At 55.8% G+C, this 56505-nt stretch carries 57 protein-coding genes (1 of these 57 only partly in view); 19 read left to right on the forward strand and 38 right to left on the reverse strand.

Features of this window, described 5'->3' with window-relative positions:
• The first annotated feature begins 10 nt into the window (after window positions 1-10).
• Genes DBR02_RS00005 through cmoB form a run of 4 tightly spaced genes read left to right on the forward strand, consistent with a single transcriptional unit; the run spans window position 11 to window position 2983 of the window.
• Entirely contained in the window at window positions 11-784 is a 774-nt protein-coding gene (locus DBR02_RS00005) for a DUF72 domain-containing protein (RefSeq protein WP_107535605.1), read from the forward strand.
• Between the two features lie 51 nt (window positions 785-835).
• Window positions 836-1231 (forward strand): MAPEG family protein, encoded by a 396-nt coding sequence (locus tag DBR02_RS00010; protein WP_063450115.1) that lies wholly within the window; start codon window positions 836-838, stop codon window positions 1229-1231.
• A gap of 40 nt (window positions 1232-1271) precedes the next feature.
• Complete coding sequence (gene cmoA / locus DBR02_RS00015) at window positions 1272-2015, forward strand: carboxy-S-adenosyl-L-methionine synthase CmoA (protein WP_063868461.1); 744 nt, start codon at window positions 1272-1274, stop codon at window positions 2013-2015.
• Entirely contained in the window at window positions 2012-2983 is a 972-nt protein-coding gene (cmoB, locus tag DBR02_RS00020) for a tRNA 5-methoxyuridine(34)/uridine 5-oxyacetic acid(34) synthase CmoB (protein WP_107533267.1), read from the forward strand. The genes cmoA and cmoB overlap by 4 nt, the downstream gene beginning before the upstream one ends.
• 175 nt (window positions 2984-3158) lie before the next feature.
• On the opposite strand, the gene cutC is transcribed toward cmoB, so the two are convergent.
• Together cutC and DBR02_RS00030 are read right to left on the reverse strand one after the other, a co-directional pair.
• Entirely contained in the window at window positions 3159-3902 is a 744-nt protein-coding gene (gene cutC, locus DBR02_RS00025; RefSeq protein WP_107533268.1) for a copper homeostasis protein CutC, read from the reverse strand.
• Window positions 3903-3971: 69 nt separating this feature from the next.
• Window positions 3972-4532 (reverse strand): VOC family protein, encoded by a 561-nt coding sequence (locus tag DBR02_RS00030; RefSeq protein WP_107533269.1) that lies wholly within the window; start codon window positions 4530-4532, stop codon window positions 3972-3974.
• Between the two features lie 237 nt (window positions 4533-4769).
• On the opposite strand from DBR02_RS00030, the gene argS reads away from it, so the two are divergent.
• Window positions 4770-6503 (forward strand): arginine--tRNA ligase, encoded by a 1734-nt coding sequence (argS, locus tag DBR02_RS00035; RefSeq protein ID WP_107533270.1) that lies wholly within the window; start codon window positions 4770-4772, stop codon window positions 6501-6503.
• Between the two features lie 45 nt (window positions 6504-6548).
• Here the strand turns inward: argS and DBR02_RS00040 are convergent, their stop codons facing one another.
• From DBR02_RS00040 to DBR02_RS00125, 18 genes are all read right to left on the reverse strand, one after another.
• The gene (locus DBR02_RS00040) at window positions 6549-6989 is read right to left on the reverse strand and encodes a DUF3421 domain-containing protein (RefSeq protein WP_107533271.1); all 441 of its coding nucleotides are present in this window, start codon (window positions 6987-6989) and stop codon (window positions 6549-6551) included.
• A 45-nt stretch (window positions 6990-7034) separates the two neighbouring features.
• The gene (locus tag DBR02_RS00045; protein ID WP_028013637.1) at window positions 7035-7325 is read right to left on the reverse strand and encodes a hypothetical protein; all 291 of its coding nucleotides are present in this window, start codon (window positions 7323-7325) and stop codon (window positions 7035-7037) included.
• 244 nt (window positions 7326-7569) lie between these two features.
• Window positions 7570-8709 carry a beta-galactosidase BglB gene (bglB, locus tag DBR02_RS00050; RefSeq protein ID WP_063868555.1) on the reverse strand — a complete coding sequence of 380 codons (1140 nt, stop codon included), beginning with the start codon at window positions 8707-8709 and terminating at the stop codon, window positions 7570-7572.
• A 4-nt stretch (window positions 8710-8713) separates the two neighbouring features.
• Window positions 8714-10297: an MFS transporter gene (locus DBR02_RS00055; RefSeq protein WP_063868457.1), complete on the reverse strand. Its 1584-nt coding sequence runs from the start codon at window positions 10295-10297 to the stop codon at window positions 8714-8716.
• A gap of 261 nt (window positions 10298-10558) precedes the next feature.
• A complete protein-coding gene (flhE, locus tag DBR02_RS00060; protein ID WP_107533272.1) occupies window positions 10559-10951 on the reverse strand; it encodes a flagellar protein FlhE in 393 nt (130 codons plus the stop codon).
• Window positions 10951-13029 carry a flagellar biosynthesis protein FlhA gene (flhA, locus tag DBR02_RS00065; protein ID WP_063450124.1) on the reverse strand — a complete coding sequence of 693 codons (2079 nt, stop codon included), beginning with the start codon at window positions 13027-13029 and terminating at the stop codon, window positions 10951-10953. The genes flhE and flhA overlap by 1 nt, the downstream gene beginning before the upstream one ends.
• A complete protein-coding gene (flhB, locus tag DBR02_RS00070; RefSeq protein WP_064910429.1) occupies window positions 13022-14170 on the reverse strand; it encodes a flagellar biosynthesis protein FlhB in 1149 nt (382 codons plus the stop codon). Before flhB ends, flhA begins: the two co-directional genes overlap by 8 nt.
• A gap of 150 nt (window positions 14171-14320) precedes the next feature.
• Window positions 14321-14965: a protein phosphatase CheZ gene (gene cheZ / locus DBR02_RS00075; RefSeq protein WP_063450128.1), complete on the reverse strand. Its 645-nt coding sequence runs from the start codon at window positions 14963-14965 to the stop codon at window positions 14321-14323.
• A gap of 10 nt (window positions 14966-14975) precedes the next feature.
• Complete coding sequence (gene cheY / locus DBR02_RS00080) at window positions 14976-15365, reverse strand: chemotaxis response regulator CheY (RefSeq protein ID WP_000763862.1); 390 nt, start codon at window positions 15363-15365, stop codon at window positions 14976-14978.
• Between the two features lie 17 nt (window positions 15366-15382).
• Entirely contained in the window at window positions 15383-16432 is a 1050-nt protein-coding gene (locus DBR02_RS00085) for a protein-glutamate methylesterase/protein-glutamine glutaminase (RefSeq protein WP_003859716.1), read from the reverse strand.
• Window positions 16429-17295, reverse strand: a complete 867-nt coding sequence (cheR, locus tag DBR02_RS00090) for a protein-glutamate O-methyltransferase CheR (RefSeq protein ID WP_107533273.1) — start codon at window positions 17293-17295, stop codon at window positions 16429-16431. Before cheR ends, DBR02_RS00085 begins: the two co-directional genes overlap by 4 nt.
• Window positions 17296-17314: 19 nt before the next feature.
• Window positions 17315-18916: a methyl-accepting chemotaxis protein IV gene (gene tap / locus DBR02_RS00095; protein ID WP_107533274.1), complete on the reverse strand. Its 1602-nt coding sequence runs from the start codon at window positions 18914-18916 to the stop codon at window positions 17315-17317.
• Window positions 18917-18960: 44 nt separating this feature from the next.
• On the reverse strand, window positions 18961-20628 hold the full coding sequence (tar, locus tag DBR02_RS00100) for a methyl-accepting chemotaxis protein II (protein ID WP_107533275.1): 1668 nt from the start codon (window positions 20626-20628) through the stop codon (window positions 18961-18963).
• Window positions 20629-20714: 86 nt separating this feature from the next.
• The gene (locus DBR02_RS00105) at window positions 20715-21677 is read right to left on the reverse strand and encodes a Csu type fimbrial protein (RefSeq protein ID WP_107533276.1); all 963 of its coding nucleotides are present in this window, start codon (window positions 21675-21677) and stop codon (window positions 20715-20717) included.
• Window positions 21674-24058 (reverse strand): fimbria/pilus outer membrane usher protein, encoded by a 2385-nt coding sequence (locus tag DBR02_RS00110; protein WP_107533277.1) that lies wholly within the window; start codon window positions 24056-24058, stop codon window positions 21674-21676. The genes DBR02_RS00105 and DBR02_RS00110 overlap by 4 nt, the downstream gene beginning before the upstream one ends.
• Entirely contained in the window at window positions 24034-24795 is a 762-nt protein-coding gene (locus tag DBR02_RS00115) for a fimbrial biogenesis chaperone (protein WP_063868445.1), read from the reverse strand. Before DBR02_RS00115 ends, DBR02_RS00110 begins: the two co-directional genes overlap by 25 nt.
• 16 nt (window positions 24796-24811) lie before the next feature.
• Entirely contained in the window at window positions 24812-25360 is a 549-nt protein-coding gene (locus tag DBR02_RS00120; protein WP_063450135.1) for a Csu type fimbrial protein, read from the reverse strand.
• A gap of 7 nt (window positions 25361-25367) precedes the next feature.
• The gene (locus DBR02_RS00125) at window positions 25368-25940 is read right to left on the reverse strand and encodes a spore coat protein U domain-containing protein (protein ID WP_063450136.1); all 573 of its coding nucleotides are present in this window, start codon (window positions 25938-25940) and stop codon (window positions 25368-25370) included.
• A gap of 426 nt (window positions 25941-26366) precedes the next feature.
• Between DBR02_RS00125 and DBR02_RS00130 the strand changes: the two genes are divergently transcribed.
• Window positions 26367-27626, forward strand: coding sequence for a dicarboxylate/amino acid:cation symporter (locus DBR02_RS00130; RefSeq protein ID WP_063868444.1), 1260 nt, complete (start codon window positions 26367-26369; stop codon window positions 27624-27626).
• A 96-nt stretch (window positions 27627-27722) separates the two neighbouring features.
• On the opposite strand, the gene cheW is transcribed toward DBR02_RS00130, so the two are convergent.
• From cheW to flhD, 6 genes are all read right to left on the reverse strand, one after another.
• A complete protein-coding gene (cheW, locus tag DBR02_RS00135) occupies window positions 27723-28226 on the reverse strand; it encodes a chemotaxis protein CheW (RefSeq protein WP_003859699.1) in 504 nt (167 codons plus the stop codon).
• Between the two features lie 19 nt (window positions 28227-28245).
• Window positions 28246-30255: a chemotaxis protein CheA gene (gene cheA, locus DBR02_RS00140; protein ID WP_107533278.1), complete on the reverse strand. Its 2010-nt coding sequence runs from the start codon at window positions 30253-30255 to the stop codon at window positions 28246-28248.
• Window positions 30256-30259: 4 nt separating this feature from the next.
• Window positions 30260-31189, reverse strand: coding sequence for a flagellar motor protein MotB (gene motB / locus DBR02_RS00145; protein ID WP_022648511.1), 930 nt, complete (start codon window positions 31187-31189; stop codon window positions 30260-30262).
• Complete coding sequence (gene motA, locus DBR02_RS00150) at window positions 31186-32073, reverse strand: flagellar motor stator protein MotA (protein ID WP_003859696.1); 888 nt, start codon at window positions 32071-32073, stop codon at window positions 31186-31188. The genes motB and motA overlap by 4 nt, the downstream gene beginning before the upstream one ends.
• Window positions 32074-32196: 123 nt before the next feature.
• Entirely contained in the window at window positions 32197-32775 is a 579-nt protein-coding gene (gene flhC / locus DBR02_RS00155) for a flagellar transcriptional regulator FlhC (protein WP_003859695.1), read from the reverse strand.
• Window positions 32776-32777: 2 nt separating this feature from the next.
• The gene (gene flhD, locus DBR02_RS00160; RefSeq protein ID WP_003859693.1) at window positions 32778-33128 is read right to left on the reverse strand and encodes a flagellar transcriptional regulator FlhD; all 351 of its coding nucleotides are present in this window, start codon (window positions 33126-33128) and stop codon (window positions 32778-32780) included.
• A gap of 797 nt (window positions 33129-33925) precedes the next feature.
• Between flhD and uspC the strand changes: the two genes are divergently transcribed.
• Window positions 33926-34354, forward strand: a complete 429-nt coding sequence (uspC, locus tag DBR02_RS00165) for a universal stress protein UspC (protein WP_107533279.1) — start codon at window positions 33926-33928, stop codon at window positions 34352-34354.
• A 15-nt stretch (window positions 34355-34369) separates the two neighbouring features.
• On the opposite strand, the gene otsA is transcribed toward uspC, so the two are convergent.
• The 6 genes from otsA to DBR02_RS00200 all read right to left on the reverse strand — a co-directional run bounded on the left by otsA (window position 34370) and on the right by DBR02_RS00200 (window position 41170).
• On the reverse strand, window positions 34370-35794 hold the full coding sequence (gene otsA, locus DBR02_RS00170) for an alpha,alpha-trehalose-phosphate synthase (RefSeq protein ID WP_107533280.1): 1425 nt from the start codon (window positions 35792-35794) through the stop codon (window positions 34370-34372).
• The gene (gene otsB / locus DBR02_RS00175; RefSeq protein ID WP_107533281.1) at window positions 35769-36572 is read right to left on the reverse strand and encodes a trehalose-phosphatase; all 804 of its coding nucleotides are present in this window, start codon (window positions 36570-36572) and stop codon (window positions 35769-35771) included. Before otsB ends, otsA begins: the two co-directional genes overlap by 26 nt.
• A 153-nt stretch (window positions 36573-36725) precedes the next feature.
• The gene (gene araH / locus DBR02_RS00180; protein WP_063450143.1) at window positions 36726-37706 is read right to left on the reverse strand and encodes an L-arabinose ABC transporter permease AraH; all 981 of its coding nucleotides are present in this window, start codon (window positions 37704-37706) and stop codon (window positions 36726-36728) included.
• Window positions 37707-37720: 14 nt separating this feature from the next.
• Window positions 37721-39235: an L-arabinose ABC transporter ATP-binding protein AraG gene (gene araG / locus DBR02_RS00185; RefSeq protein ID WP_107533282.1), complete on the reverse strand. Its 1515-nt coding sequence runs from the start codon at window positions 39233-39235 to the stop codon at window positions 37721-37723.
• A gap of 71 nt (window positions 39236-39306) precedes the next feature.
• A complete protein-coding gene (araF, locus tag DBR02_RS00190; protein ID WP_017384422.1) occupies window positions 39307-40296 on the reverse strand; it encodes an arabinose ABC transporter substrate-binding protein AraF in 990 nt (329 codons plus the stop codon).
• A gap of 316 nt (window positions 40297-40612) precedes the next feature.
• Window positions 40613-41170, reverse strand: coding sequence for a DJ-1/PfpI family protein (locus tag DBR02_RS00200; RefSeq protein WP_107533283.1), 558 nt, complete (start codon window positions 41168-41170; stop codon window positions 40613-40615).
• A gap of 504 nt (window positions 41171-41674) precedes the next feature.
• Here DBR02_RS00200 and DBR02_RS00205 point away from each other — a divergent pair.
• Both DBR02_RS00205 and DBR02_RS00210 read left to right on the forward strand, forming a co-directional pair.
• Window positions 41675-42178 carry a non-heme ferritin-like protein gene (locus DBR02_RS00205; protein ID WP_102751027.1) on the forward strand — a complete coding sequence of 168 codons (504 nt, stop codon included), beginning with the start codon at window positions 41675-41677 and terminating at the stop codon, window positions 42176-42178.
• A gap of 141 nt (window positions 42179-42319) precedes the next feature.
• On the forward strand, window positions 42320-43663 hold the full coding sequence (locus tag DBR02_RS00210) for an anaerobic C4-dicarboxylate transporter (RefSeq protein WP_107533284.1): 1344 nt from the start codon (window positions 42320-42322) through the stop codon (window positions 43661-43663).
• A gap of 80 nt (window positions 43664-43743) precedes the next feature.
• Here the strand turns inward: DBR02_RS00210 and DBR02_RS00215 are convergent, their stop codons facing one another.
• A complete protein-coding gene (locus DBR02_RS00215) occupies window positions 43744-43995 on the reverse strand; it encodes a DUF2766 family protein (protein WP_003859683.1) in 252 nt (83 codons plus the stop codon).
• A gap of 106 nt (window positions 43996-44101) precedes the next feature.
• Window positions 44102-44185 carry a stress response protein AzuC gene (gene azuC / locus DBR02_RS00220; protein ID WP_003859682.1) on the reverse strand — a complete coding sequence of 28 codons (84 nt, stop codon included), beginning with the start codon at window positions 44183-44185 and terminating at the stop codon, window positions 44102-44104.
• A 214-nt stretch (window positions 44186-44399) separates the two neighbouring features.
• On the opposite strand from azuC, the gene DBR02_RS00225 reads away from it, so the two are divergent.
• Window positions 44400-45818, forward strand: coding sequence for an MFS transporter (locus tag DBR02_RS00225; RefSeq protein ID WP_107533285.1), 1419 nt, complete (start codon window positions 44400-44402; stop codon window positions 45816-45818).
• 43 nt (window positions 45819-45861) lie between these two features.
• On the opposite strand, the gene DBR02_RS00230 is transcribed toward DBR02_RS00225, so the two are convergent.
• Window positions 45862-46500 (reverse strand): RpiB/LacA/LacB family sugar-phosphate isomerase, encoded by a 639-nt coding sequence (locus DBR02_RS00230; RefSeq protein ID WP_003859680.1) that lies wholly within the window; start codon window positions 46498-46500, stop codon window positions 45862-45864.
• A 245-nt stretch (window positions 46501-46745) separates the two neighbouring features.
• Here DBR02_RS00230 and yecR point away from each other — a divergent pair, with 245 nt between their 5' ends.
• A complete protein-coding gene (gene yecR, locus DBR02_RS00235; protein WP_107533286.1) occupies window positions 46746-47084 on the forward strand; it encodes a YecR family lipoprotein in 339 nt (112 codons plus the stop codon).
• A gap of 200 nt (window positions 47085-47284) precedes the next feature.
• On the forward strand, window positions 47285-47782 hold the full coding sequence (gene ftnA, locus DBR02_RS00240) for a non-heme ferritin (protein ID WP_003859676.1): 498 nt from the start codon (window positions 47285-47287) through the stop codon (window positions 47780-47782).
• A gap of 37 nt (window positions 47783-47819) precedes the next feature.
• Here the strand turns inward: ftnA and DBR02_RS00245 are convergent, their stop codons facing one another.
• Window positions 47820-48056, reverse strand: coding sequence for a YecH family metal-binding protein (locus DBR02_RS00245; protein WP_107533287.1), 237 nt, complete (start codon window positions 48054-48056; stop codon window positions 47820-47822).
• A 191-nt stretch (window positions 48057-48247) separates the two neighbouring features.
• Here DBR02_RS00245 and tyrP point away from each other — a divergent pair, with 191 nt between their 5' ends.
• Window positions 48248-49459 (forward strand): tyrosine transporter TyrP, encoded by a 1212-nt coding sequence (gene tyrP, locus DBR02_RS00250; protein WP_107533288.1) that lies wholly within the window; start codon window positions 48248-48250, stop codon window positions 49457-49459.
• 28 nt (window positions 49460-49487) lie between these two features.
• Here the strand turns inward: tyrP and DBR02_RS00255 are convergent, their stop codons facing one another.
• Window positions 49488-50156: a YecA/YgfB family protein gene (locus DBR02_RS00255; RefSeq protein ID WP_107533289.1), complete on the reverse strand. Its 669-nt coding sequence runs from the start codon at window positions 50154-50156 to the stop codon at window positions 49488-49490.
• Window positions 50157-50567: 411 nt separating this feature from the next.
• On the opposite strand from DBR02_RS00255, the gene DBR02_RS00260 reads away from it, so the two are divergent.
• From DBR02_RS00260 to DBR02_RS00285, 6 genes are all read left to right on the forward strand, one after another.
• Window positions 50568-51689 (forward strand): branched-chain amino acid ABC transporter substrate-binding protein, encoded by a 1122-nt coding sequence (locus tag DBR02_RS00260; protein ID WP_063868432.1) that lies wholly within the window; start codon window positions 50568-50570, stop codon window positions 51687-51689.
• A 68-nt stretch (window positions 51690-51757) separates the two neighbouring features.
• Window positions 51758-52672, forward strand: coding sequence for an ABC transporter permease subunit (locus DBR02_RS00265; RefSeq protein WP_063450156.1), 915 nt, complete (start codon window positions 51758-51760; stop codon window positions 52670-52672).
• A gap of 11 nt (window positions 52673-52683) precedes the next feature.
• Window positions 52684-53958: a high-affinity branched-chain amino acid ABC transporter permease LivM gene (livM, locus tag DBR02_RS00270; protein ID WP_107533290.1), complete on the forward strand. Its 1275-nt coding sequence runs from the start codon at window positions 52684-52686 to the stop codon at window positions 53956-53958.
• The gene (locus DBR02_RS00275; protein WP_063868429.1) at window positions 53955-54830 is read left to right on the forward strand and encodes an ATP-binding cassette domain-containing protein; all 876 of its coding nucleotides are present in this window, start codon (window positions 53955-53957) and stop codon (window positions 54828-54830) included. Before livM ends, DBR02_RS00275 begins: the two co-directional genes overlap by 4 nt.
• Window positions 54827-55543: an ABC transporter ATP-binding protein gene (locus DBR02_RS00280; protein ID WP_107533291.1), complete on the forward strand. Its 717-nt coding sequence runs from the start codon at window positions 54827-54829 to the stop codon at window positions 55541-55543. The genes DBR02_RS00275 and DBR02_RS00280 overlap by 4 nt, the downstream gene beginning before the upstream one ends.
• Window positions 55544-55703: 160 nt before the next feature.
• The gene (locus DBR02_RS00285) at window positions 55704-56174 is read left to right on the forward strand and encodes a hypothetical protein (RefSeq protein ID WP_107533292.1); all 471 of its coding nucleotides are present in this window, start codon (window positions 55704-55706) and stop codon (window positions 56172-56174) included.
• A gap of 5 nt (window positions 56175-56179) precedes the next feature.
• Here the strand turns inward: DBR02_RS00285 and DBR02_RS00290 are convergent, their stop codons facing one another.
• A protein-coding gene (locus DBR02_RS00290) for a LysR substrate-binding domain-containing protein (protein ID WP_107533293.1) crosses the window boundary here: on the reverse strand, window positions 56180-56505 show its 3' portion. 601 nt of this gene lie beyond the right edge of the window; the window shows 326 of its 927 coding nt (coding positions 602-927); its start codon lies beyond the right edge, outside the window; the stop codon is at window positions 56180-56182.

Consider the following 56505-nt stretch of genomic DNA (forward strand, 5'->3'; position numbering starts at 1 on the left):
GCGCCAGAGCATTATTAAAATCAGTAAGTTAGTTAATAACGCCCGACATGTTAACTGCGTGGAGGGCAATACCACGCTGTACGCCCTGCCCCGCGCGGAGATCGTCGAACGCTGGCGCGAGCAAACCACCGACGACTTTCGCTTTTGCTTTAAATTCCCGGCAACCATCTCCCACAACGCCGCGCTGCGCAACTGCGATGATTTAACCCACGAGTTTTTCACCCGGATGTCGCCTCTGGCCAGCCGGATTGGACAGTACTGGCTCCAGCTTCCCGCCACGTTTGGCCCGCGCGACCTGCCTGCTCTCTGGCAGTTTCTCGACGCGTTGCCGCATGACTTTACCTACGGCGTAGAAGTGAGGCATCCGGAATTTTTTGCCAAAGGCGAGGCGGAAAAAGCGTTGAATCGCGGTCTGTTAGATCGCTCTGTCAACCGGGCGATCCTCGACAGCCGGCCCGTGCACAGCGCAATCCCGCACAGCGAAGCCATTGTTGATGCCCAGCGCAAAAAACCGAAGGTGCCCGTCCACGCGATCGTGACGGCCAAAAACCCGATGGTGCGGTTTATCGGCAGCGATAACATGCAGCAAAACCAGGCGATGTTCGCCGTCTGGCTGCAAACGCTCGCGAAATGGGAGCAGACCACCACTCCGTACCTGTTTTTACATACGCCGGATATTGCCCAGGCGCCTGAACTGGTCGATGCTCTCTGGCAGGCCTTGCAGCGTGCGGTTCCGTCGGTTGGCCCCGCCCCCTCCATCCCACAACAATCTTCTCTTTTCTGACATCACCCCCTATCATAGAGACGTGCCATCTGCCAAAAACAGGGAGTTAGTATGGTCAGCGCGCTGTATGCGGTGTTAGGTGCATTACTGCTGATTAAATTTTCATTTGATGTTGTGCGCCTGAGAATGCAGTACCGCGTCTCCTACGGTGACGGGGGCTTTTCTGAGCTGCAAAGCGCAATCCGCATCCACGGCAACGCGGTCGAGTACATACCCGTCGCGTTAATTTTACTGCTGTTAATGGAAATGGATGGCGCAGAAACCTGGATGGTGCACGTCTGCGGGCTGCTGCTGATTGCCGGACGCTTAATGCATTATTACGGTTTTCACCAACGCCTTATACGCTGGCGTCGTTCCGGCATGAGCGCGACCTGGTGCTCGCTTTTGCTGATGGTGCTGGCTAACCTTTGGTATATGCCGTGGGAGTTGGTTTTCTCCTTCCGTTAGCGCACAATATGCCCCTTTATTTTTCCCGGATTTTTACGTTATGTCAGATCGCGACACGCTTTTTTCCGCGCCTATCGCCAGCCTGGGCGACTGGACCTTTGATGAACGGGTAGCCGAAGTCTTCCCGGATATGATCCAGCGCTCTGTTCCAGGTTATTCCAATATTATTTCCATGATCGGCATGCTGGCTGAACGCTTCGTTCAACCCGGCACGCAGGTTTATGACCTGGGCTGCTCGCTGGGTGCGGCAACGTTGTCCATCCGCCGTAACGTTCATCAGGAAGGCTGCAAGATCGTAGCCGTCGATAACTCTCCGGCTATGGTTGAACGCTGCCGTCGCCACATTGACGCGTATAAAGCCCCTACGCCAGTGGAGGTAATAGAAGGCGATATCCGCGATATCGACATCCAGAACGCCTCGATGGTGGTACTGAATTTTACCTTGCAGTTCCTGGTGCCGGACGATCGTCAGCGGCTGCTGGATAAAATTTATCAGGGCCTCAACCCGGGCGGCGCGCTGGTGCTTTCCGAGAAATTCAGCTTTGAAGACGCCAGCGTAGGCGAGCTGCTGTTTAACATGCACCACGATTTCAAGCGTGCTAACGGCTACAGCGAGCTGGAGATCAGCCAGAAGCGCAGCATGCTGGAGAACGTGATGCTGACGGACTCCGTGGAAACTCACAAAGCGCGCCTGCACAAAGCCGGATTCGAACACAGTGAACTGTGGTTCCAGTGCTTTAACTTTGGCTCTCTGGTAGCGCTGAAGGCCGGAGACGCAGCATGATCGAGTTCGGTAATTTCTATCAGCTGATTGCCAAAAACCATCTCTCCCACTGGCTGGAGACCCTGCCTGCGCAAATTGCCACCTGGCAGCGCGATCAGCAGCATGGCCTGCTGAAGCAGTGGTCAAACGCCGTGGAGTTTCTGCCTGAACTGACGCCTCATCGTCTGGATTTACTGCACAGCGTGACGGCAGAAAGCGAAGCGCCGCTCCCGACCGGGCAGATTAACCGTATCGAAACGCTGATGCGTAACCTGATGCCGTGGCGCAAAGGGCCGTTCTCGCTGTACGGCGTGAACATCAATACCGAGTGGCGCTCAGACTGGAAGTGGGATCGCGTACTGCCGCACCTTTCCGACCTGACCGGGCGCACCATTCTGGACGTGGGCTGCGGCAGCGGCTATCACATGTGGCGCATGATCGGCGCGGGCGCGCATCTGGCGGTGGGTATCGATCCGATGCAGCTGTTCCTGTGCCAGTTTGAAGCCGTGCGAAAGCTGCTCGGCAACGACCAGCGCGCGCACCTGCTGCCGCTGGGCATCGAGCAACTCCCGGCCCTGAAAGCCTTTGATACCGTATTCTCTATGGGCGTGCTGTACCATCGTCGTTCCCCGCTGGAGCATCTGTGGCAGCTGAAAGATCAGCTGGTCAGCGGCGGCGAGCTGGTGCTGGAAACGCTGGTTATCGAAGGCGATGAGCATGCGGTTCTGGTGCCGGGCGACCGCTACGCGCAGATGCGCAACGTTTACTTCATCCCTTCCGCGCTGGCACTGAAGAACTGGCTGGAAAAATGTGGCTTTATCGATGTGCGCATCGCCGATGTGTGCGTGACGTCGATTGAGGAGCAGCGCCGCACCGACTGGATGATCACCGAATCGCTGGAACAGTTCCTCGACCCGGACGATCACAGTAAAACCATCGAAGGTTATCCGGCCCCGATGCGTGCGGTGTTGATTGCAACCAAGCCGTAATCTTTTAGCCGGGTGGCGGCTACGCCTTACCCGGACTACTCTCGCTTTTGTAGGCCCGGTAAGCGCAGCGCCACCGGGCACAGGACAAAAAAAGGCCCCTGTTGAAATTGCAGGGGCCTGGTACAAGCAAGCATCATATTGGGCGACATGATGCGCGGTAAAAATCGGTACGTTGCTACACGTGATGACGTTCAATCAGCGATTTCATTACCGCAACCGACTCTCCATCCACACCGTAGCGCGAGTACTCATCCGCTTCAGCATCCGTCGACATTGACAACCCTGTATTGCGATAACGCATGGGCGAAGGTATCCATTTACCCGCCGAGCTGTGCAGCTCTTCCACCCCTGCGTTTAAAAACAGTTCCAGATTGCTGGCGCGTACTCCCGCGCCCGCCATGATTATTGGAACACCGGAATGTGCTTTTAGTTCCGTAATTAATTTCAGTCCTTTTTCAGCCGAGGACTGCTGGCCTGACGTCAGAACGCGCGCCACGCCCAGTTCTGCCAGCGTATCAAAGGCTTGCATCGGATCTTTACACATATCGAACGCACGATGAAAAGTGACCGCCATTCCCTGGGCAACGCGCATAACCTGGCGCATGCGCGGAAAATCGACGTTGCCGTCTTCATCCAGCACGCCGGTTACCAGCCCCGGGAAACCTGAATCACGGACGAGGGCAATATCCTCAAGCATGGCGCTAAACTCATCCGCCGTATAACAAAAATCCCCCCCGCGTGGGCGAATAATCGGGTGCACCGGAATGGTGATGGCCTCACGCGCTGATTTCAGCACGCCAGAGGACGGGGTTAATCCACCCTCTTTCGGTGCCGCGCAAAGCTCGATGCGATCGGCCCCCTGCCGTTGCGCAGTGACGGCACACTCCACGCTGTAACAACAAATTTCCAGCAGCGCCATATCTCTCTCCTTAAATTTCGCTCAACGCACCATCGTGGCACATTGCCCGATTCCTGTCTGGATCAACGCTCACGCTTCGCTGGCGACGATCTGCTCGATAGTCCAGGGATGGAATTTCACCGTCACTTTCCCGTCCGTAACGGCAAGCGTAGGGTTTGGTAAACGTTCGCGCTCCCCTTTTGGTGAACTGCTTTTCACAAAAATACCCGGCTGGCTTAAGCCCTCGTCAGAGAGCAGCGCCAGCGCACGCGCGTTCAGCGTCTCTGACTCCCCCGGCAGAACAATTTCGATATGCTCCCAGCCTTCGTGCGGATAGCGTTTTTCTCCCGGCCAGGGCAGTTCAACAACGGTGAATTGCCAGTGGGCGACGCTTACCGGCTCGTGAAGTTTGAACAGGCAGATCGGGCGGCCGTTAATGATATTCTCTGAGAGCAGCTCGCCGCACTGCTCAAAGCCACGCCGCCAGCGTTCGGCGGTGGCGTTCTGGTGGCAGCGCAAAGCAATGTGATCGGCGTCAAGCGGCGCGATATCCAGCCCGAGACGGGTGGCAAGTTCTGTGAACGCCTGGGTGAAGCGCGGTAAATCTGCGGAAATATCATGCAGTTCGTCAAGGGTGTGCCAGTTCGCCATAGGTCAGTCTCGTCTCGTGTCGCAAAGCCGCTAATTTACTCTGTTGCCCCGATTCGACCAACCGCAGAATCACGGTTTTTTCGACTGCATGTTTATGCACACCGTCTTCGCCTGAATTCTGAACAATCTTCGGCCCCGGCAGGGCTGACGCCCGAAGGCATTTGCAGTATACTCCCGCCCTAAATTCTTAAACTGGCGCGGGCGTTTTTACCCGCATCAAAAATGTAAGGTATCCAGGTGAATATTCAGGCTCTTCTCTCAGAAAAAGTCAGTCAGGCACTGATTGCCGCAGGCGCGCCTGCGGATTGCGAACCACAGGTTCGTCAGTCAGCAAAAGTACAGTTTGGCGACTATCAGGCTAATGGCGTGATGGCAGTGGCTAAAAAACTGGGCATGCCGCCGCGACAGCTCGCTGAGCAGGTACTGACGCATCTGGATCTCACCGGCATCGCCAGCAAAACCGAAATCGCCGGTCCGGGCTTTATCAACATTTTCCTTGAGCCTGCGTTCCTGGCAAGCCACGTTGACGCGGCGCTGAAGTCTGACCGTCTGGGCGTGTCTCAGCCAGAGCCGCAGACCGTGGTGGTTGACTACTCTGCGCCAAACGTGGCGAAAGAGATGCACGTCGGTCACCTGCGCTCCACCATCATTGGTGATGCCGCCGTACGAACCCTGGAATTCCTGGGGCACAAGGTGATCCGCGCTAACCATGTAGGCGACTGGGGCACTCAGTTCGGCATGCTGATCGCGTATCTGGAAAAACAGCAGCAGGAAAATGCGGGCGAAATGGCGCTGGCGGACCTGGAAGGGTTCTACCGTGAAGCCAAAAAACACTATGACGAAGACGAAGCCTTCGCCGAGCGCGCGCGCAGCTACGTGGTGAAACTCCAGGGCGGCGACCCGTACTTCCTCGAGATGTGGCGCAAGCTGGTGGACATCACTATGTCCCAGAACCAGCTCACCTATAACCGTCTGAACGTGACCCTGACCCGCGACGACGTGATGGGTGAAAGCCTGTATAACCCGATGCTGCCAGGCATTGTGGCGGACCTGAAAGCCAAACATCTGGCGGTGGAAAGCGAAGGCGCAACGGTGGTATTCCTTGATGAGTACAAAAACAAGGAAGGCGAACCGATGGGCGTCATCATCCAGAAAAAGGATGGCGGCTATCTGTACACCACCACCGATATCGCCTGTGCGAAATACCGCTATGAAACCCTGCATGCGGACCGCGTGCTGTATTACATCGACTCCCGTCAGCACCAGCACCTGATGCAGGCGTGGACGATCGTGCGTAAAGCGGGCTACGTACCGGATTGCGTGCCGCTGGAACACCACATGTTCGGCATGATGCTGGGTAAAGACGGTAAGCCGTTCAAAACCCGTGCGGGCGGCACCGTGAAGCTTTCCGATCTGCTGGATGAAGCACTGGAACGCGCGCGTCGCCTGGTGGCCGAGAAGAATCCGGATATGCCTGCTGACGAGCTGGAAAAACTGGCTAACGCCGTGGGTATCGGTGCGGTGAAATACGCGGATCTCTCCAAGAACCGTACCACCGACTATATCTTCGACTGGGACAACATGCTGGCATTTGAAGGCAACACGGCGCCTTACATGCAGTATGCCTACACCCGCGTGCTCTCCGTCTTCCGTAAAGCGAATATCGACGAAAGCGTGCTGGCGAACGCCCCGGTGACCATTACTGAAGACCGGGAAGCACAGCTGGCCGCGCGCCTGCTTCAGTTCGAAGAGACGCTCTCCGTTGTCGCCCGTGACGGTACGCCGCACGTTATGTGTGCTTACCTGTACGATCTGGCCGGTCTGTTCTCTGGCTTCTACGAACACTGCCCTATCCTCTCTGCCGAGAGCGAAGCGGTGCGTAACAGCCGCCTGAAGCTGGCGCAGTTGACGGCGAAAACCCTGAAGCTGGGTCTGGAGACCCTGGGTATCGAAACCGTAGAACGTATGTAAAAAAGAAACCCGGCAAGCGCCGGGTTTTTTTATGACTGATTGCGGTTAGTCGTGAACGAGCACCTGGAAGGTATCTAATTCATACTCTCTGCCGTTATAGCCGATGCAGCATCCTCTGCTGAGGTGGCTTCCTGCTTTACCAACAAAGAGGCCATTATCGAATTTTGCACGTGCAACGTAGAGCTTAGCACCATTGGCTTCATGCCCCGCCTCAACCATATTCGGTGGGAAATTTTTCCCCTTAACGTCTACCCATTTTAACGCGCCCACGTAAATTTCAAAATCATTACACAGGTGCTCGCTCCCTCCCCACGGGACCCAGGCCGTATTGCCGAACACCCATTTACCCGGATGAATACCATTATTCAGTTTTGCGCGAATAATAAACAACGGTGAAGGTCCTTTGATACCTGGCACCCCAATTTCATAACCGGCTACAGGCGCGTCCAACGGAATAAATTCATCTCTTTTCGCTGATTTCCACATAATGATTTCCTTTTCAATTTAAATAATTATCCGTAAATAAAATGATTAGAATTCTGAGATCGAATGAATAGCCAACTCATTGTTCAGGCTTTGAAAAATAATGACCTTAACCAGTGATTTTTCTTGTCCCTTTGCATGCATGAAACGGCGAAGCGCAATAAAGGTATGCAGTTGGCCAGCCACGAGCTGGCTACCGACAAACAGTAGCGGGGTATAGCCCGCGCCGTCGATATCATTGAAAACCGATTCGAACATTTGAAGATGTTCATCCGACATTTTATCGGCATGCATATTTACAGAAGGGTTAATAACAATACTGCCCATTGCATTTTCCATTGCATCACTCCTTAAATGTGTATTGGAAGAATCTTAATGCAATTAAAAATAGGATAAATACGGCATGCATTTTGTGAAGAGAATCACACTTTAATAACAGCCTGAATTTATTTTAAGCCTATTATTCACGTCATAAATATAAGCAGAATATCATATTGATGGCGTATTATATTTACCCACCGTTATTATAAAAAAAAGCCCCTTTTAAGAGGGGCTTTGCAGTAATGAAATTATTAAGCAGCCGTCAGAAATATTTGCGTAAATACTCCGTCAGGCACAGAATCGCCATTGCCTGGCCATACGGCATCGACGTCAGCGGTATTTGACGATAAAAATCGAGATCGCTGCCCATTCCCGTCCCGAACGAGGTTTGCAGCAGCTCCCCTTCCGGCGAGATATTTTGCACAATACCGCGAATCGCTTTCTCCGCCACCTCAGCGTACTCTGCGCCGACATAACGCTTGCGCACGGCCTTCAGGATACCGTAGGCAAACCCTGCCGTGGCCGACGCCTCCAGATAAGAATCAGGATCGTCAAGCAGCGTATGCCACAACCCGCTCTCGTCCTGACATTTTGCCAGCGCGGCGATCTGCGCATTCAGCACCTGCACCAGATAGCGACGAACGGCGTTGTTTTCCGGCAGATCCACCAGCTCAAGGAAGTCCGGGATCACGATGGTCAGCCAGCTGTTGCCGCGCGCCCAGCGGGCCCGGGCAAAGTTGTGATTACCTTCGTAATTCCAGCCGTGGAACCACAGCCCCGTCTCCCGGTCCATCAGGTTCTGCACGTGGAGCAGGAACTGATAGATCGCCTCCTCTACGTACTCCGGCTTGTTCAGCAGCCTGCCGATTTTCGCCAGCGGCAGTACCGTCATCATCAGCGTGTCGTCCCACATCTGCTGATGGTTCTCTTCTGCCAGCGTGATGTGCTGCATGCCCCCATGTTCGGTGCGCGGCATCTCGTTCATCGCCCACTCTGCCCAGCTTTCCAGCCACGGTAGCCAGGCCGGGTTTTTGGTCTCTTCGTAGCGGTACGCCAGCGTCAGGAACGGCGACATGGTGTTCACGTTTTTGGTGGTTGCGCCTTCTGCGAAACGGTCAGCAAACCAGCTGTCGATAATCTCGCGCATGCCTTCGTCACCGGTCTGGCAGTAATACTGCCAGATACCGTACAAACCGACGCCGTGCGTCCACTCCCATCCGGCCCAGCCTTTGGTGTCGATCACGCGCCCGTCGTCCAGCCGCAGCAAAAACTCACCCGTTTTGTCGTGGATATTGACCAGGTTATGCGTCACCTTCTGAATGAGCGATTTCAGCTCATCCCTGGCGATAAAGCGCTCAGGCTGACGCAGTAGCGGGCTATGTTTGACAGGCCAAACTTTCATCATCTTAACCTCTGTTGTATGTCGAATTCAGTACCGCACGATCCTTCAGCGAAGGGGCCGCGGGCTTATTGCGATTCAGATAACCGATATTGTTGTTGCCCCACAGGGATTCATACGGCATACCGGCCAGCATCTCCACGGTGGCGCGCGCCTGCGGGGTCGCCGCCTCCGGCATCGCATGGCCGGACTCGCGCATTTTCGCGGTCTCTTCGCGCAGGGTGCTGTGGGTTTGTAAATTGAGCCTGAAGCGCAGGGAGACCAGGAAGCCGCAGAACAGCACCAGAATGGTGCCCACGCTCAGGATCATCAGAATGGTATGGCTCACTTCCGCAGGCTGTACTTTCTGACCGCTGACAAAGCCGGACATCTGCATCACGATACCCACCAGCATCACCGCGCCGGCCTGAGACGCTTTACGGGTCAACGTCATGATGCCCGCGAAGATCCCTTCGCGACGCTGACCGGTGATCACTTCGTCCACGTCAGCAATGTAGGTGTAGGTATTCCACGGTACATAGTTGATACCCCCGCGGCCAAGACCGGCAATTGCAGAGATCAGCAGCAGCAGAGCGTATACGTCGCTCAGGCCCGCGTAGTAAAGCACCGCGTAAGAGAGCGAAGCCAGGCCAAACAGCACGACCACCATGCGGTAGGACGGTGCAGGTCCGAAGCGAATGCACAGCGGGATCATCCCGATCACGGCGAGGAACTGGAAGATGGCCATCGTGCCCAGCAGGTTGGACGCCATCGACGCTTCCTGCATCAGCACAAACACCACGTAATAGGTGAAGACGGCGTTGAACACGTCCTGAGCAATATAGCCGCCGAGGTACATGCCCAGGTGCTGGCGGAAAATCTTAATACGCAGCGTTGAACTTAATTCGACAAAAAGTCGGTTCAGGCTCTGGCCCAGAGTCAGCTTTTTCTTCTCTTCTTCGGCGCGCAGGGCCGCTTCAGACCACTCTTCACGCGGACGTTCCCAGGTAAAGAACCAGACAAAAGTGAGCATCAGGGCGCACAGCACGGAGAAGACCAGGCTGGCATAGAAGAAGGAGATCGCGTTGTCTTTGCCAAATTGCGTGAGCAGGATCCCCGGCAGGAAGGAGGCGAGAATGGCAGACATCTGCGCCATAGAGATACGCGCCCCGGAGAATTTGGTTTTCTGTTTGAAATCGTCCGTCATTTCCGGCACCAGCGTTTCGTACGGCACCAGGATCATGGTGTAGACGATATCGAAGATCAGATAAGTCAGCAGGTAGTACCAGAAGCTCATGTCCCCTACCCACATCAGCGAGTAGCTGAACACGCAGGGAATACCGAGCAGAATAAAGAATTTACGACGGCCAAAACGCTTACCCAGCCAGGTGGTACCAAAGTTATCGGTTAAAAAGCCCATTAACGGGCTGACAACCGCATCCAGCACCCTTGCGGCGGCAAAGATAAAGGTTGCTTCAATCGGTGTGAGTCCACAGAAGGTGGTATAAAAATACAAAAGCCAGGCGGCCGTCAGGGCGGTAGTCCCCGCCCCGAGGAAGTCCCCTGACCCGTAAGCAAGATAATTTGCGAGTCCAATTTTTCGTGTTTTCATTGCCGTCAACCCTAATCAGTTTTGGGAGACTCCCTGTAAGCAAACCTCGTCCGGGAGTTTTTACACGGCTACAGTAAAAGTATCGACCTGGTGAAACCTTTCTGTTTCTGCCATCACCGGGTGGCAAATGGCAAAAATGCAAAGAGTGTCGTTACGCGTGTCACTGATTTATAAAACAGCGTTTCTTTTGCATCAAAAGGGAAGGTCAATTTTGCGAGCCAGCCTTCAGAAATGCCTGAAGACTGGCGAAAAGGCGGGCAGTTAGCGGTAGTTGACGAGCACCTCGTTGCGCTGAATTTTAAGCGCCGGGATCAGGCGTCCACCGCCCGGCACTTCCCAGATAAAGCGTAAAGGTTCCTGAGCAGACACCCCGTTTAAGGCCTGGGTTGTGCCATTTTGCCCCTCGATTTCCGCGCAGCGGGTCAGCGAGCACAGCCGCACCCGTAACCCGGCCGGCGTAGGGCCCGTCAATGTGTAATTCCAGGCCACCAGCGTCATCTGCCCGGAAACGGGCTCAGAGGCCGACAGCGGACGGGAGGAGATCGCCTCCCCACGATGGTTGAGCGTTAAGCCGATACTGCTGGCCTGCCATGCCCCCTCGCCTGCGGCCTGCGCCGCCAGCGGAAAAAGTAAGATCCACAGCCACTTACGCATTATTTTCCTCCGATGGTCGCCGTCATGCGGATATTGCGGTTATCGGACAGCTCCATGTTCGACAGTACCACCAGCTGGTTCAGGCTCCGGCGCAGGAAGCGCGACAGCAGCGGACGCAGCGCATGATTCACCAGCAGCACCGGCGGCGCGCCCAGCATCTCCTGACGCGCCAGCGCCTCCTGAGTTTGCGCCAGTAATCTGTCCGCCAGGCCTGGCTCCAGTCCGCCACCGCCCTGTAGGGCCTGAAGCAGCAGACGTTCAAGCGGCGTGTCGAGGCCAATTACCTGCACTTCGCCGGTTCCCGGGAACCACTGCTGGGTAATGGCGCGTCCGAGCGCCACGCGCACTACCGCCGTCAGCTCGTGCGGATCGCTTTGCAGCGGCGCATGCTCGGCCAGCGTTTCGAGGATGGTACGCATATCGCGGATAGGCACTTTCTCGTCGAGCAGGTTTTGCAGCACTTTATGCAGCGTGGTTAAGGTCAGCACGCCCGGGACTAAATCTTCGGTCAGCTTCGGCATCTCCTGCGTTACGCGGTCGAGCAGCTGCTGCGCCTCCTGACGCCCGAACAGCTCCGCAGAGAACTGACCAATCAGGTGGTTAAGGTGCGTCGCCACCACGGTACTGGCCTCAACGACCGTGTAACCCTGAATCTGCGCCTGCTCTTTCAGCGCGCTTTCGATCCAGATAGCGGCCAGACCAAAGGCCGGATCGGTCGTCTGCTCGCCCGGCAGCGTGCCTGCGGCGGTGCCGGGGTTAATCGCCAGCCAGCGGCCGGGGTACGCGTCGCCGCTGCCGATTTCCACCCCTTTCATCAGGATGCGGTAGCGTGCGGGGGGCAGATCCATGTTGTCACGGATATGAACCACCGGCGGCAGGAAGCCCATGTCCTGGGCGAATTTTTTACGAATGCTGCGGATACGGCCCAGCAGTTCACCATCCTGCTGGAAATCCACCATCGGGATCAGGCGGTAGCCCACCTCCATCCCCAGCGAATCCTCAAGCTGAACGTCGTTCCAGGTCGCTTCTACCGCCTGGGTGTTCTCAGGCATTTTGACCGGGGCCGGCTCTGCTGCTGGCTGGGTTTCACGGCCACGCATCCACCAGGCAAGCCCCAGCAGTCCAGCGGTAAACAGCAGGAACACCAGGTTTGGCATGCCCGGCACCAGCCCGAGCAAGCCCAGCACCGCCGCGGAGAGCAGCATAACGCGCGGGTTGCTGAACAGCTGTCCCACCATCTGCTCGCCAACGTCCTGGTCGGTGCTGACGCGAGTCACGATCACACCCGCCGCGGTGGAGATCACCAGCGCCGGGATCTGCGCGACCAGACCGTCACCGATGGTCAGCAGCGTATAGCTTTCCGCCGCGTGGCCCATGTCCATTCCGTGTTGCAGCACGCCGACGAGCAGGCCGCCGACGACGTTAATCACCATGATCAGAATGCCCGCGATGGCATCACCGCGCACAAACTTACTCGCACCGTCCATCGAGCCGTAGAAATCGGCCTCCTGGGTCACTTCGGCACGGCGTTTTTTCGCTTCATCTTCCGCGATCAGCCCGGCATTAAGGTCGGCGTCGATGGCCATCTGCTTGCCCGGCATCCCGTCGAGCACGAAGCGCGCGCCCACTTCTGCGATACGCCCTGCACCTTTAGTGATAACCATAAAGTTGATAATCACCAGAATGACGAACACCACGATACCGATGGCGAAGTTGCCGCCCACCAGGAAGTGACCGAAGGCTTCTACCACCTTGCCCGCCGCCGCCGCGCCGGTGTGCCCTTCCATCAGGATGATACGCGTGGAGGCAACGTTCAGCGCGAGGCGCAGCAGCGTGGTGAACAGCAGGATCGTTGGAAACGCGGCGAACTCCAGTGTGCGCTGGGTAAACATCGCCACCAGCAGCACCATGATGGACAACGCAATGTTGAAGGTGAAAAGCAGGTCGAGGATAAATGCCGGTAACGGCAGCACCATCATCGACAAAATTAGCAGGATCAGAATCGGTCCGGCAAGGATCTGCCATTGCGTCGTTTTCAGGTTGCCGGGCAGGCGCAACATTGCCACCAGATTAGCCATCAGTGTCCTTCTCGTTCAAAAAATCCAGTGCTTCAGGCACCGGAAGGTTCTCAGGTTTTACAGGTCGTTGACCGCCTGCTAAACGCCAGCGTTTCAGTTGCCACACCCAGGCCAGCACCTCTGCGACAGCGGCATAGAGCTGGCCCGGGATCTGTTGTCCAATTTCCGCGTGGCGGTACAGCGCACGGGCCAGCGGCGGTGCTTCAAGGATCGGCACGCGGTTTTCCGTGGCGATTTCACGAATGCGCAGCGCAATCAGCCCGGCCCCTTTCGCCACCACTTTCGGCGCGCTCATTTTGTTTTCGTCGTACTGTAGCGCGACGGAGTAGTGGGTCGGGTTAGTGACGATCACATCGGCTTTCGGCACATCTTCCATCATGCGACGACGCGCGGCAGCACGCTGCATCTGCCGGATACGGCCCTTGACGTGCGGGTCGCCTTCCATCTGTTTATATTCATCGCGGATGTCCTGACGCGACATTCGCAGCTTCTTGATATGGGAAAAGATCTGGAAGATAACGTCGAACGCCACCATCGGAATAATGCTGAGCACCACCAGCAGCGAGCATAGTCCGACCAGATTCAGGGCATTTTTCATCGCCGTCATGGGGGATTCGCTGATCAGGCGCATCATTTCCGGCCAGTAGTGCCACAGAAAAAAACCGGCTGTCCCGCCCATAAGAAGCGATTTCAGAATGGCTTTGAGCAACTCAGCGCCCGTTTGCGCGGAGAACATTTTTGCAATACCGGGCAGCGGGTTGAGCTTAGAGAATTTCGGTTGCAGCGATTTACCGCTGAACACCAGGCCACCGAGCATGACCGGCGATACAAGCGCCACGATGACCACGCCCACGATCAGCGGCAGCAAGGCGATCATCGCGCTTTTCACAAGATTGATGATTTGAATGAGGATCAGATTGGGGTCATTGACCATGCTGTGATCGAAACGTAAGCCAGCAGAGAGCATACCCGCCAGTCTGCGGGCGAGCATCTCCCCGCCCCACCAGATGATACACACGCCGACCACCAGGATCAGCAGGGACGTCAGCTCTCTGGATCGGGGGATCTGCCCATCCTCACGGGCTTTTTCAAGTCGGTGGGGTGTGGGGGCTTCTGTTTTGTCGTCGTTCTCTTCTGCCACTGTGCCTGCTCGCAGCCCATTAATTCACGGGTATCATGCCAGCGCAGAGAAAATCCAATGGCGGGAAAAGCCCGTTTATTCGGGCTCTTTTCGCGGTTTTTGTCTCAGGATGCCTCAGGCCGCGTTAACGACCTGAGGCAGAGCACATAATCAGAAGCCGAGGCTGTCCAGCAGATCGTCCACCTGATCCTGGCTTGCCACCACGCCCGCCTTGCTGGCGTCGAGCTGTGGCCCATTGAGCAGGCTTTCGTTCTCGCGTTTCGGACGGGCAGCCGGTTCCGGAATGTTCTCCAGCAGCACCATCAGCAACTGACGCTCAATCTCCTGAATCACATCCATCATGCGCTTGATCACCTGGCCGGTAAGATCCTGGAAATCCTGCGCCATCATAATGTCGAGCAGCTGGGCGTTAGTGAAGCTGGTGTGTCCCGGCACGTCCCCCAGGAACTGGCGGGTATCGGTGACCAGCTCGCGCGCGTCGGCCAGCTCGATTGGGTTTTCAAACCACGCGTCCCAGCGTTGGGTCAGGGCTTTTGCGCCCTTCTCCATCGCGTCCTGGTGCGGCTGCGAAGCTTCAACGCTGTTCAGCGCGCGCTCGGCTGCCTGCGCGGTCATCTGGACCACATAGTCCAGACGGTCACGGGCGTCAGGGATGGCTTCCGCCGCTTCGGCGATCGCCTGGTCCAGCCCCAGTTCACGCAGGCTGTCGCGCAGCATGCGCGTCAGGCTACCAATGCGGGCAATAATGTCGCTCGGCGAATGTTCTTCAACGGGTTTCATAGCAGGTTGCATCATCACCACCACCTCACATGCCGAGTTTCTCGAAGATCTTGCCGAGCTTCTCTTCCAGAGTCGCCGCGGTGAAAGGCTTCACCACGTAGCCGCTTGCGCCCGCCTGTGCGGCAGCAATAATGTTCTCTTTTTTCGCTTCTGCGGTCACCATCAGCACCGGCAGAGAGGCCATGCCCGCATCCGCGCGAATGGTTTTCAGCAGTTCGAGACCGTCCATGTTTGGCATGTTCCAGTCGGAAATCACAAAGCCAAACCCGCCAGCCTGGAGTTTGTTCAGCGCATCCACACCGTCTTCTGCTTCTTCAACATTGTTGAATCCCAACTCTTTCAGCAGGTTGCGCACAATGCGACGCATGGTGGAAAAGTCATCCACAACCAAAAACTTAAGCTCTTTATCCGCCATAAAATAATACTCCTGAGTCAAATACGTATTGCCTGTCCGGCACTGATTTTCGCCAGCATCTGCTGGCTTACCTGGCTAAGATCGACCACTTCGCTCACGCCACCCATATTGATGGCCTCGCGCGGCATGCCGAACACCACACAACTTGCTTCATTCTGCGCGATGGTCCAGGCGCCAGCCTGGTGCATCGCAAGCATTCCGGCGGCGCCGTCGTTGCCCATCCCCGTCAGGATCACCCCTACGGCGTTGCGCCCCGCATGTTTCGCCACCGAATGAAACAGCACATCCACCGACGGACGGTGCCGGTTAACCGGCGGCCCGTCATGAATTTTGATTTGATAGTTCGCCCCGCTGCGCGCCAGCTCCATGTGTTTGTCACCCGGAGCGATATACGCGTGTCCCGGCAGCACGCGCTCGCCGTCTTCCGCCTCTTTCACACTAATCTGGCACAGCTTATTCAGGCGCTCCGCGAACGAGCGGGTGAAGCCTGGCGGCATATGTTGCGTAATCAGGATACCCGGGCTTGAGAGCGGCAATGGCTGGAGTACATGGCGAATTGCCTCTGTTCCTCCGGTTGACGCGCCAATCACCAGCAGTTTTTCCGAGCTGAGTAATGGCCCCGCCTTCAGCGTTGCCGGGGCCGCCGTCGGCTTGTGCGCGGCGAGCTTCGCCCGGGATGCGGTGCGGATCTTCTCGGCGATCATCTCGCTGTACGCCAGCATCCCCTCGCGAATGCCGAGCTGCGGCTTGGTGACAAAATCCACCGCCCCCAGCTCCAGCGCGCGCAGGGTAATCTCCGAGCCTTTCCCGGTCAGGGAGGAGACCATCACCACCGGCATCGGTCGCAGGCGCATTAATTTTTCCAGAAAATCGATGCCATCCATGCGCGGCATTTCGACATCGAGCGTCAGCACGTCGGGGTTATATTTTTTGATTAAATCCCGCGCGACCAGCGGATCGGGCGCTGTCGCCACCATCTCCATATCGCTGTGGCTATTGATGATTTCGGTCATAATCTGGCGCATCAGCGCCGAATCATCGACAGACAATACCCTGATTTTACTCATGCTTTTTCCTTACTCAGCGCATATACCGTTTGCCCACGCAGGCTAAACTCACGCACGAGGTTGCTAAAGTTTTCCGAGTGCCCGGCAAACAGTAAACCGTCAGACTTGAGCAACGGAACAAAGCGACGCAGAATGTCCTGTTGCGTCGTTTTATCAAAATAGATCATCACGTTACGGCAAAAAATGGCGTCGAATGGCCCCGGCACGTTGTACTGCTTGTCCAGTAAATTAACGGGGGCAAATTCCACGCAGTTCGCCAGCTCCTGGCGTACGCGCACCAGTCCTTCGTGCGGGCCAGTTCCGCGCATGAAGTAACGCTGTAGCTGCTGAGGCGACAGCGTTTTCAGCTCATCCTGGCGATAAACGCCGTTGCGGGCTTTTTCCAGCACTTCGGTGTCGATGTCGCTGGCGTACACTTTCCAGCGACCCGGCGCCATGCCCAGGGTGTCCGCCAGGGTGATGGCCAGCGAGTACGGCTCCTCACCGGTGGAGGCCGCCGCGCTCCAGACGCGATACTCTCCGCTACGGCGACGGGCGTGTTCCGCCAGCATCGGGAAGTGATGCGCCTCGCGGAAAAACGCGGTCAGGTTGGTGGTTAATGAGTTGATAAATGCCTGCCATTCGGCGCTGTTCTGGTTCGCTTCGAGCATGCTCAGATAGCGGCCAAAATCGTCCAGCCCCAGCGTGCGCAGGCGCCGCACCAGCCGGTTGTAGACCATGTCTCGCTTATGGTCAGCAAGCACGATCCCCGCACGCTGGTAGATTAACTGACATATCCGACGAAAATGCGCGTCGGACAGCGCGAGGCGCTGTGTCATCTGCAACAATAATGACGTTTGCCCTGAGGGCATGGGTGATGTCATAGCGCCTTCTTAATCACATTCAGGATACAACGGGCACGGCCTGTGACCGTCCGACTTCTGTTACTGCTTCAACGTGCTCTTTCACATTAAATACGGCGACTAATCCGGTAAGGTGATCCGCCTGGTTCGCCAGCTGATCGGCAGCCGACGCCGCCTCTTCCACCAGCGAGGCGTTCTGCTGCGTAACCTGATCCATCTGCGTAACGGCCTGCGCCACCTGCTCAATGCCGCGACGCTGTTCATCCGACGCCGAGGCAATCTCGCCCATAATGTCGTTCACCCGCGTCACGGAGGTGACAATCTCGTGCATGGTCTGCGCGGCGGTATCCACCAGCGCGGATCCCTGCTGGACGCGGGAGACCGATTCTTCAATCAGCCCTTTGATCTCTTTCGCCGCGTTGGCGCTGCGGCTGGCAAGGTTACGGACTTCACCGGCAACCACCGCAAACCCGCGTCCCTGCTCCCCGGCACGCGCCGCTTCCACCGCAGCGTTCAGCGCCAGAATATTGGTCTGGAACGCGATACCGTCGATGACGCTAATAATGTCGCCAATTTTCTGCGAACTGGCGGCAATCTCCTGCATCGTGCTGGCGACGTGCGAGGCCTGGTCACCCCCACGTTTCGCCGTCATCGCCGCCTGCCTGGACAAGTCGGACGCCTGACGCGCGTTATCGGCGTTCTGGCTTACCGTCGCGGTCAGTTGCTCCATACTGGCCGCCGTCTGCGCCAGCGATGCCGCCTGCTGTTCGGTGCGGGACGACAGATCGTTATTGCCCGCCGCAATCTCTGAGATCCCGGTGTGCATGGCGTAACTGCCCTGACGAACGTTGCTTACCGTTTCCCGCAGCGATCCCTGCATCGCCTTCAGGCTGGCAAAAATCGCCGATATTTCATTCTTGCCATACACGGCAACCGGACGCGCCAGATCGCCTTTTGCGATACTGTCGAAGTGGCTGCTGATGATGGCCAGCGGCTGCACGATCGTTTTGCGCGACCACCACAGCGAGCCGCCGGTCAGCAGGGCCGCCAGGATCACCATGGTCAGAAAAATCATCCCTGACATGCGGTAGCTGGTATGGCTGTCCGCGCCGGCACGCGCCACAAACTGGTTAATATCCTGCTGCCACGCGTTAAAGCTGCCGTCGAACGCCGCCTGAGATGCCTGTACCGGCGCGGTCAGGAAGTCAGAAAGCTGGTTGTTCTCCAGCCACGTCGCCTGATGCTCGAGATCGCCGTACCACGCATCAAAGTTCTTCTTCATGGCGACCTTCAGCGCTTTCTCTTTCTCACTCACCGCCTCCTGCGCCGCAAACGCCTTAAACTGCGCGTCGGCCTGCTTCAGGCTGCTGCGGGCCACGACCATCAGCGTATTAATATCATCCGGCGGATAGCTCAGCGCGGTTAAGGTCCCTGCTTTGTTCAGCGCAGTGCTTGCCTGCAACAGCACGGCACGCGTTTGTGCCAGTGCGGAGCGCTGCTGATTACTCGTCTCAACTTCCTGCAAATTCTGATAGCCATCGCGAAACGCCCAGAAAGACAACCCGTTACTGCCAACCTGCAAAACCCCACACAGGATCAGAATCAAAAACAGTGTGGTCGAGATACGAATACGATTTAACATCCACGCTCCCATCAAGCGGCAAGCAGCCGCGGTTTAATTGTCAGTCAAAATGTTTCCCAGTTTTCATCTTGTCCGGTCACCGCTGCGCGCGTACGTGCTGTCACGGGCGCCGGGGCTGCTTCGCCGTACACCTGCCGCGAGCTGACCGTATTTGTTGTTTTTGAAGTAAGACGGAACGCCGAGACGGCCATTTTCAGGCGGCTCGCCTGGTCCTCCAGCGCAGCGGCCGCCGCAGCGGACTCCTGCACCAGGGCGGCGTTTTGCTGCGTCACACGATCCATTTCCGATACCGCCAGGGCGACCTGGTCAATACCACGACTCTGCTCGTCCGATGCAGAGGCGATTTCACCCATGATGTCCGTCACGCGCGTCACGGCATTCACGATGTCATTCATGGTTTCACCCGCGCTTTCTACCAGCACCGAGCCGGTATCCACGCGTGAAACAGAGTCTTCAATCAGGGCTTTGATCTCTTTCGCCGCGTTGGCACTGCGGCTGGCAAGGTTGCGCACTTCGCCGGCGACCACGGCAAATCCTCGTCCCTGCTCGCCCGCTCGCGCCGCTTCAACGGCCGCGTTCAGCGCCAAAATGTTGGTCTGGAAGGCGATGCCGTCGATAACGCTGATGATGTCGGCGATTTTCTTCGAACTGTCGGCAATGTCGTGCATGGTTTTCACCACGCCGTCGACCACGCGACCGCCGCGCTGGGCGGTATCGGACGCGCTTTCTGCAAGCTGAGACGCCTGGCGGGCGTTGTCGGCGTTCTGCTTCACGGTTGCGGTGAGCTGCTCCATGCTGGCAGCAGTCTCTTCCAGGGCAGACGCCTGCTGTTCGGTACGGGACGAGAGATCGTTGTTACCCATCGCGATTTCACTCGTGCCGGTGTAGATGGCATCCGCCCCCTCACGCACGTTGGCGACGGTATCAATCAGCGAACGCTGCATGTGGTCGACGCTGGTCGCCAGCTCGGTGATCTCGTTGCGGCCAGAAACGGTCAGCGTTTTAGTGAGATCGCCCCGGCCAATGTCACGGATATGCGCAATGACGCGGCCCAGCGGGTTCAGCAGGATATGGCGAATGCCGTACCAGACGGCCATCAGCACGATGACCAGCGCGAGGGCAAGAACCGCCATCTGCCATTTTGCAAAACGGTAGTCGCTCTGGCTTTGCGTAAACGCCGAGTGATAAAGCTCGCCGCTGGCTTTGGCGTACTCGCCGAGCGCCGCGCCGAGGGCGTTCTGCATGCCCTGGGTCGGCTGGGCGAAATAGGCATCCATATTGCCCTTCTCCAGGAACTGCACCAGCTCCGTCAGGCCGGCAAAGTAGGCCTGATATTTTTCATCTATATTCGCGCTCGCCTGCGCCATTGCGGGCTGAGGGGCGATTTTTTTGAAGGCGTCATAGTGTTTCGCCGCGTCTGCCAGCGTGGCGCGCGCGTTCTTCAGCAGTTCCGTTTTGGCGCTGCTCTGCTGGTTGTTCGGGTCCATCATCATGCGGGCGGACGAGCGGCTCAGGTTGATACGCGTCTGCAACATCAGATCCCAGGTCGTGGTCAGTTCACTTTGCTGCATCCGCAAATCGTTCGAGGCCGCGAAGCTGTCCTGGTTCTGTTTTAAAGACGAGAAAAAGAGGCCGCCAGAAATAAGCTGAAGAAGTGCGAAAATGACCAGCACCATCATTAGCATTGTGACAACGCGGATACGGTTCAACATACAACACCTTCTCATCGATTGATTAACGGTGTTATCGGCACGGGCCACGGGAACTTTACATTTGCGAAAGGGAAAAGCGCGGAGGATCAGAACGCGACGTCAACAATCAGCGTGTCGCTGTAGGTTCCGGCAGGCGGCGTGGCCTGGCTGGTCAGGACTTTAGCGGTGTAGTTGTAGGTGCGTAAAAGCCCGTCGGTACTGACCTGGGACGAGCTGGCGCTGGCCCAGCGCTCGCTGCCGCTTCCGCCCCAGCGGTTGCTGGTCGCCTCTTTATAGATGTCGTAACTCATAAAGTTGCTGCCGCTAACCATACGACGAACGTTGTTCAGGGCGTTTGCGCCATTGTTTATCCCTATGGTGTAGGTGCTGCCTTTGGTGCAGGTGACGGCGATCGACTGCGAAACGGTGGGGAAATTTTGCACCAGCGGCGCGCTGTTGAAGTTCACGTCAGGCGTGGTCATGGTGCTGCAATCGTTGGTGACGGTCATATTAAGGAGGATAGAGGTGGTTGCCGTGCCGGTTTGCGGGGTCAGGCACGCCCCGACCGCGCCAACGGCGCACACGTTGTAGTTGATGCTGAACGTTAGCAACACCTGGTACGGCCCGGCCGTGACGTTCTGCCCCGGCACGGTACGGAAATAAAGGGGAATGTTGTAGCGTCTGGACCCCAGCAGCCCGAGCAGGGTGTTGCCGCTCCAGGTATAGGATTTACTGATTTGCACTTCACTGTTCCCGCCACAGCCAGTGGCACCGCACAGGCGCGTGGGGATAACGTCCGCGATAGCCGCGTTATCGGTGCGTTTCATGGTGGCGCGGCTGTTGGCGGCTATCGACGCCGAGGTGTAGGTCAGCGTCACCGAGTCGTTGGTGAGGAGGTTGAGGACCGTATCGCAGGAGACCACCAGCGTGCCGGTGGTTTGCACCTCCCCCGTGCTGCTCAGGGCGAACGAGGTGACGCTGCCAAACGAGGCGTTCACCGTACTGACGGTGCAGGCCGCCCAGCCGCTGCCCGAGAACAGCAGCAGTATGGCTATCATCAAACGTTTCATGGCGCCTCCCGGCAGGTCAGCGGACCGTAGGTTTGCAGCTTATGCTCGGGGTTTGCGCCCACGGTCAGCGTTGCGGTACAGCGTTTACCGTCCGGGGTGATAACCTCCAGTGGGTTCACATCGTTGAGGTTTTCCAGCCAGGCGAGGCCGTCATAGCCGACAACCGCGCTGCTGCGGGACGCGCGTTTGACCTGGCTTCCCACCGGGATCGCATAGCCCTGCGCATCGTGGAGGATCACGCTGGCTACCCGCTCTTGCTCCATCGGGAAATCCACCAGATAGCCGTTATGCCGACGAATCGCTACCCGACGTTCGGTCTCCTTCAGCCGGGTATCTGCCGGAAGGTTCAGGGTATCAATGCGGTAGCTTGCCGGATAGTAGGCGGAAACGCCGCTCACCAGCAGGTAGCCTTTGTTATTGGTTTTACCGACCGGCTGGTTCTCGTAGCTGACGGGTACGTCCGGGTGTCCGTCGGTGCTGATCACCACAAACGCGTCGTTGATTTTGTTCGCCGCAAACAGTTCACCGTCCATCAGCACGATGGATCCCATCGCCTCGCCCCACCAGGTCATCATGCCCTTCTCGCCGTAGCCGCCGCCCTGAAGCTCAACGTTGTTATTGCGCCAGCCGAGGGTGGCCTGCTGATAGTTACTCGACCGCGACTGGTTGGCCCAGGCCATGTTCCAGCTAAAGCCGCCGTCAGACGGCATCGAGTGGTTATAGTTAATGCGTTGCGTGCTGCCTGCGTCAGGCGTGTTTTCAAAGGTGACGGCGGCGCTGTCGCGTTCGCCGAGGGGAACCTGCAACGACAGCGCAACCGTCCAGTCGCCTCGCTGCTGGTCACGGCTGGCAGCCAGATAAATACTGCTTGAGCCCCACAGGTTGCGGCTCCAGGAGAGGTTAAGCAACTCGGTTTTGCGGCTGTCAAAACTCTCAACGCCGATCCACGCCGCGCCGATATTGCCGTAATCACCGAGGTTAAAGGTTAAGGAGTACTGGTCGGTATTGCGGCTCAGGCTGGCAATGGGGTTATCATATTCATCATAAACGGTGGGCTGATCGTACAGGGCGAGGTTGCCGAAGCCGCGATCGCGTCGGGTATGCTGGGTCGCTACGCTAAACTCGCTGGTGCTGTACTGATAGCCCCAGTTCATCTGTCCCCCTTCGTCGCCGCGCATCCGGCTTTGGGTATAAGCGGTATTGACCACGCCAAAACGCCCGAGCTTCACCACCGTGCCCGCGCCGCCGAGCGCCAGCGATTCCGCCCCTTCCGCGTGCCCTTCCAGCGTGAGCCAGTCGGTCACCCCGTAGCGATACGATCCGCTGCCCGCCGCCGGGCCATAATCGAAATTGTCTATACCGTAGTTGCGCCGCAGGCTGCCCAGCGTCACGGCGCCGTCGCTTAACCCCTGCTTCAGCACATCGCTGCTGACGTAAAACGGCAGTGTGGTGCTCACCTGACGCCCCAGCGCGTCGGTGGTAACCAGTACCGCATCTCCCGCGCCGTTGATATACGGCAGATTAGTGAGGGTAAACGGCCCCGGCTGAAGACGGGTGGAGCCGGAACGGTAGCCGTTGATAAACAGATCGACCGAGGTCGGCACCGCCGCCTCACCGGAAAACTCCGGCAGCGGCCAGGTCACCAGATCCGGACGCAGGGAGAAGTCGCGCCCGTAGCTGATCCCGCCCATGCGCACGCTGGTGCTCCAGCTCAGCGCATCGCTGATAACGTCCCCGACGGTCCAGGTGGTGGCATCCTCTTCGTTGGTGATCAGCAGGGTCGAGTCATAACGCACGTACCCTTCCTGCTGCCCGCTGCTTCCGGCGAAATTCTGTCGGGCGTACCCTGTTGAAGAAAACGAATAGTCTTCGTTGAAATAGCGGAACTCATGCCACAGCGATGCCTGGCCGCCCGTGTGCTCGGTATGGTTGGTATAAACGTCGTAGTTGAGCAGCGCACCCCGGCCATAATGCGGTTTGCTTTGCGCGCTCTGACCGTTAAACGAGGTGATCCGCGCCGCAACCCAATCCCGGGGGACCGTCAGCATTAGCCGCTGGGCGCTGCTGTCATACTCCACGCGTACCGATGAAAGCGTTGAAAGGTTCACCTCTCCGGCAGGCACATGCTCCGGCGGCAGCCCGGCGCGAAGCAAATCTGCCCCTGAAATATACCAGGCGCCCTCGCGCTGCGTCACCGGCACCACCAGACCCGTGTCATAGTGGTTCAGCACCAGGGCGAGCTGGAATACTGCTTCACCGTTCATCGTCTGCGCGTCCGGCGGTGGCGGTAAACTGTCGTCGCCGGTTTCGCCAAAGGCGCTGGTACTGACGCAAAGCAGGATCATCATCGCCGGTTTCAGCTGTCGGGCGTCGATTGCCATTGCGTATCCCTGGCATTAATTTGCGCGCTCATCCGATTCGGCTGATAAATCCCTGCCGGAAGCGGCCAGCTTCGGGTGCTGCCAGGCAGCACGTAACCCAGTAGCCCCTCGGCAACCGTGCGTTTTTGCCCGCCCTGCTCAACCGCAACCTGGCTGAGCCTGACGTGAACGTTCCCCTGATTGCGGACCTGAAGCGCGGGTTTTCCCTCCTCCTGAATGACCCGCCAGCTGAGTTGCTGCGTGTTCGCCAGCGCGTGATGCGCTCCTTCATTGAGGGTGGGGATCCCCTGGCCGTAGACGAATAAAGGAATGGAGTAGCGCATTTGCAGTTTCAGGCCGAGGGACGGTTCCGCTTTAGCATCCGGCTGGGGAATTTCATCCACGATAATCCGGTAGGCTTGCTCGACGCCCGACGGGATCGTCCCCTGCTTGATCAGGCGAATAAGCTGTTTACTGCCGTTTGCGATGGTCACAATCGGCGGGCTGGCGACCACATCCTGCTGGGCAGTGTAACGCTCATATCCGCCCTCCTGTTTCCAGCGCACAATACGTATCTGCATTGTCGTGGCGCTGTTGCCCTGGTTCTGGATCCACAATTCAGTGGCTTTGGCCTCTGCCGAAAGCCACGGATCGATGGGCCACAGAAGAATGGTTGCCGCTGCTTGCGCCTTTACCGCCGCGAGGGCCGTCACCCCCAACAGACTTATCAGGCCTGACCGCCTGAAAAATGGCTTCATCGATGCTCTCCCTTTCCTACCATGACAAGGTCACGGTGAGTTGATCTGAATAAGTTCCTGACGGGCTAAACCCGGTCAGCAGCGCGACGCCAAAAAGAGGCAGCGCGATGTTATTGCTGTTGGTATAGGTAATCGGTATGGCCTGGTTAACCCCAATTTCACTGTTTGCGGCCAGAGAGCTGCTGCTGTAGAGGCGGTATCCAACCACCTCCGTCCCGCCTGAACGGGTCATCCGCCGCACCGAGCTGTAGTTCTGCCCGCCGTTAATGCTCATGCTTAGCGCCACGCCCGGCGTACAGGCAATGGACAACGCGCCGTCGGCGACAAAGCTGGTGCTGACCGGCGCGCTTTCCACACCGCTGCGGGTCCCGAAATTTAGCGTACCGAAACGCCCGCCGGTGCCGGTGCTTACCGAGCATCCGGGTACCACCGTCGCGCTCACCCTGAATGACTGGGACGTCACCGCCCTGGCGTCGGGGAGCAGCACCAGCCCGACGAACAGGGCCAAAAAAGGGTGCACGAGGCCCTCTGCGCTGACGCGCAGACATAAACACAGTGCCTTCATGGCTGAATCAGTAGGTGACGCTGACGTTAATCGTGTCGGTATAGGTTCCCGGTACGACCGTTACGCTATTACCGCCGCCCGTAATGCGTGCGTAGAGGGTGTAGCTATCCACCCCACCCGCCGTAGAGGCAACCGGCAGCGCGGCATTGTTCGCAACCACGTTGTTGTAACCGCTGTCGCTGAACAGGCTGTAGGCAACGCCCTGCGCCGCATTGGCGGTGTTCACCAAATAGCGGCCCGGCGTACCTGGGGTGCCGACGACGGTTCCGGGTGCGGTAGCGTTGGTGTTGCCGGTGATCGCCACCGTATAGCTGGCGGTGGTACATTGAATGGTAAAGGTGTTTCCTCCACTGGCACCGGTTAACTGGGTTGTCAGCGTGGAAAACGTAGCAGGATGGGTGCCGAAATCGAGCGTACCGAAGTTAATGCCGTTTTGCGTTGGCGAGCCGTTGATCAAGCAGCCGTTGGTCAGCGTCAGCGTCGCGCCGATAGTGCCGCTACTGGTGACCGCGAGAGCCTGACCGACCGTTGTCGCCGTCAGCAGCGTGCCCGCGCAGATAAAAAGAAGTTTTCTTTTCATTTACCACTCTCCAGAAGATTATAGGTTCGCTTGCTATATTTTATTCATACTGTTCAATATGTTAGCCCCGCTAAAACATTCCCCGGCGCGGTTACTGAGAATTTAGTTTATGGTTAGCACTTCAACCACTTTCATCAAAAAGCGGTCAACTTCGCCCGAATTAACAGACTATTAACAAACATTACAAAGAGTTAGCAAAAAAAAAGAGGCATTATTCTTGCTTAGCTTGAGGATATATCGCCTGTAGTGTGATCTGCGTCACAATATATCGTGACCTGCAAAACAACGAATTTCATAAAAATTAAAAACAAGTTGTAACTCACCCCGCTTTACTTCAATTTATGCCCCGAATATTTTCCTGCGCTTAAATAAAAATTTTGTATGCATTGACGCAGGAAACTCTTTTAGCGCATCGAGGATCTTTTTGTGGCAAGTGCAAACAAACTCACGCTCTTCATCGTGATTTTCATGTTGGCGGGTATTCTTTCAGGTGCAGCGATCCATGAATATGCATCGCCCGACGCGATACAGGCCTGGTCGGAGAACATTACGCTGCTGACCGATATCTTCCTGCGGCTGATTAAAATGGTGATTGCCCCGCTGGTGTTCAGCACCCTGACGGTGGGCATTATGAGGCTGGGTGAAACGTCGACGATTGGACGCGTCGGTGGTAAAGCGATGGTATGGTTTATCAGCTCGTCCGTGCTTTCCATTCTGGTGGGGCTGTTTATCGTTACCCTTGAACAACCCGGCAGCGGTCTGAACCTGAGCATTCCTACTGAGACGGTTGATACCGGCCTGGCCGTGAGCGGGATGTCGCTGAAAGCCTTCCTGTCACACACCATTCCAACCAGCATTGCCGGCGCGATGGCCAACAATGAGATCCTGCAAATTGTGGTCTTCTCGATGTTCTTCGGCATTGGCGGCGCGTCGCTGGGCCAAAAATTCAACGCCCCGCTGGTCGCGGCGCTGGATGTGGTGTCCCACATTATGCTTAAAGTGACGGGCTACGTGATGTACGTTGCGCCGCTGGCCATTTTTGCAGCGATCTCGTCGGTGATTGCCACGCAGGGGCTGGGCATTTTGCTGAACTATGCCTCGTTTATTGGTGGTTACTATGTGGCGATCCTCCTGACCTGTCTGGTGTTGCTGGCGGTCGGTTACATGGTGCTGAAAAAAGAGGTTTTCCGTCTGGTGGCGATGCTGAAGGATCCGGTGCTGGTGGCGTTTACCACCAGCAGTTCAGAAGCGGCATACCCAAAAACGCTGGAGCAGCTAGCGCGCTTCGGCTGTTCACGTAATATCGCCTCTTTCGTCCTGCCAATCGGCTATTCATTTAACCTGGTCGGCTCCATGGTGTACTGCTCGTTCGCCTCGATGTTTATCGCCCAGGCGTACAATATTCACCTGAGTTTCACCGAGGTGACGGTGCTGATGCTCACGCTGATGCTGGCCTCGAAGGGTATTGCGGGCGTACCGCGCTCGTCGCTGGTGGTGCTGGCGGCAACCATTCCGAGCTTTAACATTCCGGTCGCCGGGATCCTGCTGCTGATGGGAATTGACCATTTCCTGGATATGGGGCGATCGGCTATCAACGTGCTGGGGAACGGGATTGCGACGGCGATGCTGTCGCAGAATGAAGGGGCGCGGGAAGCGGAGGCAGAGCTGGTGGAGCAGGAGGCGTAAGGTTACAAAAGAGCCGGGTGGCGGCTTCGCCTTACCCGGCCTACAAATGGCTCGAACACGTAGGCCGGGTAAGCGTCAGCGCCACCCGGCTTTGTTTTATGCCACGTGATTCGCCGCGATGTCCAGCAGCGCCATCTCTTCACTGTTCAGCAGCTTCTCAATATTGACCAGAATCAGCATACGCTCGCCGAGCGCACCCAGACCCGTCAGGTATTCCGTCGACAGCGTGACCGCAAACTCCGGCGCAGGACGGATTTGATCGGCGGTCAGCGACAGCACGTCAGACACGCCGTCCACGACGATCCCTACCACGCGCTGCCCCAGATTCAGGACAATCACCACCGTGTTGTCGTTGTACTCCACGTCGCCCTGGCTGAACTTCACGCGCAGATCCACGATAGGCACAATCACACCGCGCAGGTTGGTCACACCCTTGATAAACGCTGGCGTGTTCGCAATGCGCGTTACCTGATCGTAACCGCGAATTTCCTGCACTTTCAGAATGTCGATCCCGTACTCTTCATCCCCTAAAGTGAAAACCAGGAATTCCTGCCCAGATGGCTCGCCCGCCAGTTTCGTTACGTTACTCATACCGGTCATGTTATTACCTTTTACTTAATCAGGCGGCTGTGTTCGCCACACGTTGTTCACGATTTAATCCCTGAAGTGCCGATACATCGACGATCAGCGCGACGCTACCATCACCCAGGATGGTGGCAGCAGAGATCCCCGGCACTTTGCGGTAGTTACTTTCCAGGTTCTTAACCACCACCTGATGCTGACCAATCAGCTGATCGACCAGCAGCGCGTAGCGGCGCCCGGCGCTTTGCAGGATCACAACGATACCCTGCGTCGCCTCGGTTTTTGCCCCGTCCACTTCGAACACTTTCCACAGTTCCACCAGCGGCAGGTACTCGCCGCGCACTTCAAGCACGCGCTCGCCGCCCGCCAGCGGATGGAGATCTTCTTCACGCGGCTGGAGGGATTCCATCACCGCGTTCAGCGGCAGAATAAAGACTTCGTCCGCCACTTTAACGGACATACCGTCAAGAATGGCCAGCGTCAGCGGCAGCAGTATACGAATCGTGGTGCCCGCGCCCTGCTTAGACTGGATCTCAACGTGACCGCCCATCTCCTGAATGTTACGTTTCACCACGTCCATGCCCACGCCACGGCCGGAAACATCGGTGACCTGCTCTGCGGTTGAGAAGCCCGGGGCAAAAATCAGCATGCCCACTTCTTCATCGGTCATGTTTTCGTTGACCGCCATCCCCTGCGAAATCGCCTTCGCCAGGATACGCTCGCGGTTCAGGCCCGCGCCGTCATCGGTCACTTCGATGCAGATGTTGCCGCCCTGATGTTCCGCAGAGAGGATCAGGTTGCCAACCGGCGATTTCCCGGCGGCCACGCGGTTTTCCGGCAGCTCGATGCCGTGGTCGAGGCTGTTACGCACCAGGTGCGTTAACGGGTCGATAATGCGTTCAATCAGGCTTTTGTCCAGCTCGGTAGAGCTGCCCATCAGCGTGAGTTCGATTTGCTTGTTGAGCTTGCCGGCCAGGTCGCGCACCAGGCGCGGGAAGCGGCTGAAGACATATTCCATCGGCATCATGCGGATGGACATCACCGATTCCTGCAAATCGCGGGCGTTACGTTGTAACTGACCCATGCTGGTGATGAGATCCCCGTGGGTCACCGGGTCCAGCTCGTTGGAGCGCTGGGCCAGCATCGACTGGGTGATCACCAGTTCACCGACCAGGTTGATCAGCTGATCCACTTTTTCTACCGCCACGCGAATGCTCGTGGACTCGCTGGAACGCGCCGCCGGTTTTTCACCGCGCGCCGGCGATGCCGTCTCTTTAGGCACGGCCTTCAGCGCAGGGGCAGCAGGGACCATCGCAGGGGCCTTTTCTTCCGCAGCGGGCGCTTCAACCGCCGCAGCGTCGGTTTCAAAAGCAATCTGATCCGCTTCAATAACGAAGCACAGCACCGCCACGATGTCGTCCTGGCCGATACCGTCGTCGAGGGTCGCGGCCAGACTGTCTTTGCCCTTCACCACGTTGCTGAGCGTCGCCAGGTTACCCAGCTCCTCTTCCAGCAGGTTGACCTCGTTCTCTTTCAGGCGTGACAGCACCACGCGCAGTTTCCCTGCGGGCGCTTCAGGAGCCGTATCTGGCTCAGCAACGGCGTCAACAACGCTCAGTTTTGCCGCAGGGACAACGGGCGCAGACGCCTCACCTTTGGCTTCCAGCGCGAGCTGACGCAGCGCGTTGCAGATGTATTCAAAGCTGGCGGCATCAGGCTCTGCCGAACTTTTATAGGCGTCGAGCTGTTCCTGCATAATATCTTTCGTTTCCAAAAACAGGTTGATAATGTCGGTATTGAGCTGCATCTCACCGCGTCGTGCTTCATCCAGCAGGTTTTCCATTAAATGGGTCGTTTCCTGCAAAATGGTAAATCCAAACGTGCCGGCTCCGCCTTTAATGGAATGCGCCGCACGGAAGATGGCATTGAGCTGTTCTGAGTCCGGTGCTTCAGGCACCAGATCCAGCAAATGTTGCTCCATATCGGCCAACAGTTCGTCGGCTTCATCAAAAAATGTCTGGTAAAAATCGGTAATATCCATGCTCACGCTATCACCTCGGATTGGCTGGTGGCGATGTTGGAACGGCAGCCGAAGGGACGGCCCCAGGCTGTTTTAAATCGTCCAGTGACTCATTCTGACTTTCGGCGTTTTCGTGCAGGATGGCCTGCTCCGCCTGCTGGTTCAGCACTAAAAGACTGATACGACGGTTGATGGCGTCATCCGGTCCGCGGTCGGTAAGGCGCATGGTTGCAGCCATGCCGACCACGCGCAGGACCTTGCCATCATCAAGCCCACCCGCCACCAGCTCGCGTCGCGAGGCGTTGGCGCGATCGGCAGAAAGCTCCCAGTTGCTGTATCCCTTCTCGCCCGTGGCGTACGGGAAATCATCCGTGTGACCGGACAGGCTCACGCGGTTAGGAATGCCGTTCAGCACCGGTGCAATCGCGCGCAGAATATCGCGCATATAGGGCTCCACGTCGGCGCTGCCGGTTTTGAACATCGGTCGGTTCTGGCTATCGATGATCTGAATGCGCAGCCCTTCCTGTACCAGGTCGATCTTCAGATGCGGACGCAGCGCGCGCAGTTTGGGGTCCGCTTCAATCAGCTGATCCAGGTCGCCGCGCAGTTTTTTCAGGCGCGCCTGCTCCATCCGTTTTTTCAGTTCGTCGATGTTAGGCTGTTTTTTGACTTCGCCCTGCTGCTGGGTGTAATCGTCACCGCCGCCGGGGATCGGGCTGTCGCTGTTCGAAATACGCGGCCCGCCGGTGACCGCCGTCGCCAGCGGCGTTCTGAAATATTCCGCAATCTGGATAAGCTCTTTCGGGCTGGAGATGGAGATCAGCCACATCACCAGGAAGAAGGCCATCATGGCGGTCATAAAGTCGGCGTAGGCGATTTTCCAGGAGCCGTGAGAACCGTGCCCGTGCCCCTTATGCTTGCGCTTTTTTACGATGACGATCGGGTGGGACTGGTTTTTCATGCGTCCTCGGTGGTCGTCTGTTGGTTAGGGTTTTTCACCGCACGCACGTGCTCTTCCAGTTCGATAAACGACGGACGTTCGCTGGAGTAGAGCGTTTTACGACCAAATTCGACGGCGATCGGTGGTGCATAGCCGTTGAGGTTTGAGAGCAGCGTAATTTTCACGCACTGCATCATTTTGGTGGTTTCGGCGCTCTTCTGGCGCAGCACGCTCGCCAGCGGGGAGATAAAGCCGTAGGCCAGTAAAATACCGAGGAAGGTTCCCACCATCGCGTGGGCGATCAGCGCGCCCAGCTCTGCCGCCGGGCGATCCGCCGAGGCCAGGGCATGAACAACGCCCATAACCGCCGCCACGATCCCGAAGGCCGGAAGCGAGTCGCCCACCAGCGCCAGGCTATTGGCTGGCACTTCAGATTCGCTTTCGTGGGTTTCGATCTCTTCGTCCATCAGGGCTTCAATTTCGAAGGTGTTCATGTTGCCGCTGATGATCAGGCGCAGGTAATCGACGATAAAATCGAGCATCATCGCATCGGCCAGAATACGCGGGTAGCTGGCGAAAATTTCGCTCTCTTTCGGGTTTTCGATGTCCCGCTCCAGCGAGAACATCCCCTGCTGACGTGACTTCGCCATCAGACGATAGAGCAGCGCCAGCAGATCCATATACATGCTTTTGGTGTATTTCGAACGACGAAACAGCAGCGGAATCGCCTTCAGCGTGCCCTTGATCGATTTACCGTTGTTCCCAACGATAAAAGCCCCTACCCCTGCACCGCCGATGATGACAAGTTCAGCCGGTTGATAGAGTGCTCCAAGGTGCCCGCCGGTCATCATGTAACCGCCGAAAACTGTACCGAGAACTACCAGGTAACCTAATAAGATAAGCACGACATCATCCTTCCGCTAGTGACTATGGCAGGACGTTCATCTCGAGCGCATGACCGGAACGCAGGGTAAAAAAAAGCAGCGGTAATGGCTTACCGCTGCTGGAATCTTGCCCACAGGTTCGGGTTAAACAGCGTGTTCGATCTGTTCATCCAGCAGTTGTGGAATAATATCGGCAGCATCCCGGGAAAGTTTACGTCTTTTTACGGCTCGGGATGGAGGCTGGCACAAACTACAGGCGAAGCTGCCCGCAGGCTGGTGCGCGTGGGTAATAAAATTGCCGTCACAGCAGTTGCAGCGCGACAATTCAAGCATTCCGCTTTCAACAAAACGCACCAGCGTCCAGGCGCGCGTCAGCGCCAGCAGAGGACCCTCTTCCTGCTGCGGGCATTGCTCAAGGTAAAGTTTGTAGGCTTTGATCACGGCGTCAACGCCGCTGCATAAGCCCGTTTTAAGCAGGTACTGCCAGGCGTTGCAGAACATGGAAGCGTGGATATTCTGTTCCCAGGTCATGAACCAGTCCGTTGAAAACGGCAGCATGCCTTTCGGCGGCGGGCTTCCACGTAACTCTTTGTACAGCTTGATCAAACGTCCACGGCTCAGCTGCGTCTCGCTTTCCAGCATCTGTAAACGCGCGCCCAGCGTGATCAGCTCCATCGCCAGCTGTATGTCACGGGCTTCCTGAACAATGCTTTTTTCGCTCATTGTTAAGCCCTTTTCTTCCGGGCTACGTCATCAGGCTGGCTGATTTCGTTGAGCAGGCGGGTGGAGAGAAGAATACCGGTGTGGATCTGTTGCAGATCGTCCACGCGGGATTCCTGAGTCAGACGCGTAATGGTCTGGGGGTTATCAAAACGGAACTGGCAGACAAGTTGGTTAGTTTCCGCCAGCTTGACCATTTGCGGAAGGGTTAATCCACCCAGCATGGTTGCCATCTCTTCGTTAACACCCAGACGAAACATCGCTGACGGTTTGTCCTGACTAATCAAACGCTGCGCGAGCAATAAATACGACAAATTGATGTCGTAAATATGTTTTAGCAACTCGGATGTATGCATTTTTCCCATCCCGAATAACCAACTATTATTTTTATGCGGAAAGACCGCACCCCGTGATGTCGCCGGGAAATCACCCGGTATAAAAAAGAAAAGGCCAAATGCATAGTTGAATTTAGGTTTGTACGTCGTAAAGCGCGTGACCGGCTAACATGGCCAAAATGTCGGTTACACATTTTATCTTTTCTTACAAATAACTAAGATTTTTCCTAATTCGACGCAAACTCTACTCGTCAGTTTTGACACATACAATGCAGCCCCCCCTGGAATTTAAAAAAAATGTGATCTACGTCACATAATTTACGCGAATGTAACCCATAAATCCATCAGTGTGACTTGTAATTTGGGTGTTTTTCATCCAACCGAAGCTTGTTTATATTCTTAAGCAACGAATACTCATGCATCCGGACGGGAAAATTGGGTCTGGGATAGGCGAGAACAGGGCAAATTCGCGATAACCTGCTATGGGGAAAACGTCACGCTGAAACGACATTTAATTAATAAAGTAAAAACAGCAAGTTAACGTTGGCAACCAAAAAAACAGTTTCGTTGCGTAACGATCTTCGTCGGGTTGACGTTGCGTTAAGCCGGCTAAACCGCCCGGAAGCTTAAATGTGTGATTTACGTTAAGTTGTTAATTATTTTCATTTAGCCCAACTTTTCAGTTATTCTTCTTATAAGAATAATTAATGAATAATTATGATAAGCTTCACACTAATGACGTATTCACCTCTTGCAGTAAGGTCAGTTTCGCGGTAAAGCTGGGGAAACTTGTCATTCTGACATCAAAGGAGTGCGTGATGAGTTACTCCCATCTGCTTGTTTCCGTTGCTGTTTCTCCCGAAAGCCATCAGCTTGTCGCCCGAGCCGTGTCCATCGCCCGCCCCGCAAACGCCCGCATCAGCCTGATCACGCTGGCCGCCGAACCCGAAATGTATAATCAGCTGGCTGCGCCGATGCTGGAGGATATTCGTGAGGTGTTGCAGGAGGAAACGCAGCAATTTCTGCGAGAGCTGGCACAGAAGGCAGACTATCCGTTTCATCAGACCGTCATCGCGACGGGTGAATTAAGCGCGCATATTCTCGACATGTGCCAGAAAGAGAATATTGACCTGGTTATATGCGGGAATCATAACCAGAGCTTTTTTTCTCGTGCGGCTTGCTCGGCAAAATCCATTGTTTCATCGAGCCGTGTTGATGTACTGCTGGTGCCTCTCGGGGGCAATTAATGCCCCCGGAGAAAATCAGGCGAGTTTAGGGAATGTCGCGATTTTTTTTTGCAGGTCACCTTCCTGACTCTGCGGCTGGATCGCGCGCAAATCGTCAATAAAACGCGCCTGCCAGCGGTCAATATCATTCTTAACGATGGTCTCCATCATTTCCGAATGACGTGAAATACGCTCCGCAAGCGGCATGGTTAACGCGCGGTTCAGGGCATTGGCCACGTCATCGCGATCGTAAGGGTTCACAATCAGCGCTGAGGTTAACTCGTTTGCCGCACCGGCAAATTGTGACAGCACCAGCACGCCAGGGTCAGCAGGATCTTGTGCTGCAACATACTCTTTTGCCACCAGATTCATTCCGTCGCGCAGCGGCGTGACCAGGCCGACGTCAGCATAGCGGAACACCTTCATCAGGATTTTGCGCTCAAAGTGCTGATTCAGATAGAAAAGCGGTGTCCAGCCGAGCTGGCCGTAGCGTCCGTTGATGCGCCCTGCTTCGGTCTCCAGCTGGTGACGAATATCCTGATAGGCCTGAACCTCACCGCGCGAGGTTGGCGCTATCTGGGTATAGCGGATCTTGCCGTGATGCTGCGGGAATTTATCCAGCAGGGTTTCGTAAGCAAGGAATCGTTCCGGCAACCCTTTGGAGTAATCCAGGCGCTCGACCGAGAAGATGTTCTTAACGTGCTTAAGTTCGTTCTTAAGCTGCGCAAGCTTCGGCGGCAGCGGGCCGGAGGCCTGCTCGGCGATTTCGTCAGGCTCAATACCAATCGGGTAGACTTCGGTATGGAAATTTCGCCCCCACGCGGTGTGAGATTTTCCGCCGTGAGTGACAAGCCGCGTTTTACCCGACACGCTGTCGAGGAAGGCCAGCCTGTCGTTTTCCGTCTGGAACCCGAGCAGATCGTAATCGGACAGCGCCTCCAGGATCTCTTCATGTTGCGGCAGCGCCGTAAAAATCTCCGGAGTCGGGAAGGGAATATGCAGGAAGAAGCCGATGCGGTTCTTCACGCCACGTTTACGCAGCTCCCTGGCGAAGGGCAGAAGGTGATAATCGTGGATCCATAAAATATCGTCTTCTTCGATCAGCGGCAGCAGTTTATCTGCCAGCAGCGCGTTGACGCGCATATAGCCTTCATACGATTCACGCTGGAACTTCACCAGGTCCAGACGATAGTGGAACGCAGGCCACAGCACGGCGTTCGAGAACTCGGAATAATATTCATCGTAGTCCTTTTCGCTGAGGGCGAAAGAGGCCCACGTGATATTGCCCCGCGACACCGTGTTTAGCGGTTTTTCATCATTACTGATTTCACCGCTCCAGCCAAACCAGAGACCACCCGCGGCTTTGAGGGCACCTAATACCCCGACCGCCAGTCCACCGGCACTGGCTTTTTTATCATCCGGCGGTGCGATGCGATTAGAGACGACGACTAAGCGACCCATAATGATTTCTCCCGTTGTTTTGCGCTATTTGTTGTTGTTGCTGGTTAGCGACGTCAGATATCCACTGCCAGACGCTGGCGACATTTTCCAGACGCCATCCGGCAACGGTTTCACCAGGCCCGACCTTGACAGACATGCCCTCGGCCTGGTTTACCACGCTGAACCCGGCCTCATCGGTCAGGTCATCCCCAAAAAATACAGGCGTACGCCCTTTGAACGGTGCTTCCGCCATAAACGCTGCAATGGCAGCGCCTTTATTAATGCCTGCCGGTTTAATCTCAACCACACATTTACCCGGCTGTAAGGCCAGCTCCGGATGGGCGTCCGCCACGCTTCTTGCCAGCGCAAAGATCGCCGACTCATGGTGGGGTGCCTGACGGTAGTGCAGCGCAAAGGCCATGCCTTTGGCTTCCAGTTCCGTACCAGGAAGCAGTTCCAGTGCCGAAGAGAGTTGCGCATGCAGCGCCTGAATCAGCGTATCGGGGAGTGAAACTATGTGCAGTTGATCATGGATATCGCGGCGCTCCGCTCCGTGTACACCGGCCAGCGGAAAGTGATAAGGACTGGCGAGCACGTCCAGCTCGGCCATTGAGCGCCCTGAAATCAATGCCAGTGCCCCCTCGTTCTGTCGTGAGAGCTGCTGCAAATTCTCTAACACCGTATCCGGTACAACGACGTCATCAGGATGCGGTTCAATCCCGGCGAGCGTCCCGTCGAGGTCAAAAAAGAAAGCAAATTTTCCGGGCAGTACAGGCGGTGCGGTTAACAAGTCAGCCACCCTTATCCTCCTTACGGTTAGCAAAACAGCCATGTAAGTATAGACAGTGTGACGCTGCTCGCCATTTAGCAACCGGCCCGTCAGCAAAACTGGCGGGCCGGTCAGGGGGTCAACTATGGTTAATAGTTGAGCATATTGGTGGCTAAAAATAAATCAGACGGTACGCTTCGCTTTTTGCTTGTAACGGTCGAATATCACCGCTGCCAGCAGGATCAGGCCGCGCACGACGTACTGAGAGAACGGAGAAATATTAAGCAGGTTCATGGCGTTCTCCACGGTCCCCAGAATCAGGATCCCCGCCACCACATATGAGATTTTTCCGATGCCGCCCTTGAGAGAAACGCCCCCCAAAACGCAGGCTGAAATGACAATCAGCTCATAGCCGATAGAGGTCATTGGCTGGCCGCTGGTCATGCGCGACGCAAGAATAATCCCCGCCGCCGCCGATACCAGCCCGGAGAGCACGAAGATAATGATCTTGGTGCGCACAACCGGCACCCCCGCCAGGCGCGCCGCTTCCTCGTTACCGCCAATTGCCAGGGTATTACGGCCAAAGGTGGTGCGGTTAAGCAGGAAACCGAACAGGATCAGACAGGCGACCGTCAGCCAGATAGGCGCGGGCAGGCCCAGCCAGTTGGCATAGCCCAGCGTGAAGAAGCGCTCGTCTTCAATCCCCACCGCCTTACCGTCAGAGATGATATAGGCCAGACCGCGCACGATTTGCATGGTCGCCAGCGTCGTGATCAGGGCGTTAATCTTCAGGCGCGCAATCACGAAGCCGTTCACCAGGCCGCTCAGCACGCCGAGCATCAGCCCGGCAAATACGCCGATCCACAGGCTTTCGGTCATGTTGATGACCACGGCGGTGGTGACGCCGGCACAGGCAATCACCGAGGCGACCGACAGGTCAAAATCGCCGGAGGCCAGACAGAACAGCATTCCGCAGGCCACCATGCCGGACATGGAGATCGCCAGCCCCAGCCCCTTCATGTTGATGAAGGTCGCGAAGTTTGGCACAAAAATCGCGCACGCAACGAACAGGGCGGCAAAAACCACCAGCATGCCGTACTGGTCCCAGATGCGGCCAACGCTGAAGGCCGACTTCGGCGCTCCGGATGTAGTAACAGAGGACATCATTGACTCCTTACTCAGGCGACAGCCTGGCTAACTTTAGGCATGGCGAGACTCAACGCCTGTTGTTCATTCGCCTGTTCATGCAACAATTCACCGGCAATTTCGCCTTCGCGCATCACAACGATACGGTCGGCAACGCCGAGCACTTCGGGCAGATCGCTGGAGGCGAACAGCACCGCCACGCCGCGTTTTGCCAGCTCATAGATGACGTTATAAATTTCGTGCTTCGCCCCAACGTCGATGCCGCGCGTCGGCTCGTCGAGCAAAATGACCTTCATGTCTTCCGACAGCCAGCGACCCAGAATCGCTTTCTGCTGATTGCCGCCGGACAGGTTCATGATCAGCTGTTCAGCGCCGGGGGTTTTGATGTTCAGCGAACGGATATGGTGATCCGCGTTGCTCGCCTCCCAGCCATCGTTAATCAGGCATCCCGCACGGATAAACTTGCGCCGGGCAGAGATGTTGATGTTGTCGCGCACCGAATGTACCGGAATGATGCCTTCGGCCTTTCGATCCTCCGGGCAGAGCATGATGCCCGCATTAATCGCCTGGGCAGGCTTCTGAATATCCACCTTTTTCCCGTCGACGAAGACCTGGCCCTGGGTGATGCGCGTACCGCCAAACAGCCCTTTCATCAGCTCGCTGCGCCCTGCCCCCACCAGGCCAAACAGCCCGACGATTTCGCCGCTGCGCACCGAGAGTGAGATGGGCGTGCGAACGCCGGGCGCTTTAACGTTATCCAGACGCAGACGCTCCGGGCCGTATTCGCGCGGTTTCCAGTGGTAGATATCACCCAAATCGCGTCCGACCATCGCCTGCACCAGCTGGTCATGATTGACCTGCTCCATATCGGTAAAGGTGCGCACGTAGCGGCCATCCTTAAACACCGTGATGGCATCGCTTAAGGCAAAAATCTCTTCCATACGGTGAGAAACGTAGAGAATGATGCGGCCCTCTTTGCGCAGCTCGCGGATCACGCGAAAGAGGTTTTCTATTTCGCGCGCGGAGAGCGAGCTGGTTGGCTCATCGAAAGCGATGATTTTGGCGTTACGCGCCAGCGCTTTGGCAATTTCCACCATCTGCCACTGGCCGATGGAGAGATACTTAAGGGGTGTTTGCGGATCGACATCCAGCCCAAGGTGCTTAAGCTGTAAGCCCGCTTCATAGTTGAGCAGCGAGCGGTTGACCACGCCGCTTTTATGCGGAAGCTGGCCCAGATAGATGTTCTCCGCCACGGTCATTTCAGGAATAAGGTGCAGCTCCTGATAGATGATGGCGACACCCGCGTTTAGCGCGGCCGTGGTGTCGGCAAAGGCCACCTCTTCGCCGCGAATGGCCAGCGTACCGGTGGTGGGTGTGTAGTTGCCGCTGAGGATTTTTAGCAGCGTGGATTTTCCCGCGCCGTTCTCCCCCATCAGGGCGTGAACCTGGCCGGCATAGCAGTCGAAGCTGATATCGGTCAGCGCGTTTACGCCGGGGAACGTTTTCCCGATGCCGCGGAAAGAGAGATACGGATCAGACTGTTGCATAACGACTCCGTGATTCCTGTAGTGTGTACGTCTGGCCCCTCACGGCGAGTGAGGGGCGCAATCACAGCGTATTACTTACCGCCCAGTCCTTTTTTCGCCAGCTCCTCTTTGAAGTTATCGCGGGTGATCAGCACCACGTCGGTCACTTCGGTGAATTTCGGCGGCTCAACCCCTTTAGTCACCCAGTTGTAGAGCATTTCACTGGATTTATAGCCGTGGACATCCGGGCTTGGCAGCAGGGAGCCGTAGAAGCCGGTCGCCTGCGCTTTAGACAGTTCGCTCACGGCGTCAACGCCGTTAATGCCGATCCCAATTACGTCCGGTGCCTTAAAGCCCTGACCTTCCGTTGCGCGCACCCCGCCCAGCACGGTGTTGTCGTTCATGCCCACCACCAGCCAGTGTTTCACCTCCGGGTGCTGGACGAGCATGGAGTTCGCCGCATCAAAGGCGCCCGGGATATCATTGGATTTGGTCGGCACTTTGTAGATCTGTTTTTCCGGGAAGCCGGCCGCCTTCAGCGCGTCCATGGAGCCCGTGGTACGACGACGGGCGGTATCCAGCTCGTCAGCGGTAATGGCCATTACGGCGGTCTCTTTCACATCCCAGCCGCGTTTTTGCATCTCTTTATAGAGCTCCTGACCCTGACGCTCACCGATTTTGGTGGCCGCCATCATCACCAGCGGAACGGTATCCATCGGTTTGCCTTTGGCATTCACGAACTGGTCGTCCACGGCAATGACTTTCATATCGTAACCGCGCGCTTTCGCGGCTATAGCCGAACCCAGTTTTGGATCCGGGGTACAGATAACGAAACCTTTTGCGCCGCTGGCCGCCAGGCTATCGATGGCGTTCAGCGTTTTCTCGCCGTCAGGCACGGCGATTTTAATCACCTCAAATCCCAAATCTTTCCCGGCTTTATCAGCAAATTTCCATTCGGTCTGGAACCACGGTTCTTCAGGCTGTTTGACCAGAAAACCGAGCTTTAAATTTTCAGCGATAGCGGATTGTGACATAACGGCAGCCAGGCCGATGGCCGCCAGCGCTTTAGTAAATTTGTGCATGGTAAACTCCAGCTTAAGTATTCTTATCTGTAGGGAATAATGGCGAACAGCTTATTTAATCGGACTTAAAACAAGGCATTAGCGCTTACCTCGTCATAAGCGTTATTGCTGGAGATAGTTTTAGCGGGAAATTAATCATCCATAAGAGAGCGCCATCACACCGCAGAATTACAGTAATTGCGTACATAAATTCAGCGAAAAATGACATAAAAAAGGCCGTAATTGTCCTACAAATTGGAAGGGATTAAGCAGAATTATCCATAAGGTCAGCTAAGACGTCCCTGTCATCCGGACGCCTGAGCGCCCGGCAGAGAAATTACCAGGGATAATAGATGTGTTCCGCATGATCGCGAACGGGGGCGTCGTCGCCCAACAGACGAGCAGAGAGCGTCAGCGCAAAGTCAAAAGCGTGTCCCAGGCCCTTGCCGCTGATAAGGTTGTTATCCTCCACAACCGGCGCATCCACATAAACCCCGTCAATAACGGTTTCCCACAGATCGCCGGAACAGACGTAGCGGCGCCCCTTGAGCAACCCGTTTCCGCCCAGAACCCGCGCTGCCGCAGAGCAGATGGGACAGATAAGCTTGCCGCGCTCGTCGTGCGCGGAAATAAAGCGTATCACCTCGCGGTTAGCCGCGAGGCTGACGCTTCCCTGCGGCCCGCCGGGTAACACCACCGCGTCATAAAGCGTCTCACTGCGCTCCGTTAGCGTACTGTCGGCCACCATGGGAATGTTGTGGTAACTCACTACCGCACGGGACTCCGTGCAGGCCAGCGTTTCCACCTCAATCTGCAAGCGGCGCAGAATATCAATAGTGATAATCGCTTCTGCTTCTTCAAAACCTGGTGCCAACAGCACCGCAACTTTAGTCATCATAAACCTCAACGGATGAAACGATATAAAACATTGTTTCATTTTTACACCTTGTCAGATGACAATCTTGCGACGCGATCACAGAACCGTATATTGCGGTAAAATTGATTTAGCTCAAATTTCCTACAGCAGGATATATTTGCAGATATTATTTCTCATTTAACACTTTCGCAGAATTTCCCGCCAAAGAAGGTTTCCTGAAACGATAAAAATGAGCGTTATTCTTTTTTAAATCAATAAAATCATATAATTAAAAAACAACTCGCCTTATCGCCTGTTTTCTATTCTGCGCTATATTTAAATTTGTAATGTATGGTAAACACGGACCAATTAAGAGTTTTCTTAATTCAAAGAGAAGCGTATGCTTATTTAAATCGAACACAGGAAGTGAATTTTCGAGTTTCTTTACCTTGCAGAAATCTTTTTCTTCCATTCAATCGTCAATACCTGCCGGGTCAGGTTAAGTAGCGGACATCAAGTCCCACAGTCAATAAGGATATGAGTATGACTACCCAAACGATGATGCAAAAACTGAATGCCCAGATGAACCTGGAGTTTTACGCTTCAAATCTGCATCTGCATTTGAGCGCGTGGTGTTCCAGAAAAAGCCTCAACGGCACTGCCACCTTCTTTCGTACTCAGGCGCAAAGTAACGTCACGCACATGATGCGTGTCTTTAACTTTTTAAAAGCCGTCGGGGCAAACCCCACCGTAAAAGAGCTTGAAACGATTGAAGATAATTACTCTTCTCTGGAAGAATTGTTCCAGAAAACGCTCGAAGAGTATGAGCAGCGCTGTGCGACACTGAGCAAGCTGGCTGATGAAGCCAAAGCGCAACAGGACATTACGACCTTCAGGTTTTTACGTGATATGGACAGAGAGCAGCAGCAGGATGGCATGCTGCTGAAAACGCTCGCAGATGAAATCCGCAACGCGAAGCGCGCGGGTATTTGCCTGGAGCAGACGGACCGCCATCTTCTGGACCTGGCCACCGTTCAGCACCACTAATCCCTTTCACCCGCTCCTGTCAGGGAGTGGGTACCAACTCCCTGCTTTTACTGACATTTAACAAATCAGATCTCGCTCCCAATGAATAACCACGCATCGTGTAATGATTTGTTTAATTACATTCATTGACGAGGGAGCATCATGATCACCATTGAGTTTATTGTCATTATTCTCTGCCTGCTGATAGGCACACGCTTCGGCGGTATGGGACTGGGGCTGATAAGCGGCATCGGCCTGTTTATTTTGAGTTTTGTCTTTGGTCTGCAACCCGGTAACCCCCCGGTTGACGTGATGCTCACGATCCTTGCGGTCATCGGCTGCGCGGCCACACTACAGACTGCGGGTGGCCTGAACGTGATGATGCAGTTCGCGGAGCGTCTGCTGCGTAAACATCCCCAACACATCACCCTTCTCGCGCCATTTACCACCTGGACACTGACCTTTCTCTGCGGGACCGGCCACGTCGTCTACACCATGTTTCCCATTATCGCGGATATTGCCCTGAAAAAAGGCATACGTCCGGAACGACCAATGGCAGTGGCCTCGGTAGCATCTCAGATGGCGATCACCGCCTCCCCCGTTTCCGTGGCCGTCGTGTCGCTGGTGTCCATTCTGGGTGCGCAACACGGCATCGGCCACGCGTGGGGGATCCTCGAAATCCTGGCCGTCTCCGTACCGGCCTCGCTGTGTGGCGTTGCCATCGCCGCGCTGTGGAGTTTACGCCGCGGGAAGAACCTGGCAGACGATCCTGAGTTTCAGGAAAAGCTGAGAGATCCGAAACAGCGGGAGTTTATCTACGGGGGAACGGAGACGCTAATGGATCAGCGCTTCCCGAAACAGGCCTACTGGTCAACGTGGATTTTCTTCGCCGGTATTGCCGTCGTGGTCCTGCTGGGGGCAGTGCCAGCGCTACGCCCGGCCTTTGAGATCAAAGGTAAAATGACGGCTCTGTCGATGAATCTTGTCATTCAAATGATGATGTTGATCGCCGGGGCCGTCATGCTGATGACCTGCAAGGTCAATGCATCGGCAATTTCAAACGGGGCAGTGTTTAAGGCGGGGATGGTCGCCATTTTCTCGGTGTTTGGCGTGGCGTGGATGAGCGATACCTTTTTTCAGGCGCATCTCGACGAGCTGAAAATGGCGCTGGAGGGGGTCGTGAAGAGCCATCCCTGGACGTATGCCATCGTGCTGTTTCTGGTCTCAAAACTGGTCAACAGCCAGGCCGCGGCCTTGACCGCCGTCGCCCCGATGGGGTTGATGCTGGGCATCGATCCGAAAATGCTGGTTGCCTTCTTCCCGGCGTCATACGGCTACTTTGTGCTGCCCACCTATCCGAGCGATCTGGCCTGTATCGGATTCGATCGCTCCGGCACCACCCGCATCGGCAAATTCATCATTAACCACAGCTTTATTCTGCCGGGACTGATTGGCGTCAGCTGCGCCTGCGTGGTGAGCTATCTGCTGGTGCAGACGTTCTTCTGACCTTTCTGAGGGCGACAGGCTTTGTCGCCCTTCAACGCAAAATCAGAAAACAGTTTCTAATTTTAAAACATCGGTTTATTTTAGTGTGACTCACCCTGCGGCGTGAAGCGGAGTTCAATCAGCGCGATCGCTTTCTGGATCGCGCGGAGCGTAACCGGATCCGCCGCGGCAGGATGGTTGGTGAAATCGATGTTTTTCAGTTGGGTCGACATCTTTTCGCGCACTTCTACCGGCGCGATAACGTCAATCACATCAAGGATTTGTTTGATAACCAGCTGGCAGGCGACGACGTCAGATACCAGTTCCTGATCGGCGCTCAGGTTTTGTGACATGGGTTTCTCCTTATTGAAAGGCCGCCATAGTAGCAAAACAGACGCCCTTCCATCTCCCTCTCGTCGTTCGCAGACATAAAAAAACCTGCCGAAGCAGGTTTTTTTATCAGAACATCGCACCCGGTGGGACGTCTTTGAACGTCGTGCAGTAGTTCGCCCACATGCTTTTCAGGATTTTGCGCAGTTTCATTATGTTGCTCCAGTAACGTGTTATGCAGGTGTTATTGTCAATACGCTTATAATATGACCACCATCACAAAAATCAACCGTTTTGTGACCTACATCACGGTTACTAACCCCACAGTGCTGCTGGTTTGTTAAAAAAAGCCAAGATAAATCCGCAGCTTACAGACTTATAAATTCCAGTAAATTTTTATAAAATTTTTTGAACAGGCAGGAAGAGAATGAGTGAAAACCTAACCGGCAAAGAGAGCCGTGGACTCTCGCCTGCGGCGCTGCTGGTGGCCGGTGCTTTCTTTATGGAGTTTCTGGACGGGACGGTGATTGCCACCGCGCTGCCGGATATGGCAAAGAGCTTTGGCGTACAGGCCGTGGATCTGAATATCGGTATCAGCGCCTACCTGATCACTCTTGCCGTGCTGATCCCCGCCAGCGGCTGGATTGCCGACCGCTTCGGCGCACGCAAAGTGTTCGCCCTCGCGCTGGCGATCTTCACGCTGGCCTCGGTATTTTGCGGCCTGTCCACCACGCTTGAGCAGTTCGTGGCGATGCGCGTGCTCCAGGGCATAGGCGGCGCGCTGATGGTGCCCGTTGGCCGCCTGGCCGTGTTACGCACAACGCCAAAACACCAGCTCATCACGGCAATTGCCACCCTGACCTGGCCTGCGCTGGTTGCGCCAATCATCGGCCCGCCGCTGGGCGGGTTCATCACAAGCTATGCCGACTGGCGCTGGATCTTCTTTATTAACGTGCCGCTGGGGTTCATCGCCATTTTGCTGGCGCTGCGCATCATTCCTGACCTGCATGAAGATACGCGACGGCCGTTTGATTTGCCGGGTTTTGTTGTCACCACCCTTGCCATGGTAAGCCTGGTCTACGCGATGGAGTTGATGGGAGGACAGCCTCTCCGGGCAGGATTAACGGCCACGCTGTTCATCGTCGGTTTCGTCGCGTTGGGCCTGGCGCTGCGTCATTTTAAACGGGCAGCCTGGCCGATGATCGGTCTCGATGCGATGCAGGTGCCGACGTTTCGCGTCACCCTGTACGGCGGATCGCTGTTTCGCGCGTCCATCAGCGCGGTCCCGTTCCTGCTACCGCTGATGTTTCAGGTCGGCTTTGGCATGGATGCGTTCCATTCGGGCCTGCTGGTGCTGGCCGTTTTCGTTGGCAATCTCACCATTAAACCCGCGACGACGCCCCTGATCCGCGGCCTGGGGTTTAAGCGGCTTTTGCTGATTAACGGTGCGCTGAATGTGATGGCATTGCTGGCCTGCGCGTTTCTCACTCCGCAGACCCCGGTTTGGCTCGTGATGCTGATCCTCTATCTGGGCGGCGTTTTCCGCTCGATTCAGTTTACGGCGGTCAGTACGCTGGCCTTTGCGGATGTGCCCCCGGCGCAGATGAGCTACGCCAATACGTTATTTTCAACCGCAACGCAGCTTGCCGTGGGGCTTGGGATCTCACTCGGGGCAATTGGTATTCGTATCGGGGAAACAGTCAGCGAGGCGATGGGGCTTACCGCCATGCCGGGAATGAGCTTCCGGCTGGCATTTGTGGCGATCGCGCTAATCTGCCTGGTGGGAATGTTTGACACGCTGCGCCTGACCAAAGATGCAGGCAGCGCGGTCTCATCGAAAAAGTAAGGCTTCTTGCCGGGCGGGCAACGCGCCGCCCGGCACAACGGAATTAGCCAACAATACCGCGCACAAAGGCTTCGATCTCTTTGTCCTGGCAGTTTTCGAAGAAGCACTGCTGGAAGCGCTGGCCCGAGACGGCGGTTTTAACCAGCTCAGGATCGATTGCACGCAGGGTATCCAGATAGTTTTCTTTCACCACGGCGGCTTTCACCTGATTGAGGATCCCCGCGTTCCGCACCTGCGGCTCTTTACGCTCTGGCGGGTAGCCTTCGCCATTGCGTCCGGTAAAGGCTTTCTCAAAGATAAAGCGGACATTCAGTTCTGCTCCCCAGCCAAAGCCCTTCGCAAATGGCAGAGAAAGCGCGTTACCGTTGTTGATTTGTGCAAACAGGAAAGCATCCGCAGGATCGATGCAGTAGCCGCAAATGACGCCCGGATGAATGTTCAGGGACATCAATGCGCCCTGCCCGGTACCGCAGCCGGTAACAACAAAATCGACGGCTTTCGCGTTCAGCAGAATGCTCGCCATGATGCCCAGGTGAATATAGGTGAGATGATGATCGTTCTCATCACTCATACCTACGTTATAGACCGGGAAACCTTTTTCATCAGCAACGGCTTTCAGCTCATTAAGGATGATGGGATTTTTAGCGGCCTGGCTGTTTTCCATCATCAGTGCAATTTTCATCTCGTCTCTCCTGAATGCATGGCGGGCGATCCCGCTGTGGATACCTTTTCCACTTAACCTTACTATCAAACAAACGCACTTTCAAATTAAGTGAAAACTTGTTTTAAAAAACAAAGATGCGCTCACAATTTCGCAGGCGGGACCGGCTCGTTGCACGGTGAAGGGTCAGATCCTCCGGCTATTCCAGCCATTGCGCCCCTTCGCGTTGGTTACAATGGCATATTTCCCGTCACGCAGAGTGAACCATGAAAAGTGTAATCATCGCCGGAACGATCCTGCTGCTCGCCGGGTGCAGCATCAACCGTGAGGCAGAAGTAAGCAGTACCGATGCCCCTAACGGGATTGTGCGCCTCGACTATGGCCAGGCCATGCTGCAAAACGTCTGGTCTGACGACTATGTCAATAACGGTACGGCAACAAAAGCCTGTCAAAACATGGGCTATGCCACCGCGTCAGCCTACGGACAGCCCATTAAAACCTGTACGCTTATCAGCGGCTCGCTGTGTCTGAATGAAAGCGTGACCATTCAGTATAAATGTCAGGGTTATGCCGTAACCGCCGGCAGCCAGAATCCGTGGTATTAACCGGTACTGCCAGTCACGCTGGCAGTTTATTTAATAAGAACAAAAACAATTCGCATTAATAAAAATAAATAGCGGCAATGCGTTTTATTCCCATTCGTATTTTTAATAAAGAGATATTTATTTTACTTTTTGCAAATAATTAAATAACAAATTATAGTGTCGCTCATCGTGAACCAGAAATAATAAACCGGAGCTGCACCATGCTTAAAACTGAAATGATCGACAAGCTCAATGCGCAAATGAATCTTGAGCTTTTTTCTTCCCTGCTTTATCAGCAGATGAGCGCCTGGTGCAGCTATCACAGCTTTGAAGGGGCCGCCGCCTTCCTGCGTCGTCATGCTCAGGAAGAGATGACGCACATGCAGCGTCTGTTTGATTATCTGACGGATACCGGCAGCCTGCCGCGCATCGATAACGTGGCGTCGCCTTTCGCCGAGTACGGCTCTCTGGATGAATTGTTCCGCGCCACGTACGAGCATGAACAGCTGATCACCCAGAAAATAAATGAACTGGCTCATGCCGCTATGACCAGCCAGGATTATCCAACCTTTAATTTCCTTCAGTGGTATGTGGCTGAACAGCACGAAGAAGAGAAGCTGTTTAAATCCGTGCTGGATAAATTATCGCTGGCGGGGAAATCCGGGGAAGGCCTGTACTTCATCGATAAAGAGCTGTCGACTCTCGATACTCAGAATTAATATCAAAACGGTGCTGACTTTTCAGCACCGTTTTATTTTAATGACGGCAAATTTTACTTTCGTGCGTAAAAAATCCGTCTTCTGCCGGAATGAATTTTCCGCGCGCCGCCAGAAACGCCACCAGCTCTGCGGCAGACATCTCCGAAGCCGAACAGGTATGGAATCGCGCCGCTTCGCCAAAGCGGGCATGAATTGCCTCAACCAGACTCTGCTCCGTATAGCGCTCACCTGACTCAATCATCATATTAAGCACGTCGTGACCGTGAATTGACATGGTTACCTCTCGCAAATAAAAAGCAGACTAAACACTCCCTCCACGACACGCTTTGCGCTGGCGCAGGTTCCCCTTTTCTTTTTGTAAATTAAACATTACACCCTATGTAACGGCGATTTGACGAGATGGGGCTTTTCCCTTACTCTGCGCCGCAGAATGAGTCGCGGTATGGAAGGGTTGTAGAGGAAAGCGTGAAAAACAGAACTCTGGGAAGTATTTTTATCGTCGCCGGAACGACAATTGGCGCAGGAATGTTGGCTATGCCGCTGGCGGCTGCCGGCGTCGGATTTGGCGTGACCGTACTGTTACTGGGCGGATTGTGGGCCCTGATGTGTTACACCGCGCTCCTGTTGCTGGAGGTTTATCAGCACGTCCCTGCCGACACCGGCTTAGGCTCCCTGGCGGCACGCTATCTTGGACGCTACGGGCAGTGGATCACCGGTTTTAGCATGATGTTCCTGATGTACGCGCTGACTGCCGCTTACATCAGCGGCGCCGGGGAACTGATAGCGTCAAGTATCAATGACGGCTTCGGGGCGTCGGTTTCACCGGAAACAGGCGCCATTGTCTTTGCGCTAATCGGTGGCGGCGTGGTTTGCGCGGGCACGTCGCTGGTCGATCTGTTTAACCGCTTTTTATTCAGCGCCAAAATTCTCTTCCTTGTTGTGATGCTGGTGCTGCTGGCCCCGCACGTTCATAAGATCAACCTGCTGACGATGCCGCTGGAAAAAGGCCTGGCGCTTTCGGCCATCCCGGTGATTTTTACCTCGTTCGGTTTTCACGGCAGCGTGCCAAGCATCGTGAGCTATATGAACGGCGACACACGCAAGCTGCGCCGCGTCTTTGTCATCGGCAGCGCCATTCCGCTGATTGCCTATCTGTTCTGGCAGCTGGTGACGCTGGGCAGCATCGATTCCACCACTTTTATTGGCCTGATGGCAGAGCATTCTGGTCTGAATGGTTTCCTGGTTGCCCTGCGTAACGTGGTGGCCTCTTCACACGTAGAGCTGGCGGTACATCTGTTTGCAGACCTGGCGCTGGCAACCTCATTCCTCGGCGTGGCGCTTGGCCTGTTTGACTATATGGCGGATCTGCTCCAGCGTCGCAATAGCGTTGCCGGACGCTTACAGACGGGGGCGATGACCTTCCTGCCGCCGCTGGCCTTCGCGCTCTTTTACCCGCGCGGGTTTGTGATGGCGCTGGGGTATGCCGGCGTGGCGTTATCGGTTCTGGCCCTGCTGTTGCCTTCCCTGCTGGCGTGGAAGAGCCGCCAGCAGCATCCGCAGCAGGGGTATCGCGTGGCGGGCGGTACGCCAATGCTGTGCGCGGTGTTTGGTTGCGGGGTGGTGATTATTCTGGTGCAGGTGCTGATTGCAGCGGGAATGCTGCCGGAAGTGGGGTAAAAAAAGGGGCTATGAATAGCCCCTTTTTTCAGTGCAGGCAGCAGCTTTTAAACTTCTTCCCGCTGCCGCACGGGCACGGGTCGTTACGCCCCACTTTCGCCCCGTTGATTATTGGCTTTTTCGCTTCCGGCTGCTGCGGGTTAGCGACCCAGTAGTTATACAAACGCAGCGCCGCAGGCTGAATGCTCTCGATGCTGGCCATATACTTCTCTTCGGTCAGTGCATCCAGCTTCTCGCTGTTCTCTTCTGTGCCGTGCAGGGCAATCACCGCCAGATCCGCTTCCAGCGCTTCCGGCAGGGATGACCAGTCCGTCAGCGCCACGCCGCGCATGTAGCCATAGCACCACTCTTCCACCACGGTGTAGCTCTGACCGTCAACATCGTTATAGCCAAACAGCGGTTCAAACTGATCCGGGTATTCGCTCAGACGCTCGGCAATATCGTTCATGTGCTTAAAGCAAAGATCGATAAACCGGTTCATCTCACGATCGTTTTTCCAGCGCGGAATATACTTCTCACCACCCCAGACCGCCACCAGCCAGGTGTCGGGCTCCACCACAACGGGACCGGAAAGTACTGCGGTAAGCATGCCGTCCAGTTCGGACACGTCAATCACGGATGCATCGTCGTGACCGTAAGACATTAACGTCTCTTCCAGCCACGCCATCTCGCTTTCATTTAATGGGCCTTCAGCCATTGCGGATACTCCTGATAAAAAAAACGATCCTGACATATATCGCCGCCCGTGCCTATCTGAAGTTGAGGTCTTTGCTGCTGCAAAAACGTGCAAATCGTGACCATTGCACAACTTATGGGCTTTGTTGTTAAGGAGATGTGATCTCCGCTGAAAATTCATCTTATCCCGCAAAGGGGCGTAAAACGGCACTCTATACTCAACATGTTGTGCCCCGGTCAAGGGATTAACCATTCTGGCAACCTTTTTGCTTAATGTTCTGCGCGCTTCACGGTGCGTGGGATCCTCGCCGTATTAAGCAGAAGATTGCTTCTAAAGTGCATTTTGTTCTCGCTCTTGTTTTTGGATTAACAATGCCATCAGGCGTTCGGGTTTATACCTGGTGCAAAAACCTCTTTGCTAAGGAACATAATAATGTCGCTGAAATTTACCAAAACTCCCCTCTCCCTGGTGCTGGCCGGCTGTCTGGTAACGGCCTTTTCCGCGCAGGCCGATATCGTCATCGGCGTGGCCGGGCCGTTCACCGGCCCGAACGCAACCTACGGCGATCAATACTGGCATGGCGCTACGCAGGCGGCGGAAGACATTAACGCCGCAGGCGGGATCAACGGTGAGAAAATCAAACTGGTTCAGGGCGATGACGCCTGCGAGCCCAAACAGGCCGTTGCCGTCGCCAACCGCTTAGTCGATCAGGATAAGGTGAAAGCGGTCGTCGGCCACTTCTGCTCCTCGTCGACCATGCCCGCCTCCGAGGTGTATAGCGATGCCGGGATCCTCTCCATCACTCCCGGCTCAACGAACCCGCTGATTACCGAGCGCGGCATGAGCGATGTGTTCCGCATGTGCGGTCGTGACGACCAGCAGGGCCAGGTCGCCAGCGATTTTATTCTTGATAAGCTGAAGGCCAAACGGGTGGTCATCATCCACGATAAGGACACTTACGGTCAGGGGCTGGCGGACGCCACTAAGGCGGCACTGGCGAAACGCGGCGTTAAGGATGTGATGTACGAAGGATTATCGCGCGGGGAAAAAGATTTTAACGCCCTGGTGACCAAGATTGGCGCACAAAAACCGGACGTGGTGTTCTTCGGGGGCTGCCATCCGGAAGCGGGCCCGCTGGTTCGCCAGATGCGTGAGCAAGGCGTGCAGGCGAAGTTCTTCTCGGGGGACTGCATCGTCAATGAAGAGATGGTCACCGCTGCCGGCGGAGCGCAATACACCAACGGTATTTACATGACGTTCGGTAAAGATCCGCGCATGATCCCCGACGGAAAAGCCGTGATTGATAAATTCCGCGCCGGTAAATTTGAACCAGAAGGCTATACCCTCTACGCCTACGCTTCCGTGCAGGCTATCGCGGCGGCTTTCAAGGCCACAAAAGGCACGGATTCGGCGAAAGCCAGCGAGTGGCTGAAGGCCAACCCTGTCGACACGGTCATGGGTCAAAAAGCCTGGGACAGCAAAGGTGACCTCAAGGTGTCTGACTACGTGGTCTACCAGTGGGACGACAAAGGCAAATATAAAGAAGTGCCATAACGGGACGGAATCTGCTCTGCGCCGGCAGGTCTGCCTGTCGGCGTAACCCTTTATTCAGGTACGCGACAATGAGTACATTCTTCCTACAGCAGTTAATTAATGGCTTAACGCTGGGTTCGGTCTACGGCCTTATCGCCATCGGCTATACCATGGTGTACGGCATCATCGGTATGATTAATTTCGCCCACGGCGAAGTGTATATGATTTCCGCCTATCTCTCGGCCATTGGCCTGGCCCTGCTGGCGTTTTTTGGACTTCAGTCCTTTCCGCTGCTGATCCTGGGAACGCTGGTTTTCACCATCGTGGTCACCGGGGTTTACGGCTGGACGATCGAGCGCATCGCCTATAAGCCGCTACGCAATTCGACGCGTCTGGCGCCGCTGATTTCAGCTATCGGGATGTCGCTGATACTGCAAAACTACGCCCAGCTCAGTCAGGGTCCGCGTCAGCAGGGCGTGCCGACCCTGCTGGATGGCGTGCTGCGTTTCCACCTGGGCGAAGGGTTTGTCCAGATAACCTATACCAAAGTCTTTATTCTCATCGCCTCGTTCGCGGGCATGCTGGTGCTGACCTGGATCATCAACCGTACCCGCCTGGGGCGGATGTGTCGTGCGGTGCAGCAGGATCGCAAAATGGCCTCTATTCTGGGCATCAATACCGACAGAATTATTTCGCTGGTGTTTGTTATCGGCGCAGCCATGGCCGGGCTGGCGGGCGTGCTGATCACCATGAATTACGGCACCTTTGATTTTTACGTCGGGTTCGTTATCGGCATTAAGGCCTTTACGGCGGCGGTGCTGGGCGGCATCGGCTCTCTGCCCGGGGCGATGCTCGGCGGGCTGATTCTGGGCGTCGCAGAAGCACAATTCTCCGGGATGGTGAACTCAGATTATAAAGACGTGTTCTCGTTTGGTTTGCTGGTCTTAATTCTGATCTTCCGTCCTCAGGGGCTGTTAGGCCGCCCTGTCGTGGCTAAAGTGTAAGGAACAACGCAATGACCTCTGACGGCTTTTCCCTGAAGCGCTACATTCTGGACGCAATTTTTTCCGGAATGATCGCCCTGATTATTTTCGGCCCGATTGCGGGCGTCATACTGGATGGTTACAGCTTTAACTTTGACGGCCAGCGTCTGGCGTGGATTGTTGGCACCGTGATGCTGGGACGCTTTTTGCTGAGCGCCTTCACGGGTACGTCGGCCGGAAAGCGTTTACAGGCGCGGTTTGAATCCGACAATGCGGGGGTATATGTCCGGCCACCGGAATATAAAAGCCGCCTGCGCTGGATCCTTCCGCTGATTATCGCGCTGGCGATCTGTTTCCCGTTTGTTGCCACCAAATACGTGCTGACGGTCGCTATTCTCGGGCTGATCTACGTTCTGCTCGGCCTTGGGCTGAACATCGTCGTCGGGCTCGCGGGTTTGCTGGATCTGGGTTACGTCGCCTTTTACGCCATTGGCGCCTATGGCCTGGCGCTCGGGTATCAGTATCTGGGCCTCGGGTTCTGGAGCATGCTGCCGCTGGCGGCGCTGATGGCCGCAGGCGCGGGTGCCCTGCTCGGCTTTCCGGTGCTGCGCATGCACGGGGATTATCTCGCCATCGTCACGCTCGGGTTTGGCGAGATCATCCGCCTGGTGCTGAACAACTGGCTCACCTTCACCGGTGGGCCAAACGGCGTTTCGGCCCCTGCCCCGACCTTTTTTGGCCTGGAGTTTGGCCGACGCGCCAAAGAAGGCGGCATACCCTTCCACGAGTTTTTCGGCCTGACCTATAACCCCAACATGAAATTTATCTTCATCTATGCGGTGCTTTTTCTGGTGGTCATGCTGGTGCTGTACATTAAACACCGGCTGACCCGAATGCCCATTGGCCGGGCGTGGGAAGCGCTCCGTGAGGACGAGATTGCCTGCCGTTCCATGGGGCTTAACCACGTTCTGGTCAAACTTTCTGCCTTCACCCTGGGCGCATCAACGGCAGGTATTGCCGGGGTGTTTTTTGCCACCTATCAGGGATTCGTTAACCCCACCTCTTTCACCTTTTTTGAATCGGCCCTGATCCTCGCGATCGTGGTTCTGGGCGGGATGGGTTCTACCGTGGGCGTTGTGCTGGCCGCCTTTGTGCTGACCGTCACGCCTGAGCTGCTGCGCAGCTTTGCGGAATACCGCGTGTTGCTCTTTGGCATGCTGATGGTGGTGATGATGATCTGGCGTCCTCGCGGTCTGATCCGCATTAACCGCAGCGGATTTGCCGTACGGAAAGGAGTGGCGCCATGAACGCAACGATTTTGCGCGTAGAACATCTAATGATGCATTTCGGCGGGATCAAGGCCCTGAATGACGTCAATCTTGAGGTGCAGCGCGGATCAATTACCGCCCTGATTGGCCCTAACGGCGCGGGAAAAACGACCGTCTTTAACTGCCTGACCGGCTTCTACCGGGCCTCCGGCGGCAACATTCTGTTCAATGCCCGGCATAAAACCACCAACGTCATTCAGGTGCTCGGGCAGAAATTCCAGCCCGGCGACTGGCTCAACCCGGCGCAGCTTGGTCAACGCCTGTTCTATAAGATGTTTGGCGGCACGCATCTGGTAAACCGCGCGGGTCTTGCGCGCACGTTTCAGAACATCCGCCTGTTCCGCGAGATGTCGGTGGTGGAAAACCTGCTGGTGGCACAGCATATGCGCGTCAACCGTAACCTGCTGGCGGGGGTACTCAACACCCCTGCGTATCGTCGGGCAGAGAACGATGCGCTGGACCGGGCGTTTTACTGGCTGGAGGTGGTGGATCTGGTGGATTGCGCGAACCGTCTGGCCGGTGAAATGTCCTATGGCCAGCAGCGACGCCTCGAAATCGCCCGTGCCATGTGTACCGGCCCGGAGATGATTTGTCTTGATGAACCCGCTGCCGGCCTGAACCCGGTGGAGACGCACAAGCTGAGCGATATCATTCGGTTCCTGCGCGACCACCACGACATCACGGTATTGCTGATTGAGCATGATATGGGGATGGTGATGGACATTTCGGACGACATTATTGTGCTCGATCACGGCGACGTTATTGCCAGAGGTAAACCCGCCGAGATCCAGCACAACGAAAAGGTGATTGCCGCGTACCTGGGCACCGACGAAAGCGAGGTAAATCTGTGAGCGAACCGATGCTTCAGTTTCATGATGTGGACGTGTTCTACGGGGCGATCCAGGCGTTGAAGCAGGTTTCGCTGGAGGTGAATAAAGGGGAAACCGTGGCCCTGATTGGCGCTAACGGCGCGGGGAAATCCACATTACTGATGTCTGTTTTTGGCCAGCCCCGGATCCGCAATGGGCAGATCCTCTTTTGCGGGGAGGATATCAGCCAAAAATCCACCCACTACGTGGCCACCGGCGGCATCGCGCAGGCCCCTGAGGGGCGGCGCATTTTCCCGGATATGTCTGTAGAAGAGAACCTGCTGATGGGAACAATCCCCATCGGCAATCACCATGCGGCGGCAGATCTGCAAAGCATGTTTGACCTGTTTCCCCGCCTTAGGGAGCGACGCAACCAGCGGGCGATGACGCTCTCCGGCGGCGAACAGCAGATGCTGGCTATCGCCCGGGCGTTGATGAGCCGCCCCAAACTTCTGCTGCTGGATGAACCCAGTCTCGGCCTTGCGCCCATCATGGTTAAACAGATCTTCCAGACGCTGCGCGAGCTGGCCCGTAACGGAATGACGATTTTTCTGGTAGAGCAGAACGCGCACCATGCCCTGAAGTTGTCCGATCGCGGCTATGTGATGGTTAACGGGCAGATTCGGTTAAGCGGCAGCGGCGAGGCGCTGCTGAGGGATCCGGAGGTGAGGAAGGCGTATCTGGGTGGCGTGTGAAGCCAGGGCTATAGTGAGAAAAACTCACAGTGATTTCCATTATTAATCGTTTTTCTGATGCGACCGTATTCAAATATCATCCTCACGACCCGCCTTTGCGTGGGCCGATAAACGTTCAGCGGCAAACTGAATAATAATGATAAGAGGATCCGGGGCAAACATGACACTTGATGCGTTATATCAGTTAATGAAAACTGTATTACCACCTGACACCGATTCAGCCAATGATTTACAGGATTTTATGGCCATGCTTATGGCGACGAAACATCACTCAGAGGCTCTGACACCGTTTTCGCAGCGCGTGTACATGCTGTCCGTTGCCCATCGCGACCCTAAACAAGCGGCTGCGCTGATTTCAGCCTGTCATCCTGAAGCAGGAAAGCCCCTTCCGCTGCTCGACTTCTCCGGCTGGCCGCACGTGCGTTACGCCACGTCGGGTGAATTTCAGACGCCCGAGTCCGAGGCATATTTTCACAAGATTACGTCTGCGGCCACGATATTACGCGCCGCAATCATCGAGGCCGAGCAGCAAAAAAATACCCCTGCTTTTTATATTCTGGATAAGGTGCTCAGCCTAAACAGCGCTTTGCCAGAACGCTATAAAAAGATGGCAAATATCTCTTACTCATAAGGGTATTAATACACCCGGCTTTCATCGTATTCCAGATAAAGAATATCCAGAGCCGGAACGACCGGGGTATGGCTTTGCAGCCAGGCCAGAAGGTGCTGGATGCTCTCTCTTTTGAGCGAATTTTTTGGCCAGACGAGGTAGTAGCCATCTCCCGTCGCGATAGCTCCCCTGAACGGCAGGCCCAGCAGGCCGCTTTTCAGGGCATCAAGCGTGAGATGCAGGTCGGCGATGGCGATGCCGTGCCCGTTCATCGCGGCGATACTTCCCTGTTCAAGGGTATCAAACACCATGCCGCTGCTCATATCGAGCCCCGGGAACAAGCCCGTCCTTC

The sequence above is a fragment of the Enterobacter cloacae complex sp. genome (assembly GCF_900322725.1).
Taxonomy (GTDB): Bacteria; Pseudomonadota; Gammaproteobacteria; order Enterobacterales; family Enterobacteriaceae; genus Enterobacter; species Enterobacter quasihormaechei.

What these genes read in the sequence shown, in the direction of transcription:
- DBR02_RS00010 (WP_063450115.1), top strand. Translation starts at nt 836, where the DNA reads ATGGTCAGCGCGCTGTATGCGGTGTTAGGTGCATTACTGCTGATTAAA.
- cmoA (WP_063868461.1), top strand. Translation starts at nt 1,272, where the DNA reads ATGTCAGATCGCGACACGCTTTTTTCCGCGCCTATCGCCAGCCTGGGC.
- cmoB (WP_107533267.1), top strand. Translation starts at nt 2,012, where the DNA reads ATGATCGAGTTCGGTAATTTCTATCAGCTGATTGCCAAAAACCATCTC.
- cutC (WP_107533268.1), bottom strand. Translation starts at nt 3,902, where the DNA reads ATGGCGCTGCTGGAAATTTGTTGTTACAGCGTGGAGTGTGCCGTCACT.
- DBR02_RS00030 (WP_107533269.1), bottom strand. Translation starts at nt 4,532, where the DNA reads ATGGCGAACTGGCACACCCTTGACGAACTGCATGATATTTCCGCAGAT.
- DBR02_RS00040 (WP_107533271.1), bottom strand. Translation starts at nt 6,989, where the DNA reads ATGTGGAAATCAGCGAAAAGAGATGAATTTATTCCGTTGGACGCGCCT.
- DBR02_RS00045 (WP_028013637.1), bottom strand. Translation starts at nt 7,325, where the DNA reads ATGGAAAATGCAATGGGCAGTATTGTTATTAACCCTTCTGTAAATATG.
- bglB (WP_063868555.1), bottom strand. Translation starts at nt 8,709, where the DNA reads ATGAAAGTTTGGCCTGTCAAACATAGCCCGCTACTGCGTCAGCCTGAG.
- DBR02_RS00055 (WP_063868457.1), bottom strand. Translation starts at nt 10,297, where the DNA reads ATGAAAACACGAAAAATTGGACTCGCAAATTATCTTGCTTACGGGTCA.
- flhE (WP_107533272.1), bottom strand. Translation starts at nt 10,951, where the DNA reads ATGCGTAAGTGGCTGTGGATCTTACTTTTTCCGCTGGCGGCGCAGGCC.
- flhA (WP_063450124.1), bottom strand. Translation starts at nt 13,029, where the DNA reads ATGGCTAATCTGGTGGCAATGTTGCGCCTGCCCGGCAACCTGAAAACG.
- cheZ (WP_063450128.1), bottom strand. Translation starts at nt 14,965, where the DNA reads ATGATGCAACCTGCTATGAAACCCGTTGAAGAACATTCGCCGAGCGAC.
- cheY (WP_000763862.1), bottom strand. Translation starts at nt 15,365, where the DNA reads ATGGCGGATAAAGAGCTTAAGTTTTTGGTTGTGGATGACTTTTCCACC.
- DBR02_RS00085 (WP_003859716.1), bottom strand. Translation starts at nt 16,432, where the DNA reads ATGAGTAAAATCAGGGTATTGTCTGTCGATGATTCGGCGCTGATGCGC.
- cheR (WP_107533273.1), bottom strand. Translation starts at nt 17,295, where the DNA reads ATGACATCACCCATGCCCTCAGGGCAAACGTCATTATTGTTGCAGATG.
- tap (WP_107533274.1), bottom strand. Translation starts at nt 18,916, where the DNA reads ATGTTAAATCGTATTCGTATCTCGACCACACTGTTTTTGATTCTGATC.
- tar (WP_107533275.1), bottom strand. Translation starts at nt 20,628, where the DNA reads ATGTTGAACCGTATCCGCGTTGTCACAATGCTAATGATGGTGCTGGTC.
- DBR02_RS00105 (WP_107533276.1), bottom strand. Translation starts at nt 21,677, where the DNA reads ATGAAACGTTTGATGATAGCCATACTGCTGCTGTTCTCGGGCAGCGGC.
- DBR02_RS00110 (WP_107533277.1), bottom strand. Translation starts at nt 24,058, where the DNA reads ATGGCAATCGACGCCCGACAGCTGAAACCGGCGATGATGATCCTGCTT.
- DBR02_RS00115 (WP_063868445.1), bottom strand. Translation starts at nt 24,795, where the DNA reads ATGAAGCCATTTTTCAGGCGGTCAGGCCTGATAAGTCTGTTGGGGGTG.
- DBR02_RS00120 (WP_063450135.1), bottom strand. Translation starts at nt 25,360, where the DNA reads ATGAAGGCACTGTGTTTATGTCTGCGCGTCAGCGCAGAGGGCCTCGTG.
- DBR02_RS00125 (WP_063450136.1), bottom strand. Translation starts at nt 25,940, where the DNA reads ATGAAAAGAAAACTTCTTTTTATCTGCGCGGGCACGCTGCTGACGGCG.
- cheW (WP_003859699.1), bottom strand. Translation starts at nt 28,226, where the DNA reads ATGACCGGTATGAGTAACGTAACGAAACTGGCGGGCGAGCCATCTGGG.
- motB (WP_022648511.1), bottom strand. Translation starts at nt 31,189, where the DNA reads ATGAAAAACCAGTCCCACCCGATCGTCATCGTAAAAAAGCGCAAGCAT.
- flhC (WP_003859695.1), bottom strand. Translation starts at nt 32,775, where the DNA reads ATGAGCGAAAAAAGCATTGTTCAGGAAGCCCGTGACATACAGCTGGCG.
- flhD (WP_003859693.1), bottom strand. Translation starts at nt 33,128, where the DNA reads ATGCATACATCCGAGTTGCTAAAACATATTTACGACATCAATTTGTCG.
- uspC (WP_107533279.1), top strand. Translation starts at nt 33,926, where the DNA reads ATGAGTTACTCCCATCTGCTTGTTTCCGTTGCTGTTTCTCCCGAAAGC.
- otsA (WP_107533280.1), bottom strand. Translation starts at nt 35,794, where the DNA reads ATGGGTCGCTTAGTCGTCGTCTCTAATCGCATCGCACCGCCGGATGAT.
- araH (WP_063450143.1), bottom strand. Translation starts at nt 37,706, where the DNA reads ATGTCCTCTGTTACTACATCCGGAGCGCCGAAGTCGGCCTTCAGCGTT.
- araG (WP_107533282.1), bottom strand. Translation starts at nt 39,235, where the DNA reads ATGCAACAGTCTGATCCGTATCTCTCTTTCCGCGGCATCGGGAAAACG.
- araF (WP_017384422.1), bottom strand. Translation starts at nt 40,296, where the DNA reads ATGCACAAATTTACTAAAGCGCTGGCGGCCATCGGCCTGGCTGCCGTT.
- DBR02_RS00200 (WP_107533283.1), bottom strand. Translation starts at nt 41,170, where the DNA reads ATGACTAAAGTTGCGGTGCTGTTGGCACCAGGTTTTGAAGAAGCAGAA.
- DBR02_RS00205 (WP_102751027.1), top strand. Translation starts at nt 41,675, where the DNA reads ATGACTACCCAAACGATGATGCAAAAACTGAATGCCCAGATGAACCTG.
- DBR02_RS00210 (WP_107533284.1), top strand. Translation starts at nt 42,320, where the DNA reads ATGATCACCATTGAGTTTATTGTCATTATTCTCTGCCTGCTGATAGGC.
- DBR02_RS00215 (WP_003859683.1), bottom strand. Translation starts at nt 43,995, where the DNA reads ATGTCACAAAACCTGAGCGCCGATCAGGAACTGGTATCTGACGTCGTC.
- azuC (WP_003859682.1), bottom strand. Translation starts at nt 44,185, where the DNA reads ATGAAACTGCGCAAAATCCTGAAAAGCATGTGGGCGAACTACTGCACG.
- DBR02_RS00225 (WP_107533285.1), top strand. Translation starts at nt 44,400, where the DNA reads ATGAGTGAAAACCTAACCGGCAAAGAGAGCCGTGGACTCTCGCCTGCG.
- DBR02_RS00230 (WP_003859680.1), bottom strand. Translation starts at nt 46,500, where the DNA reads ATGAAAATTGCACTGATGATGGAAAACAGCCAGGCCGCTAAAAATCCC.
- yecR (WP_107533286.1), top strand. Translation starts at nt 46,746, where the DNA reads ATGAAAAGTGTAATCATCGCCGGAACGATCCTGCTGCTCGCCGGGTGC.
- ftnA (WP_003859676.1), top strand. Translation starts at nt 47,285, where the DNA reads ATGCTTAAAACTGAAATGATCGACAAGCTCAATGCGCAAATGAATCTT.
- DBR02_RS00245 (WP_107533287.1), bottom strand. Translation starts at nt 48,056, where the DNA reads ATGTCAATTCACGGTCACGACGTGCTTAATATGATGATTGAGTCAGGT.
- DBR02_RS00255 (WP_107533289.1), bottom strand. Translation starts at nt 50,156, where the DNA reads ATGGCTGAAGGCCCATTAAATGAAAGCGAGATGGCGTGGCTGGAAGAG.
- DBR02_RS00260 (WP_063868432.1), top strand. Translation starts at nt 50,568, where the DNA reads ATGTCGCTGAAATTTACCAAAACTCCCCTCTCCCTGGTGCTGGCCGGC.
- DBR02_RS00265 (WP_063450156.1), top strand. Translation starts at nt 51,758, where the DNA reads ATGAGTACATTCTTCCTACAGCAGTTAATTAATGGCTTAACGCTGGGT.
- livM (WP_107533290.1), top strand. Translation starts at nt 52,684, where the DNA reads ATGACCTCTGACGGCTTTTCCCTGAAGCGCTACATTCTGGACGCAATT.
- DBR02_RS00275 (WP_063868429.1), top strand. Translation starts at nt 53,955, where the DNA reads ATGAACGCAACGATTTTGCGCGTAGAACATCTAATGATGCATTTCGGC.
- DBR02_RS00285 (WP_107533292.1), top strand. Translation starts at nt 55,704, where the DNA reads ATGACACTTGATGCGTTATATCAGTTAATGAAAACTGTATTACCACCT.